Origin of the sequence: Lentzea miocenica, assembly GCF_033949945.1 — a bacterium.
Lineage (GTDB): Bacteria > Actinomycetota > Actinomycetes > Mycobacteriales > Pseudonocardiaceae > Lentzea > Lentzea miocenica.
The window spans coordinates 169,562-226,847 of record NZ_JAXAVW010000011.1; the positions used below are offsets into that span (position 1 = coordinate 169,562).

52 protein-coding genes, 2 pseudogenes and 1 riboswitch (1 of these 55 only partly in view) are annotated in these 57,286 nt (G+C 68.4%); of the genes and pseudogenes, 29 read left to right on the forward strand and 25 right to left on the reverse strand.

The annotated features are described in order from the left end of the window. The 5 genes from SK803_RS15350 to SK803_RS15370 all read left to right on the forward strand — a co-directional run. Positions 1-604: the 3' portion of a DUF4350 domain-containing protein gene (locus SK803_RS15350; protein WP_319966652.1), read on the forward strand. It extends 428 nt beyond the left edge of the window; 604 of the gene's 1,032 nt are visible here — the last part of the coding sequence; its start codon lies off the left edge, out of view; it ends in the stop codon at positions 602-604. After that, positions 601-1,563 (forward strand): AAA family ATPase, encoded by a 963-nt coding sequence (locus SK803_RS15355; protein WP_319966653.1) that lies wholly within the window; start codon positions 601-603, stop codon positions 1,561-1,563. The genes SK803_RS15350 and SK803_RS15355 overlap by 4 nt, the downstream gene beginning before the upstream one ends. Before the next feature lies 1 nt (position 1,564). Next, complete coding sequence (locus SK803_RS15360; RefSeq protein WP_319966654.1) at positions 1,565-2,854, forward strand: DUF58 domain-containing protein; 1,290 nt, start codon at positions 1,565-1,567, stop codon at positions 2,852-2,854. Between the two features lie 89 nt (positions 2,855-2,943). Further along, complete coding sequence (locus SK803_RS15365) at positions 2,944-3,774, forward strand: helix-turn-helix domain-containing protein (RefSeq protein ID WP_319966655.1); 831 nt, start codon at positions 2,944-2,946, stop codon at positions 3,772-3,774. A gap of 14 nt (positions 3,775-3,788) precedes the next feature. Then, positions 3,789-3,941 carry a DUF397 domain-containing protein gene (locus tag SK803_RS15370; RefSeq protein ID WP_319966656.1) on the forward strand — a complete coding sequence of 51 codons (153 nt, stop codon included), beginning with the start codon at positions 3,789-3,791 and terminating at the stop codon, positions 3,939-3,941. Here the strand turns inward: SK803_RS15370 and SK803_RS15375 are convergent. Next, positions 3,938-4,837, reverse strand: coding sequence for a Kelch repeat-containing protein (locus tag SK803_RS15375; RefSeq protein WP_319966657.1), 900 nt, complete (start codon positions 4,835-4,837; stop codon positions 3,938-3,940). The two genes, SK803_RS15370 and SK803_RS15375, sit on opposite strands and share 4 nt — an antisense overlap. A 53-nt stretch (positions 4,838-4,890) precedes the next feature. Next, positions 4,891-5,898: a stage II sporulation protein M gene (locus tag SK803_RS15380; RefSeq protein WP_319966658.1), complete on the reverse strand. Its 1,008-nt coding sequence runs from the start codon at positions 5,896-5,898 to the stop codon at positions 4,891-4,893. 19 nt (positions 5,899-5,917) lie between these two features. On the opposite strand from SK803_RS15380, the gene SK803_RS15385 reads away from it, so the two are divergent. Then, the gene (locus SK803_RS15385; protein WP_319966659.1) at positions 5,918-6,649 is read left to right on the forward strand and encodes an RDD family protein; all 732 of its coding nucleotides are present in this window, start codon (positions 5,918-5,920) and stop codon (positions 6,647-6,649) included. Here the strand turns inward: SK803_RS15385 and SK803_RS15390 are convergent. Genes SK803_RS15390 through SK803_RS15400 form a run of 3 tightly spaced genes read right to left on the reverse strand, consistent with a single transcriptional unit; the run spans position 6,646 to position 8,655 of the window. Beyond that, a complete protein-coding gene (locus SK803_RS15390) occupies positions 6,646-7,299 on the reverse strand; it encodes a GNAT family N-acetyltransferase (protein WP_319966660.1) in 654 nt (217 codons plus the stop codon). The genes SK803_RS15385 and SK803_RS15390 overlap by 4 nt on opposite strands. A gap of 19 nt (positions 7,300-7,318) precedes the next feature. Next, on the reverse strand, positions 7,319-8,221 hold the full coding sequence (locus SK803_RS15395; RefSeq protein ID WP_319966661.1) for an aminoglycoside phosphotransferase/kinase family protein: 903 nt from the start codon (positions 8,219-8,221) through the stop codon (positions 7,319-7,321). Positions 8,222-8,223: 2 nt separating this feature from the next. Beyond that, a complete protein-coding gene (locus tag SK803_RS15400; protein ID WP_319966662.1) occupies positions 8,224-8,655 on the reverse strand; it encodes a nuclear transport factor 2 family protein in 432 nt (143 codons plus the stop codon). Positions 8,656-8,718: 63 nt separating this feature from the next. Between SK803_RS15400 and SK803_RS15405 the strand changes: the two genes are divergently transcribed. Next, complete coding sequence (locus SK803_RS15405; protein WP_319966663.1) at positions 8,719-9,234, forward strand: TetR/AcrR family transcriptional regulator; 516 nt, start codon at positions 8,719-8,721, stop codon at positions 9,232-9,234. On the opposite strand, the gene SK803_RS15410 is transcribed toward SK803_RS15405, so the two are convergent. The 4 genes and pseudogenes from SK803_RS15410 to SK803_RS15425 all read right to left on the reverse strand — a co-directional run bounded on the left by SK803_RS15410 (position 9,213) and on the right by SK803_RS15425 (position 11,622). Further along, positions 9,213-10,001 (reverse strand): energy-coupling factor ABC transporter ATP-binding protein, encoded by a 789-nt coding sequence (locus SK803_RS15410; protein WP_319966726.1) that lies wholly within the window; start codon positions 9,999-10,001, stop codon positions 9,213-9,215. The genes SK803_RS15405 and SK803_RS15410 overlap by 22 nt on opposite strands. A gap of 33 nt (positions 10,002-10,034) precedes the next feature. Next, a pseudogene (locus tag SK803_RS15415) lies at positions 10,035-10,628 on the reverse strand (energy-coupling factor transporter transmembrane component T family protein); the annotation flags it as partial. Continuing rightward, positions 10,625-10,939: a PDGLE domain-containing protein gene (locus SK803_RS15420; RefSeq protein WP_319966664.1), complete on the reverse strand. Its 315-nt coding sequence runs from the start codon at positions 10,937-10,939 to the stop codon at positions 10,625-10,627. The pseudogene SK803_RS15415 and the gene SK803_RS15420, both read right to left, overlap by 4 nt. Further along, positions 10,936-11,622, reverse strand: a complete 687-nt coding sequence (locus SK803_RS15425) for an energy-coupling factor ABC transporter permease (protein WP_319966665.1) — start codon at positions 11,620-11,622, stop codon at positions 10,936-10,938. The genes SK803_RS15420 and SK803_RS15425 overlap by 4 nt, the downstream gene beginning before the upstream one ends. Positions 11,623-11,730: 108 nt before the next feature. On the opposite strand from SK803_RS15425, the gene modA reads away from it, so the two are divergent. From modA to SK803_RS15440, 3 genes are all read left to right on the forward strand, one after another. Beyond that, positions 11,731-12,420, forward strand: a complete 690-nt coding sequence (gene modA, locus SK803_RS15430) for a molybdate ABC transporter substrate-binding protein (protein WP_319966666.1) — start codon at positions 11,731-11,733, stop codon at positions 12,418-12,420. Positions 12,421-12,643: 223 nt separating this feature from the next. After that, positions 12,644-14,740, forward strand: coding sequence for a glycosyl hydrolase family 95 catalytic domain-containing protein (locus SK803_RS15435; RefSeq protein ID WP_319966667.1), 2,097 nt, complete (start codon positions 12,644-12,646; stop codon positions 14,738-14,740). Positions 14,741-14,788: 48 nt separating this feature from the next. Continuing rightward, positions 14,789-16,138 carry a pyridoxal phosphate-dependent decarboxylase family protein gene (locus tag SK803_RS15440; protein ID WP_319966668.1) on the forward strand — a complete coding sequence of 450 codons (1,350 nt, stop codon included), beginning with the start codon at positions 14,789-14,791 and terminating at the stop codon, positions 16,136-16,138. Between the two features lie 237 nt (positions 16,139-16,375). On the opposite strand, the gene SK803_RS15445 is transcribed toward SK803_RS15440, so the two are convergent. After that, a complete protein-coding gene (locus SK803_RS15445) occupies positions 16,376-16,891 on the reverse strand; it encodes a MarR family winged helix-turn-helix transcriptional regulator (RefSeq protein WP_236219911.1) in 516 nt (171 codons plus the stop codon). Between the two features lie 361 nt (positions 16,892-17,252). Between SK803_RS15445 and SK803_RS15450 the strand changes: the two genes are divergently transcribed. Together SK803_RS15450 and SK803_RS15455 are read left to right on the forward strand one after the other, a co-directional pair. Beyond that, positions 17,253-18,602 (forward strand): glutamine synthetase family protein, encoded by a 1,350-nt coding sequence (locus SK803_RS15450; RefSeq protein WP_319966669.1) that lies wholly within the window; start codon positions 17,253-17,255, stop codon positions 18,600-18,602. A 10-nt stretch (positions 18,603-18,612) separates the two neighbouring features. Beyond that, on the forward strand, positions 18,613-21,099 hold the full coding sequence (locus SK803_RS15455) for a DEAD/DEAH box helicase (RefSeq protein WP_319966670.1): 2,487 nt from the start codon (positions 18,613-18,615) through the stop codon (positions 21,097-21,099). A 106-nt stretch (positions 21,100-21,205) separates the two neighbouring features. Here SK803_RS15455 and SK803_RS15460 read toward each other — a convergent pair whose 3' ends face one another. Next, positions 21,206-24,796 (reverse strand): cytochrome P450, encoded by a 3,591-nt coding sequence (locus SK803_RS15460; protein WP_319966671.1) that lies wholly within the window; start codon positions 24,794-24,796, stop codon positions 21,206-21,208. Continuing rightward, positions 24,759-26,462 carry a fatty acyl-AMP ligase gene (locus SK803_RS15465; RefSeq protein WP_319966672.1) on the reverse strand — a complete coding sequence of 568 codons (1,704 nt, stop codon included), beginning with the start codon at positions 26,460-26,462 and terminating at the stop codon, positions 24,759-24,761. Before SK803_RS15465 ends, SK803_RS15460 begins: the two co-directional genes overlap by 38 nt. A gap of 250 nt (positions 26,463-26,712) precedes the next feature. On the opposite strand from SK803_RS15465, the gene SK803_RS15470 reads away from it, so the two are divergent. The 6 genes from SK803_RS15470 (at position 26,713) to SK803_RS15495 (ending at position 32,541) form a co-directional block, all read left to right on the forward strand. Beyond that, a complete protein-coding gene (locus SK803_RS15470) occupies positions 26,713-27,207 on the forward strand; it encodes a hypothetical protein (protein WP_319966673.1) in 495 nt (164 codons plus the stop codon). A 459-nt stretch (positions 27,208-27,666) separates the two neighbouring features. Next, positions 27,667-27,954: a hypothetical protein gene (locus SK803_RS15475; protein WP_319966674.1), complete on the forward strand. Its 288-nt coding sequence runs from the start codon at positions 27,667-27,669 to the stop codon at positions 27,952-27,954. A gap of 348 nt (positions 27,955-28,302) precedes the next feature. Continuing rightward, complete coding sequence (locus tag SK803_RS15480) at positions 28,303-29,214, forward strand: LytR/AlgR family response regulator transcription factor (protein WP_319966675.1); 912 nt, start codon at positions 28,303-28,305, stop codon at positions 29,212-29,214. Further along, positions 29,211-29,612: a hypothetical protein gene (locus SK803_RS15485; protein ID WP_319966676.1), complete on the forward strand. Its 402-nt coding sequence runs from the start codon at positions 29,211-29,213 to the stop codon at positions 29,610-29,612. Before SK803_RS15480 ends, SK803_RS15485 begins: the two co-directional genes overlap by 4 nt. After that, positions 29,609-31,351 (forward strand): sodium/solute symporter, encoded by a 1,743-nt coding sequence (locus tag SK803_RS15490; protein WP_319966677.1) that lies wholly within the window; start codon positions 29,609-29,611, stop codon positions 31,349-31,351. Before SK803_RS15485 ends, SK803_RS15490 begins: the two co-directional genes overlap by 4 nt. Positions 31,352-31,365: 14 nt before the next feature. Next, on the forward strand, positions 31,366-32,541 hold the full coding sequence (locus tag SK803_RS15495; protein WP_093588127.1) for a sensor histidine kinase: 1,176 nt from the start codon (positions 31,366-31,368) through the stop codon (positions 32,539-32,541). Positions 32,542-32,685: 144 nt separating this feature from the next. On the opposite strand, the pseudogene SK803_RS15500 reads toward SK803_RS15495, so the two are convergent. Then, positions 32,686-33,090, reverse strand: a pseudogene (locus tag SK803_RS15500) (transposase); the annotation flags it as partial. Positions 33,091-33,708: 618 nt separating this feature from the next. Between SK803_RS15500 and SK803_RS15505 the strand changes: the two are divergent. From SK803_RS15505 to SK803_RS15515, 3 genes are all read left to right on the forward strand, one after another. Next, on the forward strand, positions 33,709-34,527 hold the full coding sequence (locus SK803_RS15505) for a metallophosphoesterase family protein (protein ID WP_319966678.1): 819 nt from the start codon (positions 33,709-33,711) through the stop codon (positions 34,525-34,527). 1 nt (position 34,528) lies between these two features. Beyond that, positions 34,529-35,173, forward strand: coding sequence for a 4'-phosphopantetheinyl transferase family protein (locus SK803_RS15510; protein ID WP_319966679.1), 645 nt, complete (start codon positions 34,529-34,531; stop codon positions 35,171-35,173). A gap of 109 nt (positions 35,174-35,282) precedes the next feature. Next, positions 35,283-36,755: a glutamate--cysteine ligase gene (locus tag SK803_RS15515; RefSeq protein WP_319966727.1), complete on the forward strand. Its 1,473-nt coding sequence runs from the start codon at positions 35,283-35,285 to the stop codon at positions 36,753-36,755. Between the two features lie 52 nt (positions 36,756-36,807). Here SK803_RS15515 and SK803_RS15520 read toward each other — a convergent pair whose 3' ends face one another. Further along, positions 36,808-38,505, reverse strand: coding sequence for a cellulase family glycosylhydrolase (locus SK803_RS15520; RefSeq protein WP_319966680.1), 1,698 nt, complete (start codon positions 38,503-38,505; stop codon positions 36,808-36,810). 156 nt (positions 38,506-38,661) lie between these two features. On the opposite strand from SK803_RS15520, the gene SK803_RS15525 reads away from it, so the two are divergent. From SK803_RS15525 to SK803_RS15540, 4 genes are read left to right on the forward strand one after another with little or no spacing between them, the layout of a single operon-like run. Beyond that, positions 38,662-39,723, forward strand: a complete 1,062-nt coding sequence (locus SK803_RS15525; protein WP_319966681.1) for an ATP-binding protein — start codon at positions 38,662-38,664, stop codon at positions 39,721-39,723. Further along, the gene (locus SK803_RS15530) at positions 39,720-41,333 is read left to right on the forward strand and encodes a vWA domain-containing protein (RefSeq protein ID WP_319966682.1); all 1,614 of its coding nucleotides are present in this window, start codon (positions 39,720-39,722) and stop codon (positions 41,331-41,333) included. The genes SK803_RS15525 and SK803_RS15530 overlap by 4 nt, the downstream gene beginning before the upstream one ends. Further along, entirely contained in the window at positions 41,333-42,013 is a 681-nt protein-coding gene (locus SK803_RS15535; RefSeq protein ID WP_319966683.1) for a DUF3800 domain-containing protein, read from the forward strand. The genes SK803_RS15530 and SK803_RS15535 overlap by 1 nt, the downstream gene beginning before the upstream one ends. Continuing rightward, entirely contained in the window at positions 42,006-42,698 is a 693-nt protein-coding gene (locus SK803_RS15540) for a class I SAM-dependent methyltransferase (protein ID WP_319966684.1), read from the forward strand. Before SK803_RS15535 ends, SK803_RS15540 begins: the two co-directional genes overlap by 8 nt. Before the next feature lie 218 nt (positions 42,699-42,916). On the opposite strand, the gene SK803_RS15545 is transcribed toward SK803_RS15540, so the two are convergent. From SK803_RS15545 to SK803_RS15575, 7 genes are all read right to left on the reverse strand, one after another. After that, entirely contained in the window at positions 42,917-43,255 is a 339-nt protein-coding gene (locus SK803_RS15545) for a condensation domain-containing protein (RefSeq protein ID WP_319966685.1), read from the reverse strand. Positions 43,256-43,266: 11 nt separating this feature from the next. Next, positions 43,267-43,833 carry a TIGR03086 family metal-binding protein gene (locus SK803_RS15550; RefSeq protein ID WP_319966686.1) on the reverse strand — a complete coding sequence of 189 codons (567 nt, stop codon included), beginning with the start codon at positions 43,831-43,833 and terminating at the stop codon, positions 43,267-43,269. Further along, positions 43,833-44,243 carry a type III secretion system chaperone family protein gene (locus tag SK803_RS15555; protein WP_319966687.1) on the reverse strand — a complete coding sequence of 137 codons (411 nt, stop codon included), beginning with the start codon at positions 44,241-44,243 and terminating at the stop codon, positions 43,833-43,835. Before SK803_RS15555 ends, SK803_RS15550 begins: the two co-directional genes overlap by 1 nt. Beyond that, positions 44,168-44,875 carry a DUF998 domain-containing protein gene (locus SK803_RS15560; RefSeq protein WP_319966688.1) on the reverse strand — a complete coding sequence of 236 codons (708 nt, stop codon included), beginning with the start codon at positions 44,873-44,875 and terminating at the stop codon, positions 44,168-44,170. The genes SK803_RS15555 and SK803_RS15560 overlap by 76 nt, the downstream gene beginning before the upstream one ends. 80 nt (positions 44,876-44,955) lie before the next feature. Then, positions 44,956-45,684, reverse strand: a complete 729-nt coding sequence (locus tag SK803_RS15565; protein WP_319966689.1) for an SDR family NAD(P)-dependent oxidoreductase — start codon at positions 45,682-45,684, stop codon at positions 44,956-44,958. A gap of 26 nt (positions 45,685-45,710) precedes the next feature. Further along, positions 45,711-46,427 carry a glycoside hydrolase family 16 protein gene (locus SK803_RS15570; protein ID WP_319966690.1) on the reverse strand — a complete coding sequence of 239 codons (717 nt, stop codon included), beginning with the start codon at positions 46,425-46,427 and terminating at the stop codon, positions 45,711-45,713. 17 nt (positions 46,428-46,444) lie between these two features. Next, a complete protein-coding gene (locus tag SK803_RS15575; protein WP_319966728.1) occupies positions 46,445-47,302 on the reverse strand; it encodes a LysR family transcriptional regulator ArgP in 858 nt (285 codons plus the stop codon). Between the two features lie 99 nt (positions 47,303-47,401). On the opposite strand from SK803_RS15575, the gene SK803_RS15580 reads away from it, so the two are divergent. From SK803_RS15580 to SK803_RS15590, 3 genes are all read left to right on the forward strand, one after another. Then, positions 47,402-47,950 (forward strand): LysE/ArgO family amino acid transporter, encoded by a 549-nt coding sequence (locus SK803_RS15580; protein WP_319966729.1) that lies wholly within the window; start codon positions 47,402-47,404, stop codon positions 47,948-47,950. A 197-nt stretch (positions 47,951-48,147) separates the two neighbouring features. Next, positions 48,148-48,359, forward strand: a riboswitch (cobalamin riboswitch). Between the two features lie 107 nt (positions 48,360-48,466). After that, entirely contained in the window at positions 48,467-50,824 is a 2,358-nt protein-coding gene (locus SK803_RS15585) for a ribonucleoside-diphosphate reductase subunit alpha (RefSeq protein ID WP_406601537.1), read from the forward strand. Next, positions 50,821-51,864: a ribonucleotide-diphosphate reductase subunit beta gene (locus SK803_RS15590; protein ID WP_319966691.1), complete on the forward strand. Its 1,044-nt coding sequence runs from the start codon at positions 50,821-50,823 to the stop codon at positions 51,862-51,864. Before SK803_RS15585 ends, SK803_RS15590 begins: the two co-directional genes overlap by 4 nt. Positions 51,865-51,877: 13 nt before the next feature. Here the strand turns inward: SK803_RS15590 and idi are convergent, their stop codons facing one another. Continuing rightward, a complete protein-coding gene (idi, locus tag SK803_RS15595) occupies positions 51,878-52,453 on the reverse strand; it encodes an isopentenyl-diphosphate Delta-isomerase (protein ID WP_319966731.1) in 576 nt (191 codons plus the stop codon). 111 nt (positions 52,454-52,564) lie between these two features. Here idi and SK803_RS15600 point away from each other — a divergent pair, with 111 nt between their 5' ends. Then, on the forward strand, positions 52,565-52,753 hold the full coding sequence (locus SK803_RS15600) for an MbtH family protein (protein WP_319966692.1): 189 nt from the start codon (positions 52,565-52,567) through the stop codon (positions 52,751-52,753). Here the strand turns inward: SK803_RS15600 and SK803_RS15605 are convergent. From SK803_RS15605 to SK803_RS15615, 3 genes are all read right to left on the reverse strand, one after another. After that, positions 52,750-55,305 (reverse strand): glycoside hydrolase family 97 catalytic domain-containing protein, encoded by a 2,556-nt coding sequence (locus SK803_RS15605; RefSeq protein ID WP_319966693.1) that lies wholly within the window; start codon positions 55,303-55,305, stop codon positions 52,750-52,752. The genes SK803_RS15600 and SK803_RS15605 overlap by 4 nt on opposite strands. Before the next feature lie 114 nt (positions 55,306-55,419). After that, entirely contained in the window at positions 55,420-56,712 is a 1,293-nt protein-coding gene (locus SK803_RS15610) for a YncE family protein (protein WP_319966694.1), read from the reverse strand. Between the two features lie 36 nt (positions 56,713-56,748). Further along, a complete protein-coding gene (locus SK803_RS15615; protein ID WP_319966695.1) occupies positions 56,749-57,234 on the reverse strand; it encodes a GNAT family N-acetyltransferase in 486 nt (161 codons plus the stop codon). Positions 57,235-57,286 lie beyond the last annotated feature (52 nt).

Genomic DNA, 57,286 nt, shown 5'->3' on the forward strand with positions numbered 1-57,286 from the left:
GGGCGAACAACGTTGCTACGACTCGACGTTGGTGCGCACCGGCACGGTCACGATGATCGGGTACGGCGGCATCTTCACCAACCGCGACATCGACGAGGAAGGCAACGCGGCGCTCGCGCTGTCGTTGCTGGGCCAGCACGAGCGGCTGGTCTGGTACGTGCCGTCCGCGGCGGACAAGTCGCAGCAGAAGTCGCTGACGGACCTGGTCCCGGACGGCTGGAAGTTCGCCGCTCTGCAACTCGGCCTCGCGGCCGTGGTGATCGCGCTGTGGCGGGCCCGCAGGCTCGGCCGGGTCGTGCCCGAACCGCTGCCGGTGGTCGTGCGCGCCGCCGAGACCGTGGAGGGCAGGGCGCGGCTGTACCGCCGGTCGCACGCCGCCGGGCACGCGGCTTCGGTGCTGCGGCAGGCGACCCGCGAACGGCTCGCCCCGTTGCTGGGGCTGCCGGCGGGCGAGGACCCGTCGGTCGAGATCGCTCACCGGACGTCGCGACCCGTCGCGGACGTCCGGACTTTGCTCTATTCCCAGGAGCCGGTGGACGACCGGGGGCTGGTCGCGCTGGCTGACGAGCTGGACGCTCTGGAGAACGAGGTGCGCAAGGCATGACGGCAGTGGTCACCACCGAGGAAGCACGCACGGCGCTGGTGGCGCTGCGCACGGAGATCGGCAAGGCCGTGGTGGGCAACGACGCCGCCGTCACGTCCCTGATCCTCGCGTTGCTGTGCAAGGGACACGTGCTGCTGGAAGGCGTGCCGGGCGTCGCGAAGACGTTGCTGGTGCGCGCGATGGCCCGTGCGCTGGACCTGTCGACGACGCGCGTGCAGTTCACGCCGGACCTGATGCCCGGCGACCTGACCGGGTCGCTGGTCTACGACTCGCACAACGCGGCGTTCTCGTTCCGCGAGGGCCCGGTCTTCACGAACCTGCTGCTCGCCGACGAGATCAACCGCACGCCGCCGAAGACGCAGGCCGCGCTGCTGGAGGCGATGGAGGAACGGCAGGTGTCCGCGGACGGCAAGACGCGGCCGCTGCCCACGCCGTTCATCGTCGTCGCCACGCAGAACCCGGTGGAGTACGAGGGCACCTACCCGTTGCCCGAGGCTCAGCTGGACCGGTTCCTGCTGAAGGTGACCATGCCGATCCCGCCGCGCGAGCAGGAGATCGACGTGCTGGCCCGGCACGCCGCCGGGTTCGATCCGCGCGACCTCTCCTCGCTGTCGCCGGTGGCCGGTGCGGCGCACTTGGAGGCCGGTTCGGCGGCCGTGCGCGCGTTGACCGTGGCGCCTGAAGTGATCGCTTATGTGGTCGACGTGTGCCGTGCGACCCGTCAGTCCCCCGCGGTCCGTCTGGGCGTTTCTCCGCGTGGCGCAACGGCTCTGCTGGCTGTCGCACGGGCGTGGGCGTGGCTGGCCGGACGTGAGTACGTGACGCCGGACGACGTGAAGGCGTTGGCCCGCCCGGCTTTGCGGCACCGCCTGGAGCTGCGCCCGGAGGCCGAGCTGGAGGGCGTGACGGCGGACGGCGTGCTGGACGGCGTGCTCGGCACGGTCCAGGTGCCGCGCTGACGTGGCGCTCACGGGCCGCGCGGGGCTGCTCGCGCTCATCGGGGTTCTCGTCGTCGGACTGCTCTTGCCGTCGTGGCAAGGGATTCTCGTCGTGCTCGGCTTGCTGTTGTTGTGCGTTGCGGTCGACCTGTTGCTGGCGGCCGGTGTACGGCGGTTGACCTTCACACGCGCTGGTTCGACCTCGGTGCGCACAGGTGAGCTGTGTTCCGTGCAGCTGACCGTGCACAACCCCGGACGTCGGTTGCGTGGCGTGCTTCGTGACGCATGGGCGCCTTCTGCCGGTGTGGTCGCCGACCGCGTTGCCATCGACGTGCCCGCTGGTGGCTCGCGTGTGATGTCTTTCGACCTACGGCCGATACGCCGTGGTGATCGCGTTGCCGACCGTGTGACCGTGCGGTCTGTCGGACCGTTGGGGATCGCGGCACGACAGGGTTCGCACGTCGTGCCGTGGACGGTGCGCGCGCTGCCGCCGTTCCACAGCCGCCGCCACCTGCCGCCGTTGCTCGAACGGCTGCGCGAGCTGGACGGCCGCCGCGCCTCGCTGATCCGGGGCGCCGGTACGGAGTTCGACTCGTTGCGCGCCTACGTGATCGGCGACGACGTGCGGTCGATCGACTGGCGCGCTTCGGCCCGTTCGTCGGACGTCGTGGTGCGGACGTGGCGGCCCGAGCGCGACCGGCAGGTGACGATCGTGCTCGACACCGCCCGCACGGCGGCGAGCCGGGTTTCCGGCGCTCTGGGTGGCCTGCCGCGGCTGGACACGTCGATGGACGCCGCGCTGTTGTTGTCCGCCTTGGCCTCGCACGCCCGCGACCAGGTCGACTTCCTGGCGTTCAGCCACAAGGTGCGCGCTTCGGTGCCTCGGGCCACGCTGCCCGTTCTGGTGCAGGCGATGGCGCCGCTGGAGGCCGAGCTGGTGGAGTTCGACGCCCGTGGCGTGGTGGCGGAGGTGCTGCGCCGGGCCGGTCGCCGCTCGTTGGTCGTGCTGCTGACGTCGCTGGAGCCGTCGATCGAGCACGGTTTGCTGCCGCTGTTGCCTGCCCTGGCTTCGCGGCACCGGCTGCTGATCGCCTCGGTGTCCGACCCCGCCGTGCACGAGATGGCGGCCGGGCGCGGAGACCTGGAGTCGGTCTACGCCGCTGCTGCTGCGGAACGCACTCTGGCCGAACGCCGCCGTCTCACCGCTTTGCTTGCACGGCACGGTGTTGACGTTGTGGACGCACTGCCGGATGATCTGCCACGCGCTCTCGCGGACCGCTACCTGTCGTTGAAGGCCGCAGGCAAACTCTGAACTTGTACCGGCTCCAAAAAGTACTTCCTTCGGGGCTATTCGGGCGGAAACGATGGAGCCGAAAGCCTTGCTGCTCCTAGTTTCTTGCCATGCCACGACGAAGCTCCAGCGTGGTGGGCCGGGAGTTCGGCAACGGCGTCCGCGACGCCATCAAGCAGACCCACATGACCCACCGCCAGATCGCCGAGAATCTCGACTGGGACGAGTCCAAGCTGTCCGACATGGTCCGAGGCAAGGGCGGCGTCAGTGAAGCCGAAGTGCTGCAACTGCTCGCCTTCTGCCGCGTTCCACCTGCCGAGACCCGCCACCTGATCACGCTGTACCGCGAGACGCGCGAAAACGGCTACCTCCAGACTCCTGCGGAGGGGTGGCCCGACAAAATGCGCGTTCTGATCGAACAGGAGCGCCTCGCCAACGTCATCACCGTCTGGTCGATGAACCTGATCCCTGGCCGACTCCAGACCTCTGACTACATGAGGGCTGTGGTCGCAGGGGGAGTTCGCGACGATTCAGTCGACTACGAGAAGGTCATCACCACAAGACTCGCGCGCCGGGAGCTCTTTCACTGGAGTCGCGAGTTCGTGTTCTTCGTCCACGAACAGGCTTTGCGACTTCCGGTCGGGAGTCCGGACGTGATGAAAGACCAACTTCTACATCTTCTGGGGATGGAGCAGCGCTCCTACATCACGATCCGCGTCGTACCCACCGCAATGGGCGCGCACGCAGGTCTGTCGGGCTCGTTCATGCAGCTGCGGTACGAGAAGTTCGAGCCGGTCGTCTTCATCGAGAGTCAGACTTCTGGGCTCTTCCTCGAAGACAAGGCGTCACTTGCCATCTACGCCAAGGCGCTGAAGTTGCTCGACCGGCAAGCGATGGATGCGGTTCAATCGAAGGAGCTGATCACCAGCATCCTGAACTGAGGAGTTGTTTCCGCATGTCGGTCTGGCGCAAGAGCAGCCGCAGCCCCATCAACGACTGCGTCGAGGTCCGTCGTCGCATCGGCATCCGGGACAGCAAGGCGCCGACCGCGCATCTGCCGGTGTCCACCGATGCGTGGTCAGCCTTCCTGCGCAGCCTGAAGTCCTAGTGGAGCGACAGGGCCAGCACCTCATCGGTGATCGTGGCGATCCCGTCGTCGTCGAAGGTGACGCCGCCGATCGCCAGCAGTGAGCCGTTGGGTTCGGTAGCCGCGAACAAGGAAACTCTCCGCTGAGGCAGTCGAGTCTCGATGGTCCGCCACCGGTCCTCGCGCACGTCGTAGATCTCGATGGTGTCCAGGAACGTGCTCTTGTCGCCAACTTGGGTGTAGCCGCCGACGACCGCGATGTCATGCCGGACAACGGCAATCCCGAAAAACGCGCGGGTCTCGCGCATCGGGGCGATCCTCGTCCAGGTGTCGGTGTGCGGGTCGTAGCGCTCGGCCGACGACCGGGTGTCGAAGTCGTCGTTCTCTCCACCGATGGCGTACAGGTGGCCGTCCACCGCGATCAACTTGTGCCGTGCCCTGCGGTCCAGCATCGGCGCGACTTCCTTCCACCCCGCCTCAGGTTCCTCGGGGTCGAAGACGACCACGGAATCGGTGTTGTCGTCCTCGCTCACGCTGCCCCCGGCCACGTACAGCAGGCCGTTCAGCCCGGCGCCCGCGGGAGCCGCGCGCAGTTGCGGCAACGAAGAGACGGACGTCCACGTCTCCTCACGCGGATCGAACCGCTCCACCTCGTCCCGGAATCCCTGATTGCCCCCACCGGCGACGTACACCTTGCCGTCGACAGCGGCGACCGCGGGATTGCCTCGCGCCGTGATCATGGGCGGCAGAGACCGCCACTCGCCCCTGCCCGCCCTCCGGCGCGCCTCGACAGCGGGCACTGGCGGTTTCTCGTCGTCGGGAACGCCTGTCACGACGATGATGTGCTCGTTCACGATCGCGCCGTCGTGGGCTTTTCTCCGCTGCACCAACGACGGCCGCTTTCTCCACTCGGCCATCACTTCACGGTTCTCGCCGCGGCCACGTCCGCCAATCGGCCGATGGCGTTGCTCTAGACGGCCGCCGGAACGACGTCCTCGCGTTCACTCGCGTCCACGTCACCCGTCTCGCCCTGTTGCGCGGCACGACGTCCGATCACGAACACGTACAGCAGGAACAGCACCTCAGCGACGATCCCGATGCCGACCCGTGCCCACGTCGGCAGCCCGGACGGCGTCACGAACCCTTCCAGCACACCGGAAACCAGCAACACCACGACGAGCCCGAGCGCCACCGCCACCACCGCCCGCCCCTCGGCGGCAAGCGCGGCGCCGCGGGTGCGTTTGCCGGGGTCGATCACCTGCCAGCCCAGCCGCATGCCGATGCCCGCCGCGACGAACACCGCCGTCAGCTCCAGGAGTCCGTGCGGGGCGAGCAGCCCGAGGAACTCCGCGCCCCGCCCGGCACCGAACATCAGCCCGACGCCGACGGCGAGGTTGAGGGCGTTGGTGAAGAGCAGGTAGATCGGCGGGATCGCGAACAGCACGCCCAGCAACAGGCAGGTGGCGGCGACCCAGGCGTTGTTCGTCCACACCTTCGCCGCGAACGACCCGGCCGGGTCGCTGGAGTAGTAGGCCTCGTACCCGCCGCCGACCTTGGTCATCTCGCGCAGCTCGTCCGGCGCGGCGATGGTCGCCTGCACGTCCGGGTTGGCCGCGATCCACGCCGCCATCACGCCCGTGATCAGGTAGAACACCACTCCGGCCGGCACCCACCAGCGCCAGCCGAGGTAGATCGCGGCGGGCAGCCGGTGCGTGAAGAACCGCGTGAACACCTTGAACGCCGGCGTGTGCGTGCCCGTCAGCGCCGACCGTGCCTGCGCGACCAGCGACGACAACCGTTCCACGGTGGCCGGGTCCGGGGTCTGGCTGCGCACGATCGACAGGTGTGTCGTGACGCGCTGGTACAGCTCGATCAGCTCGTCGGCCTCGGCCCCGCTGAGCCGGCCGGACCGCTTCACGAGCTGCTCGAGCCGCTGCCACGACGCGCGGTGGCGCTCGATGAACACGTCCAGATCCACGATGAGTCACACTATCCGCGTGGGGGACCTCGTCACCGGTGAAGCCGTAGTTCTGGACCTGCGCGTCGCACAACTCGCGAGCAGGGCCGTCGCGTTCGTGTTCGACGTGGCCGTGCAGTTCGGCCTGCTGCTGCTCGCCTTCCTGATCACACCGATCGGCTTCGACGACGCGCTGCAGTCCGCTCTCGCCCTGACGCTGACCGTCCTCGTGCTGATCGGCTACCCGACCGCCGTCGAGTCGCTGTCCCGCGGCCGTTCGCTCGGCAAGCTGATCATGGGCCTGCGCGTGGTGCGCGACGACGGCGGCGCGATCCGCTTCCGGCACGCCCTGGTGCGCGCTCTGGGCGGCTTCTTCATCGACTTCTGGGCCCTCGGCCTAGGCGGCGCGGTGGCGCTGTTCACGTCACTGTTCTCGCCGAAGGGCAAGCGCGTCGGCGACTACCTCGCAGGCACTTTGGTCATCCGCACGCGCGTGCCGGCGCAGACCGTGGAACTCGCCGAGATGCCGCCGCAGCTGGCCGACTGGGCGCGCGGCCTGGACCTGTCGCAGCTGCCGGACGAACTGGTGCTGGCGGCGCGGCAGTACCTGAGCCGATATCACGAGTTGAGCGAGAAGGCCCGGTGGGAACTGGGGGCGCGGCTGGCGGACGACGTCGGTACCGCGATCCGGTCGCCGCGCGTCGAGTACACGCACCCGCATCCGTACCTGGCCGCGGTGCTGGCAGAGCGTCGGCGGCGCGCGGCCGGCTAAGCCGCCAGATGCGCGGCGGTGATCGGTGATTCGACCGTCCACCCGAGCTTCTCGTACAACGCGAGCCCTGCTTCCGTGGCGACCAGCACGGCGCGCACCGCGCCACGGTCCTCGGCGACGCGCGACAGTTCGGACATGACGACTCTGCCGAGACCGCGCCTGCGATGCGCGGGGCCGGTCTCCACCACGTCGATGACGGCAGCGCTCCCCCGCACCGCGACCCGTCCCTTGGCTGCGAACTCGCCGCCATCGGTGCGGACGACGGCATCGTGCACGTCGCCGGTGCTGTGCGTTTCCACGGTGTAGTGATCCGGCGGGGTGATGGTCTGCCGAGTCCCCAGCTCGGTGCTCATCAGATACTCCGGCGCACCGATCGTCCATCTCGAACTCAGCGCGGGCCTCACGTGCTCGGCCGAGCCGCAGACCTTCAGCCAGGAGCCGGGTTCGGTGAGTCCCGCGGCACGTGGGCCGGCCGAGCCCGGTTCCAGCAGGACGTGGCGCACCCGGTGTTCGGGCAGGCCGACGTCGATGCGGTAGCCGTCGGGTTCCTGCACGGGATCCGGGGTGCCGCGGGACAACGCCCAGCCCCACACCCAGTCGGTGACGACCTGGATGGTCCGCGGCGATGCCGGAGTCCTGAAATCGATCACACCGCGATCCTGTCACGCCCTATGCGGCCGCACGGCGCAATCGTTCAGCCGCTTGCTCACGAACGGCGTTGAGAGACACCGGAGCGTCCCCGTGCAGCACTTCCCACCGTGCGTTGTGCAGCGCGGTCCACAGGCTCGCCGCCCACGCGATCTCCTGCTCCTCCGCGGTGAACGCGCGCCCCCGAAACTCCTGATACGCCACGAGGAACGCCGCGGAACTCTCCACCGGGACCAGCGACGGCGGCGGATCGTTGGCGAACGCACCGGACGCCGCACCCACCAACGCCGCCTCGGGTTGCCAGGCCAGGCTGTCCCAGTCGTGCACGGCCCACACCTCGCCGTCCCGCCACCGCAGGTTCTGCGCCTCGAAGTCGGCGTGGCCCAGCACGCACGGCAGATCGGTGGCCAGCAACCGTTTGCGCACGCGCTCGGCCGAGTCGGTGACGTGTTCGGGCACCACGCTCTGGTCGCGCGCGTCGAGGAAGTCGATCACCGGCCAGAGCCCGGTGTCGGTGTGGTCCCAGCGCGACCAGCGCGGGTTCGGCAGCGGTGGCGGGACGGTGACGACGGACAGTTCTGCCATCAGCCGGGCGAAGACGGCGGCGTAGCGTTCGGCGATGTCCGGAGTGTCGCCGCGCAGCACTTCGCCGCCGGGCAGGAAGTCTTCGGCGTGCACGGCCAACGCGCCGACGGCGACCAACGGCGTGATCGGCCGGGGACACGGAAAACCCCGTTCAGCCAGCACGGTCTGTGCTTCCAGGCACGACGCTGCCCGACCGTCATCGATCCGTGCCTTCACCACTACGTCTCGCCCGTCGGCCAGTCGCAGGCCGACGACCTCCGAGATCGACCGTCGCTCGAACAGCACGCCGACCGGCGCGCTCCCCAGGTGTGCAGCGCACCAGGCCGGCAGCCAGTCCACGGTCAGACTCCGAGAAGTTCCGTGAGCAGCAGCGGGTTCATGTAGTCGTCGTAACGCACGATCTCGCCGTCGCGCAAGTGGATGATCGCGACGGCCGTGAACGTGTAGTAGTCCTGCTTCACCTTCGACCAGCCGCGGTGCGTGATCTCGGCGACGGCCACGTCGGGGTCGTTGGTGCGCCAGCACTGCGCCTCGACACTGCGCACCTCGATCTTGTCTCGCACGGCCGCGCCGCGGACCTTGCCGAAGTACGCGCGGATCTCCTCGCGTCCCTTGATCTCCTCCGGCTGGAACGCGGTCGCGAAGCGGTACGCCATCACTCCGTCCTCGGCGAAGAGGTCGGCGAACTGCCCGTGCGTCTCCTCCCCCGCCACCATGCCGCGAACGTGCTCGACGATCTCCTCGGGTGTGCGCGTCATCTGTCGTGCCCCCATCTCTAGAATCGGAACGGTGACCCCGGTTAGGACGATACGGAACGCACGCCCCGGTTGGCAACGATGAGGGCCGACGCGGCGCGGAACCGCGAGAAGGTGCTGGAGGCGGCGCGGGAGTTGTTCGCGGAACACGGTTACGAGGTGCCGCTGGACGAGATCGCGACGAGGGCCGGCGTCGGGCCCGGCACGGTCTACCGCCACTTCCCCACGAAACAGGCGCTGTTCCAGGCCGTCACGGAGACGAGGGTGGCGGCCATGATCGCGTCGGCCGCGGAACCCGCGGAAGACCCCGAGCAGGCGCTGTTCGCGTTTCTCCGCAGGATGGCGGACGAGGCGGCGGTGAAGCGGGACCTGTCCGACGCGATCACCATCTCACCCGACCTGCGCAAGGGTCTGCACGCGGCGTTGGGCGGACTGCTCCAGCGCGCGCAGGAGGCGGGCGCGGTCAGAACCGACGTCACGGCCACCGACCTGGTGGTGTTGATGAAGGGGATGTTGCAGAGCATGCACGAGGGTGCGAATCCCGCGGTGCTGCTGGAGATCGTGCTGAGCGGGCTTCAGTCGAGCCGGAAGCCGTAGGGCAGTTCCAGGCGGTGCCGGGCGAGCAGGTCGGCGTCGGCGAGGATCTCGCGGGTCGGGCCGTCCGCCACGACCACGCCGTCGTCGATCAGCACGCTGCGGGGGCAGATCTGCAGCGCGAACGGCAGGTCGTGCGTGACCATCAGCATCGTGCGGCCCAGGCTCAGCAGCAGTTCGGCCAACTCCCTGCGCGCCACGGGTTCGAGGTTCGCGGAAGGTTCGTCGAGCACCAGGATCTCCGGGTCGCACGCCAGCACGGACGCGAGCGCGACACGTCGGCGCTGGCCGCCGGAGAGGTGCAGGGGCGAGCGGTCGGCCACGGACTCCATGCCGACGGCGCCCAGCGCCCTCGCGACTCGTGCGTCCACATCGGACAGACCGAAGTTCTGCGGGCCGAACGCCACGTCCTCGCGCACGGTCGGGCAGAACAGCTGGTCGTCGGGATCCTGGAAGACCAGGCCGACGCGGCGGCGGATCTCGCGCAGGTTCCGCTTCGAGACCTCCAGGCCGGCGATCGAGACGGTGCCGGAGCCGCCGGAGTGCACTCCGTTGAGGTGCAGGGCGAACGTGGTCTTGCCGGCGCCGTTCGGGCCGAGGACCGCGACCCGTTCACCGTGTTCGACGCGCAGGTCGACGCCGAACAGCGCCTGGTGCCCGTCCGGGTAGGCGAAGGCCAGCTTGGAGACCTCCAGGGCCGGTGCGGCCGGGGTTTCCGCGACGATCGTCGCCGAGCCCGAGGGCCTGCCCGTCCAGCCGCGCGACACCATCGCGAGGTGCACCCTCTCTCCGCGTTCGTAGGACCGGATGAACAGTGTGCCGACCGCGCGTGCGGTGGCGCCCGCCTGCCAGAGGAAACGGGGGTCGTCGCCGCGGGAGATGCGGGCCACCCGCATGCGTTTCGCTTCCCCCACGACGACTTCGCCGTAGCGGAGCATCAGGGTGGCGATCATGATCAGCGGGGCCGGGACCTTCAGGGTCTGCAGGCCGCGCAGCAGGTCGCCCGGCGCCGTCGTGGCGGCCAGGGTGAGGCTGACCAGGACACCCAGCGTGCCCTTGGCGAGGATGTTCCAGCCCGCCAAGGAGCCTTCGACGGACACCGAGAAGCCCAGAACGTCGGTGCGCGGGTCCGTGCCGAAGATCGGCAGCAGGAACGCCAGCACCACGAACGGCACCTCGATCACCGCGCGCTTCACGAACCACAGCGCGGGAACGCGCGCGACGGCCCACACCGCGACGATCACCAGCAGGTACAGGCCGAACAGCGGGAACAGCGTGCGCGGGGTCGCCACGACGCCCAGCACCGCACCGAACGCCACGAGGATCTTCACGTGGGGCGCGAGGCGGTGCACCGGCGAGTCGCCGGCGTGGTGCAGGACGTCGTGGCCGCCGCTCACCGCGCGTCGGACTTCTGGGCGTCGGACTTCTGGGCGTCGGACTTCTTGCGCAGCAACCAGAACAGGCCGAACGACACCGCCAGCACCACAACGACACCCAGCACACCCGCGAGGCCGGTGAACCTGTCGTCACCGCCGAACGCGTAGTCGGCGAACGTGCTGCCCGCGAACGGGTGTTCCCGCGCGTGCTCGGCGATGCCGGTGTCCTCGACCGTCTTGTCCAGACCGTCGGGCGAGCCGGACGCGAAGTACGACAGGACGCCCGCGATCAGCAGCGACACCACCGCGAACCCGATGAAGAACTTCTTCACGACCGCACCTCCAGCGGCTTCTTGGTGCCGCGCAGCAAATAGACGAGATCGGGCCGGATCGCGGCGACCGACGTGACGGTGACAGCGGTGATCAGGCCCTCACCGATGCCGATCAACGCGTGCAGGCCCCACATCAGCAGCGCGACCTTGCCGATCTCGACGCCACCGGCACCACCGATCGCGTACTCGACGACGAAGCCGGTCGCGGCGACCACGGTGTTGATGAACGCCGAGACGAACGCGACAGCCGCGAGACCGCCCTTGCCCCGTTCGGCGACCTTGCGCAGCGCGACGGCGACGAGGAACCCGGTCGCGGTGCCGATCAGCGCCATGTTGGTGACGTTGGCGCCGAGCGCGGTCAGGCCCCCGTCCGCGAACAGCAGCGCCTGCACCACCAGCACGATCGTCACGCACAGCGCGCCGACGTACGGGCCGACCAGGATCGCCGCGAGCGCGCCGCCGAGCAGGTGACCGGAGGCGCCGGGCAGGATCGGGAAGTTGATCATCTGGACCGCGAAGATGAACGTGGCCACCAGGCCCGCCATCGGCGCCGTGCGGTCGTCGAGGTCCGCGCGGGACTTGATCAGCGCGAAACCGACGCCCACCGCCGCGACGACGAGGAAGGCGACCGAGACCGGCGCGTTCAGCAGACCGTCGCTCATGTGCATGGCAACAGGTGACATACCCGGCACGCTAATTGCCACCACCCCGTTACGGCCAGACGTATGCAACAACGATTTCAATCACACCTGGTGCTAACTTTTGTTCGACGACCTGGGGGGGTTCGGTTCATGAAGCGCGGGGTTTTACTTCTCGTGGCCGCACTGGCGGCCTGTTCACCTGCACCGGAGGCCGACCGGCCGCGTCCTGAGGACAGGCCGCTCACGGTGTACGCGGACACGGCGCTCACCGAGGCGTTCACGAAGATCGGCAAGGACTTCGAGGCCTCGCAGGGCATCGAGGTCGAGTTCCTCTTCGGCGCCGGCTCGGCGCTGGAGAAGCAGCTGGGAGCGGACGTCGACGTCTTCGCGTCCGCGAGCCCCGACACCATGAAGACCGAGTCGAAGGTCTTCGCGGTGAACCGGCTGGTGCTCGCGGCGGCGCAGGGCAACCCGAAAAACGTCACGCTCTCGCCTCGGTGGAATCCGCAGACGTCGTTCGCGATGTGCGCCGAGGAGGCGCCCTGTGGTGCCGCGGCGAAGCTCGCGCTGAAGGACGCCGGCCTGCCCGCGCCGAAAGCGGTCGGACAGGACTCCAAGGAGACGCTCGCCAAGCTGACGACGGGCGAGGTCGACTCGGCGTTCGCGTACGCCACCGACGCGAAGCCCTCCCTCGGACTCTTCGCCGTGCCGGTGCTCCCTGACCTCAAGTTCCCGATCACGATCGTGTCCGGTTCGCCAGAAGCCAAGAAGTTCTACGACTTCGTTTTCAGCGGGCAGGCACGCGCCGCGCTGACCGACGCAGGCTTCGAGCTGCCCTAGTCATCCGATGACTTCTGCGGTTAGATCCTTCCGCCGCCGCCACGGCACGGAGGGACGAACAGTGACAGAGCTGTCGCGTAGAACGTTTCTGTACGGTACGGGCGCGGCCGTGGGAGCCTCCGCACTCAGCGGAGGAGTCGCGGCCGCAGCCCCGGATCAGCCCCAGACATCGGGTCACCACGGAAGCTCGTCCGTGCATCGGGACGTGGTCCGCGATGCCCGCATGGAGTGGAGGCAACTGCCGAAGAACTGGGGCGACAGCCCGTTCCTCGCCAACGGCTTCCTCGGCGTCCAGGTCTACGCGGGCCGCACCCCGAACGAGCTGAAGCTCATGCTCAGCCACTCCGAGGTGCAGGACCAGCGCGAGCATTGGGAGGCCGCGGTCGGGCTCTCCCGGCTGCCGATCGGGTACCTGACCCTGGCTTTCGCCGGCGCGATCACCGCCGTCGACTGGACGCTCGACCTGTGGAACGCCGAGCTCACGGGCTCGGTGACGACCACCCAGGGCAGCGCGACGTTCACGATGCTCGTGCACAACAGCCGCAGCACGTTCCTCGCGAACGTCAAAGGCGACGTCACCTGGGGCTTCCAGCCGCTCCAGTCGGCGACGACCCGCACGATCCGCAAGCCACCGGAGTACACGGCCAACCCCGACGCGACCCTGGGCGCGGCCAACGGCGTCTCCTATGCCGCACAACCGCTGCACGCCGGCGGTGGCTACACAACGGCCTGGCAGACCCGCAACGGCCGTTTCGCGGCCCACGTGGCATACACACACCCCGCGGACACGCACACGTCCGACGCGATCCGTGAGGTGCGTCAGGCGTTGTCGATCCCGTTCGAGGTGCTGACCCTGCAGCATCGCCGCTGGTGGAACGCCTACTTCAGCAAGTCGCTGGTGTCCGTGCCGGACAAGCTCGTGCAGCGCTTCTACTGGGCGCAGCTCTACAAGATGGCCGCCGCCACCCGCAACGACGCGCCCGTCATCTCCGAGTGGGGCCCGTGGTTCCCCGAGCAGGGCAACAGCTGGACGGCCGTGTGGTGGAACCTCAACGTCCAGATCTCGTATCCGCTGATCAACGGCTCGAACCACCACGAGCTCGACGCGGTGACCACGACGTTGAAGCGGTTCGAGCACCACCTCGAACTGAACGTGAACCCGGCTTACCGCGACGGCAACTCGTACGCGATCTGCCACCCCGGCGACCGCACGTTGCGCTCGGGGCCGCGCTACTGCGGTGTGCCAGGTGTGGCGCCGAACGACCATACGGGCAATCTTCTGTGGGCCTGCCACAACGTGTGGCTGGGCTACCGGCACACGATGGACAAGAAGATCCTCTCCGACGTGCTGTTCCCGATCCTGACCAAGGCGGTGAACTACTACGCGCGGTTCCTCGTCGAGGGCGCCGACGGCAAGCTGCACCTGCCGGAGACGCGTTCGCCGGAGTACGCGAACGCGACAGACACGACGTACGACCTGTCGCTGATCCGCTGGGGCGTGCGGACGTTGCTGTCCATTGAGGAAAACGCGCGTTGGCGCGATGTGTTGAACAGGCTCGTGCCCTACAGCCAGGGTCCGAACGGCGTGCTGATCGGCAAGGACGTGTCGTTGAACGACTCGCACCGCCACTTCTCGCACATGCTGTGGTTCTACCCGTTGCGCGAACTGACGTGGGACATGCCGGAGCACCGCGAGCTGATCGCGAAGACGTTCGACCACTGGGTGTCGCGGCAGGGGGCGTGGGCGGGCTACAGCTACGGCGCCGCGTCCGCGATGGCGTCGGCGATGGGCAGGCCGGAGGAGGCGCTGTCGTTCCTGCGCTACTTCCTGGACCGCAAGCAGGTCGGCACGAACGCCGTGCTGACCGAGAACACCTTCTACCGCGAGGGCGGCAATCTCGCGATCGAGTCGCCGTTGATGTCCGGTCAGGCCGTGCTGGAGATGATGGTCCAGTCGCACAACGACGTCGTGCGCGTCTTTCCGTCCGTTTCGTCCACTTGGGCGGACGCGTCGATCAGCTCACTTAGGACGCAAGGCGCGTTCCTTGTGGACGCTTCACGGTCTTCCGGCCGCACCGACTGGGTCCAGGTCCACTCGGAGGCCGGTTCGCCGCTGGTCCTCGACCACGGGATCACCGGTGAGATCGACGTGCGGGACTCGTGGGGCCGCCGACTGGACTACAAGACCCGCGGTTCCGCCATCGAAATCCCGCTTCGCCGAGGTCAGAGCGCCGTCGTTTCGCGCCGCGGCACTCGGCCCAACGTCTCAGCACGCGATGTGACGGCGAACGGCTCGTCGGCGCGCTGGGGACTGCCGTAACGTCCAAATTCGAACATTCGGATTGTGTGGACGAGTGGGGTGTGCACGGTGGATCTTCAGCACTGGCTCAACGAGGCGCTGGCCAACCACGAGAAGTGGACAGCCGACTACGGCTCCTACGCACCCCACTCGTCCCTGCAGGTCGACCCGGCGCTCTTCGGCTCGGCGCTGGCCGAACTGCAGGACCGGCTGCGCGACAACTACCCGTTCTTCCACCCGCGCTACGCGGGCCAGATGCTCAAGCCGCCGCACCCGGCGGCCGTCGTGGGCTACCTGTCCGCGATGCTGATCAACCCGAACAACCACGCCCTGGACGGCGGCCCCGCGACGGCCGCGATGGAGCGCGAGGTCGTCTCCGGGCTGGCGCACATGTTCGGTTACGGCGACGAGCACCTCGGCCACCTGACCTCCAGCGGCACGATCGCCAACCTGGAGGCGCTGTTCGTCGCGCGTTCGTTGCACCCCTCGCGCGGTGTCGCCTACTCCTCCGAGGCGCACTACACGCACTCACGGATGTGCGGCGTGCTCGGCATCGAGGGCCACCCGGTGCCCGTGGACGGCCTCGGCCGCATGGATCTGGACGCCCTCGAAGAGCTCCTGCGTTCCGGCAAGGTCGGCACGGTCGTCGTCACCCCGGGAACCACCGCTTTGGGCGCCATCGAACCGGTGCATCTCGTGCTGGACGTCGCACGGCGCTACGACGCACGGGTGCACGTAGACGCCGCGTACGGCGGCTTCTTCACGTTGCTCGCGGGCACCGATCTCGCGCCCGAGCCGTGGGAGGCCATCGGCTCGTGCGACTCCGTGGTGGTGGACCCCCACAAGCACGGCCTACAGCCCTACGGCTGCGGCGCCGTGCTGTTCCGCGACCCTTCCGTGGGCCGCTTCTACCTGCACGACTCCCCCTACACCTACTTCACGTCCGACGAGATGCACCTGGGCGAGATCAGCCTGGAGTGCTCCCGCGCCGGCGCGGCGGCCGCCGGCCTCTGGCTGACGCTGCGGCTGCTCCCGCTGACCCGCGACGGCCTGGGCGAGGTGCTGGCGGCCGGACGGCGGGCGGCCGTCCGGTGGGCGTCGATCATCCGCGAGTCGGACGAGCTCGAGCTCTACCAGGAGCCCGAGCTCGACATCGTCACGTACTTCCCGCGGACCAGCCCTCTGACGCTGTCGGCGGTGGACGCCGCCTCGCACAGGGTCATGGAGGCGGGCATGAACGCGCCGGTCGACCCGGTGTTCCTGAGCGTGGCACGGGCGTCGAAGTCTGCGTTCGCGGCGCGGCACCCCGAGGTGGTGGCCGACGTGGACGGTGCGCGGGTGCTGCGCAGCGTGCTGATGAAGCCGGAGTCCGAGGACTACCTGGACACGCTGCACGCGCGGGTGCTGAGCCTGCTCTGACCCCCGGCGTCTGCAAGTACCACCAACTCTTGATCAAACCGCCGCCAACCACACCCAACCTGTGCGGCAAGCGACCGGATGGCGGGTTGGTAGCGGAAAAGTGCCTGTTGACCTTGAGTTGGCGGTACTTGCAGACGCCATCAGGGCCGCGGGCTGAGAACCAACGCCGAAATGGGCGACTCACCAAGTCGGGGCGGTGATTCCCCGGCCAGGTGAGTCGCCCCTCAGGCGACCATGTCAGCCGTGCTTGGCGCGCCGGCCGGATCGGCGCGGCGGCAACGGCGTGTCTCCGCGCAGATCGAGCCGCCGCTGCTCGCCGTTGGCCTCGAGGTGCGTCACCATGCGGCGCAGCATCTCGGCCAGCGACTGGGCCTCGGACGACTCCAGCGGGTCGGAGACGAAGACCTCTTCCTCGTTGAACTTGGGGAAGAGGTCGGCCATCAGTTCCTCACCCTCGGGGGTGAGACGCAGGACCGCGAGGCGCCCGTCGGTCGGGTGGCCGAGACGTTCCAGCAGGCCCCGTGACTGCAGCGTCTTGGCGACGCCGGTCAGGGTGCCCTTGGAGATCCCGGCCTCCTCGGCCACGTAGCGCGTCTCCATCTCGCCCCAGATCCACACGACCCAGAGCACGACGAAGCCGGTCCAGGTCAGATCGCTGGTGCGCAGCACCGAGTTCTCGAGGTGCTGGCGAATCGCGGTAGCGGCGCGGTGGATGTTCGACACCGCCGCCATCTGCTCGCGATGCAGCGGCACCGCACCGAGTTTGGCCTGGACGGCTTTCTCGGTCTCGGCAATCGTGTGGTGACCAGACAACTCAAAGTCTCCCGTGCTCGAGCTCAGGTGTTCCCGGCACAATACTTGCGGTTCCGAACTATGTCTGTGATGTGGTGCGAGTCGGTCCGCAACCACTTTGATCACGATCCCACATCGTGCATGATCTCGTGACGGTCGTCACCCGTCCAGTTACGGACTGTTGCCTCGTGGTGGACGATGAGTGCGGAGCACCCCACTGGGATCGATCGTGGTCTTTGCTCCACGGACGGTCGATAGCGTTTGCCCCTCAACGTTATCCCCTCCGCGCCAGCGACACACTGTGCCGGAAAGGTAGTTCGACGTGGTCGGTGAACAGGTGACACGGGAACTCGCGGCGAGGCTAGGCGAGGACGGCATCGACGTCGTGCGCGTCGTCTTTCCCGACCTGCTGGGCACGGACCGGGGCCGTGACATCCTCGTAGAGCATCTACCAGCGGTTACGCAGCGCGGGCTGTCGTTCTGCCGGGCCGTTTACAGCACCACCCCCGGCGGCAAGACCACCGAGAACGGGGGTGTGCTCGACGCCGGGCTGCCCGACGTCATCGTGGTCCCCGACCTGGACACGCTGCTCCCGATCCCGTGGGAGCCGGGCGTGGCGTGGTGCATCGGCGACGCGGTCAGCCCCGCTGACGAAAGACCCGTCGACGAATCGCCCCGGCAGGTGCTGCGCAGAGCCCTGGAAATATTCGAGACCACGGGGCTGACGCCGGTGATCGGTCCCGAGTTGGAATATTTTCTCTGCGAACCGGACGAAGATCGCCCGAACGGGTGGCGGCCCTACTGCGACGAGCCGGGCAACGTGTACGCCACGGGCCGCCGGGGCGATTCAGACGGTCATCTGTTGAGAACTCTTCGCACGCTCAGTTCGGCGGGGCTCCAGACGACCGGCGGCAACCACGAGTACGCGGGCGGGCAGTTCGAAATCAACCTCGTCCATTCGCCGGCCATGGACGCGGCCGATCGCGCGTTCCGGTTCAAAACGAGCGTGAAGGAGCTCGCCCGCCGCGAGGGCAGGCTGGCAACGTTCATGGCCAAACCGTTCAACGACGGCGGCGGATCGGGCTTCCACCTGCACCTCTCGTGCCACGAGAAGGACGGCCGCAACGCGTTCCAGGCGACGGGCACCTCGCACGGCCTGAGCGACGAGGCGCGCTGGGCCATCGGCGGCATCCTCAAACACGCCCCCGCGCTGGCCGCGCTGCTCAACCCGACGGTCAACTCCTACAAGCGGTTCGGTCCGGACTCGCTCGCGCCCTGGTTGATCGACTGGGGCCTGGACAACCGCAGCGCGATGCTGCGGGTGCCGGCCGAACGCGGCGAGACGACCCGGCTCGAACTGCGGCTCGGCGACGCGAGCGCGAACCCCTACCTCGGCATCGCCGGCCTCATCGCGGCCACCTACCTGGGCATTCGCGACCGGATCGAGCCGCCGCGGCCGTCCGCCGGGTACGGGTACGACCCGTCGAAGGCGCCGACGCTGCCCGCCACGCTGCCGGACGCACTCGCCTATCTGGAGGAGGACACCTCCATGGTCGAGGTGCTGGGCAAGGACTTCGTGCGGTCCTATGTGGACTTCAAGTGGGAGGAGGTGGCCCGCTTCCAGCGGTTCGTGACCGACTGGGAGTTCACCGAGTACGCGTACCACCTATAGTTCACCCGCGATGACTGCACTTACGGACCGGCTCACCTCGATCGCCGACGAAGACGAACTGTTCGACACCTTCTCCCACTGGGCCGCCGAGCGCGGCCTGGCGCTGTACCCGGCGCAGGAGGAGGCGGTCATCGAACTCGTTTCCGGGGCCAACGTCATCCTCAGCACGCCCACCGGGTCCGGCAAGAGCCTGGTGGCCATCGGTGCCCACCTCGTCGCCATGGCGGCCAACCAGCGCAGCTTCTACACCGCGCCGATCAAGGCGCTGGTCTCGGAGAAGTTCTTCGCGCTGTGCGAGGTGTTCGGCCCGGAGAACGTCGGCATGATGACCGGCGACGCCAGCGTCAACGACCAGGCGCCCATCATCTGCTGCACCGCGGAGATCCTCGCGAACATCGCCCTGCGCGACGGCCACACGGCCGACGTCGGCCAGGTCGTGATGGACGAGTTCCACTTCTACAGCGAGCCGGACCGCGGCTGGGCCTGGCAGGTGCCGATCGTCGAGCTGCCGCAGGCCCAGTTCCTGCTGATGTCGGCGACGCTGGGCGACGTCGCGTTCTTCGAGAAGGACCTGACCCGGCGCACCAGCCGCCCGACCGCGGTGGTCCGCTCGGCGCAGCGCCCGGTGCCGTTGAACTTCCAGTACGTCTCCACGCCGTTGCACGAGACGATCGAAGACCTGCTGCACGGCCGTGAGGCGCCGATCTACGTCGTGCACTTCACCCAGGCCGCCGCGCTGGAGCGCGCGCAGTCGCTGATGAGCGTGAACGTCTGCTCGAAGCAGGAGAAGGAAGCGATCGCCGAGACGATCGGCAACTTCCGCTTCTCGTCCGGGTTCGGCAAGACGCTGTCGCGGCTCGTGCGGCACGGCATCGGCGTGCACCACGCCGGCATGCTGCCCAAGTACCGGCGCCTGGTCGAGCAGCTCGCGCAGGCGGGCCTGATGAAGGTCATCTGCGGCACGGACACGCTCGGCGTCGGCATCAACGTCCCGATCCGCACGGTCGTCTTCACCGCGCTGTCGAAGTACGACGGCACCCGCACGCGGATCCTGAAGGCGCGCGAGTTCCACCAGATCGCCGGCCGGGCGGGCCGCGCGGGCTACGACACGGTGGGCACGGTCGTCGTGCAGGCGCCCGAGCACGAGGTCGAGAACATCAAGGCGCTCGCCAAGGCGGGCGACGACCCGAAGAAGCGCCGCAAGGTCGTGCGCAAGAAGGCCCCGGACGGGTTCGTCTCGTGGAGCGAGTCGACGTTCGAACGGCTCGTCGGCGCCGAACCGGAGCCGTTGACCTCGTCGTTCCAGGTCTCGCACGCGATGCTGCTGAACGTCATCGGCCGCTCCGGCGGTGGCGCGTTCGCAGCCATGCGGCACCTGCTCGAGGACAACCACGAGGACCGCCCGAAGCAGCTCCGGCACATCCGGCGCGCGCTGGCGATGTACCGGGCGCTGGTCGCGGCGGGCGTGGTCGAACGCGACGGCGACGACTTCCGCCTGACCGTCGACCTGCAGTTCAACTTCGCGCTGAACCAGCCGCTGTCACCGTTCGCGCTGGCCGCGATCGAGCTGCTGGACCGCGAGGCGCCGGGCTACGAGCTGGACGTGCTGTCGGTGATCGAGTCCATTCTGGACGACCCGAGGCAGATCCTGGGCGCGCAGGAGCACAAGGCGCGCGGCGAGGCGATCGGCGCGATGAAGGCCGACGGCATCGAGTACGACCAGCGCATGGAGCTGCTGGACGAGGTCACGTACCCGAAGCCGCTCGTCGAGCTGCTCGACGCGGCGATGTTCACCTACCGCCGCGGCCACCCGTGGGTCGATGACTACAAACTGTCCCCCAAGGCCGTCGTGCGCGACATGTACGAGCGCGCGATGACGTTCACGGAGTACGTGTCGTTCTACGGCCTGGCGCGCTCCGAGGGCCTGGTGCTGCGGTACCTGGCCGACGCCTACAAGGCGCTGTCGCAGACGGTGCCGGAGGAGGCGAAGACCGAGGAGCTCAACGACCTGATCTCGTGGCTGGGCGAGCTCGTCCGCCAGGTCGACTCGTCGCTGATCGACGAGTGGGAGAAGCTCACCAACCCCGACGCGCCCAACGAAGAAGTGCGCGTCGACCTGCCGCCCGCGGTCACCCGCAACGTCCGCGCGTTCCGCGTGCTGGTCCGCAACGCGCTGTTCCGCCGCGTCGAACTGGCCGCGAAACGCGACTGGTACTCGCTGGGCGAGCTCGACCACGAGTCGGGCTGGACGGCCAAGGAGTGGATGGACGCCCTCGAGCCGTACTTCGAGGAGCACTCGGACATCGGCGCGGGCCCGAACGCGCGCGGCCCGGCGTTCCTGATCATCAACGTCGAACGCGAGCGCTGGGTGTGCCGGCAGATCTTCGAGGACCCGGCGGGTGACAAGGACTGGGGCTTCAACGCCGAGGTCGACCTCGCGGCGTCGGACGAGCTGGGCGAGGCGGCCGTGACCATCACGGACGTCGGCCGGCTCTGAGCAGCTCCTTCAGTCGCTCGGCCTCGTCCGGGCTGATCGGCAGGGGCAGGTAGAACGCGAACTCATCCCGTTCGATGTCACGGCCCCCAGATCGGCCGGGCTCAAGTCATATCGCGAGGTGCAGTGACTTGAGGCCTCGCAATGCCGGGTCGGGGCGGAACTCCGGTTCCCCAGCAGCAGGATCGAGGCGCAGGTCCGGGAACTTGGCCGCCAGCATCGGGAACAGCACCTGGCCTTCCAACCGGCCGAGGAACGCGCCGACGCAGTAGTGGATGCCTGCGCCGAACGTCAGGTGCGTGACCGCCGACTCGCGCTTCAGGTCGAGCCTGTCCGGGTCGGTGTAGCGGGCGGGGTCGCGGTTGGCCGCGCCGAGCACCGGGAACAGCAGCTCGCCCGCCCTGATGCGGTGGCCGCCGATCTCCAGGTCCTCGCTCGCGAGCTGCGGGGTGATGATCGGGGCGGGCGAGTCGTAGCGGAGGAGTTCCTCGGCCGCGGTCGCCGCGATGGGTTCGGTGCGCAGCAGGTCGAGCTGCGCTGGGTTGCGCAGCAGGGCGAGGACGCCGTTGCCGAGGTGGTTGGCGGTGGTTTCGAGGCCCGCGTTGATCAGCGAGATGATGTTGACGATCAGCTCGTCGTCGCTCTGCCACTCGCCGCGCTCGCCGAACAGGTCGGCGTCGGAGGCTCGCAGTTGTTCGGAGATCAGGTCGTTTGCCGGGCGGTGGCGGCGTTCGGTGAGCAGGTCGCGCAGGTAGGCCATCAGGTCGTCCATCGCGGCGGACGAGGTGCGTGCGACGGCGATGGGGTCGGCGCCGAACTGGCCCTCCCCCAGGGTTTTCATGACGTCGGTGCCCCAGCGGGTGAGCTGGCGCTGGTCTTCACGTGGCACGCCGACGAGATCCATCACGACGCGGGCCGGGAACGGGTAGGCGACCTCGGCCAGGAAGTCGCCGCCGGTGAAGTTGTCGAGCAGTTCGGAGCAGGTCTGTTCGACGATCGTGCGGCGGTGTTCCATCGCTCGTGGGGTGAAGCTGCGGTTCATCAGCTTGCGCAGGCGGGTGTGGTTCGGGCGGTTGCTGAACGGCAGCGAGGAGTCCATGCGGCTGATGAACGGGTTCATCTGGGCGAGGACGTCGTGGGGGAGGCGGGCCATCAGCGTCGCGGTGGAGGGACGGACGACTGTGGTGCGGCGCAGCACGTCGGTCACGTCCGCGTGCCTGGTGAGCACCCAGCCGTCGAGGGCGTCGTCGTGGTGGACGGGCGCGAGGTCCCGCAGCAGCGCGTAGAACGGGTAGGGGTCGGCGAGGAAGTCCGGGTGCATCGGGTTGATGTGGAGGGACGACTCGACGTGCGCGGCCGGTGGCGGTGGGGGCGGCGGCACCTGGGCGATGGCGGTGCGGACGGCGTCGGCGAGGCCGGTCAGGGCGGGCGGGACCAGCACCGTGAAGTGGTCGCCCGGCACGGTGCGGACTTCCAGGGAGCCCATCGGGACGCGTTCCCAGCCGTTCGCGGGCGCGTCGAGGAACAGCTCGACGTGCCGGTCGTCCTTGAGCACGTGGGGGAAGCCGCCGGTGGCCTTGATCAGCGTGACGTCGAGGTCGCTGGCCTGCGGTTCGTACCGGACGAGCGCCTCGACCTGGGCCTGGTAGACGCCCATGATCGTGGCGATGTGCTCCTCGACGGGCCGCGTGCCGGACGCGCCGAGGAACCGGCCGAGCTGCTCGCGTTGTTCCCGCGGGGTCAGCGACTGGTCGACGCGGCGGCGTGGCGCCCCGTCGTCCCGGAACGCGTGCTGCCGGATCGTCCACAGCTCCTCGATCACCGCGCGTTCGTCCCACGGCGGCTCCAACTGCCCCGGCACGGCGGGGTACGCGTCGATCATGATGACCTTGGCGACCTCGTCCCCGCCTCGTCGCAGCTGCCTGCCGACCTCGTAGGCCACGACGCCGCCGAACGAGTGGCCGCCGACGACGTACGGCCCGTACGGCTGGACCTGTTTGATCTCCCGCACGTACCGGGCGGCGAGCCTCTCGACGTCGTCGATCGGCTCCTCGGTGCCGTCGAAACCCGGCCCCTGCAACCCGTAGAACGGCTGGCCCTGCCCGACCGCGCGGGCCAGCGGCAGCAGGTAGTACGCCGCCCCGACCGCGCCACCGATGCAGAAGAACGGCCTGGGCGTGGTCAGCGCGAGGGTGAGTGTGCTGGCGGTCCGCGGAACATCTTGGCGCGCAAGGTGTTCCGCCACCGCGTCCACTGTGGGCAGTTCGAGGAACAACGTGTGCGGGACCCGGAAGCCGAGCCAGTCCGAGAGCGCGCTTTGCAGCGACGCCACCGACAGCGACTCCAGGCCGAGCGAACTGAGCGGCGCTCGGGGTGAGACCGCGTCCTCCGGTACGTGCAGTTCGGCCGCGATGTGCTTGACCAGCCACTCGCGGATCGTCCGCACCGTCGTGACCGCGCGGCTCGGCCCGTGCCCGAAATGCTTCGCCACCAACTCTTCCGCGTACGTGATCGCGCACTCGACGAGTTCGAACGCGGGCAGGCTGCCGACGTGGAACGTGTTCAGCTCGCCCTGCATCGCCTCGACGCGGTCGAGGACGCCCGACGCCAGGTCGTCTTCCCCGAAGTGCGGCAGGAATCTCCAGTCCTTGCGCAGGTACGGCCTCTGGATGGTGCCGCCCAATTTGGCGACGTCGTCTTGGAACGCCTGGTCGTCTGCGCCGTAGGCGTAGCAGGCGTAGACCTCGCTGTCCGAGTACCGGTGGTGGAACGACACGACTTTCTTCGGCTGCGTGACGAGCGAGAAAGCCTCGCGCGGCAACCCTTGGGCCGCGCACACCATCGTCGAGTAGTCGAGGTACCGCACCCGTGCCGCGATGTCGCGTTCGTCCGCCGTCGCGTCGAGCTGAGGGACCTGATCGATCGGCACGGTCAGCACGAGCGCGTCGGCCTCGATCCACTCCCCCGCCCTGACCCGGATGTGGCCGGCACGCCGGATGATCTGCTCGATCGCGGCGTTCAGCCGGACGTCGAGGCCTTCCGCGACGCGCTGCCAGAGCGTGCCGAAACCGCCCTTGATCGTGAAGCCGCCGGCGTGCCCGAGCAGGTCGCGGGTGCTCGACAGCAGGCCCGTCATCTCCGCGTACTTGAGGAAGTACAGCGCGGGCACCTCGTCGAGCGTCCCGTAGCCGGCGGCCGTGTACCCGGTGCCGAACGACTCGGCCATCGCCTCCAGCCCGTGCTCTTCGAGCCACTGCTTCGCCGGCGTGGCAAGCGCTTTCGCCGAGTGCGCGAGCCCGGGTTCGCCGAGGCGCGGGAACTCGGCGTCGCGGATCCTGGTGTACCGCTGGAAGTTCTCGTAGGTGAAGAACGCCGAACTCTGCGGCCGCGACTCCCCCGTGGCCACGTCGAACACCCGGTGCGGCGTGGTGGGCTCGGTGTCGAGGCCGAGTTCGGTGACCATCTCGGCCAGCCGCCGGTACTCGGTCGTGCAGACGTGGCCGCCCAGGTCGAACGCGTGGCCGCCGATGTCGACCGACGCGCACTTGCCGCCGATCTCGCCGCTCTGTTCGAGGACGATGGCGCGGTGGCCGGCCCGGTGGAGGGCGCGGGCCGTGGTGAGGCCGCTGACGCCCGCGCCGATGATGACGACCGTCTTCATGTCAGACCCGGCCTTCGAGGAACGCCTGACGGCACGCACGCCGCCGAACCTTCCCACTGGTCGTCTTCAGCACCAGCCCCCGCGGCCGCACCACCACCTCGTCCACCGCGAGCCCGCAAGCCTCGAACACCCGCCGCCGCACCGCCTCCGCGATCTCCGCGCGCTCCGCCTCGGACGACCGGCCGGTGGTCTCGACGAACAGCACCAGGCGTTCGCCGTCCTCGCGTGGCACGCCGAACGCCACCACGCCGCCCGGCCGCACCGCCGCATGGCAGTCGCGCACGGCGTCCTCGACGTCCTGCGGGTAGTGGTTGCGGCCGTTGATGATGATCACGTCCTTGAGCCGGCCGGTGACGAACAGCTCGCCGTCCGCGAAGAAGCCGAGGTCGCCGGTGCGCAGGTAGTGCCGCTCGTCGCCAGGCACCTGCGCGTGGAACGTCTGCCGGGTCTCGTCGTCGAGGCCGAGGTAGCCGAGGGCGGTCGTGCTCGAGCTCACCCAGATCTCGCCCACGCGGTCGGCGGGGCAGACCAGCGAGGTCGACGGGTCGACGATCAGCACGCTGGTGCCGGGTTTGGTGACGCGGCCGCAGCCCGTCACGGGCCGGCCGTCCGGGGCGGGCAGGACCTCGCCGCGGTGGAGGGCGGCGCGGTCCAGGCGCAGTACGGACTTGCCGCCCATCGTGACGCTGACGGTGTTCTCGGCCAGGCCGTACGCCGGGTAGAAGGACGCGCGGTTCAGGCCGGCCGGGGCGAAGGCGGCGCAGAACGTGTCCACCGTGGACGGGCGGACGGGTTCGGCCGCGGACATCACCACGCGCAGGGGGCTCAGGTCCCAGGAGGCGCGCTGGTCCGGCGTGGTCTTGCGGACGGCCAGGTCGAAGGCGAAGTTCGGGGCGGCGGTGTGGGTCGCGCGGACCCTGGACATCACGTCGAACCACAGCGCCGGGCGGTGCAGGAAGGTCAGCGGCGACATCAGGTACGTGTGCGAGTTGCCGATCAGGGTGCTGAGGATGACGCTGATCAGGCCAAGATCGTGGTACTGCGGGACCCAGAACACGCTGATCGTGTCGTCGCCGAGGCCCAGGTCGGAGGCGTTCGCGGCGAGTTCGCAGGCCAGGTTGGCGTGGCTGATCACGACGCCCTTGGGGGACGCGGTCGAGCCGGAGGTGTACTGCAGCAGCGCCGGTTCGCCGGCCGAGGCGGGCTCGTGCCAGTCGAGGCCACCAGTGCGCACGCGGTCTGTCCGGTGCCAGCGCAGGCGGGGCCACTCCGGTTTGGCTCGGTCGAAGAAGCCGGTGACCGCGCCGACCGTGCGGGCGCGTTCGTAGGCGCCGTTGGTCAGGGCGCCGACCGGCTTGCAACTGTCCACGACGGACCGGAAGCCGGCCAGCTCGTGACCCAGCCGCACCGGATTCGGCGGGTAGACGGGCACCGGGACGACGCCGGCGGCCAGGCAGCCGGCCAGGGCGCGCACGAAGTCCGGGCCGGGCGGGTAGACCAGCAGCGCGCGGTCGCCCGGCCGGAAGCCCCAGCCGTGCAACGCGCTCCCGACGGCCTCCGCGGCGGTGGCGAGAGCGCCGGCGGTGATCGTCTCCTCGTCGCGTCCGCGTTCGTCCACGAATGTGAACAACAACCGTTCGGGAGAACGTTTCCACAATGCCTGAAATGCGGAGACCACGGTGTCGGGCGCAGCGCTGGTTTTCATCGCGAGGACCGTAGCAACGTCCACCAACGCTGCGGAACCCTTCGTTACCCGAATGGCCGATCAGTGTGTCACGGCGAGACAACCTGCTTGACAAGATGTGTGGTAATGGATTCCCTGTTGTCGTGAGCCGTTTCTTCAGACCCATCTTCACCTGCAGAGACGCCACACAGCGGGCATGCCAGTTGAGACATGCATTTCCCGCGAATGAGGTGCGAGGATGTTCTCGTTTTCCTCATTGACATGTGTCGAGGTGACACGAACAGATCGGCCGGGCAGCCCGCTGGCGTGGCTGATCGAACAGTTCCTCACCGCGTCGGGCGCGAGGACGTTGCGCGAAGTCTCCCTTCTGCGCGACCCCGGCATCGCGACCGGCCCGATCACGATGCGCGGTCACGGAAAGCGGCTCGCACTCGTCTCGGATGTCACGCACGGCACCGCCAGGCTCGCCGGCACCGGACCGCATCCCATCACCGTCCGTGACACTCAAGGGCTCGACGAGTGCCTCCAGCGAGCCACGAGATGGGCCGCCGACGAGTTCCAGGGCACGGCACGAATGACGAGCGTGCGCGAGGTCCATGTGCGCCCTGCCGGACTTCTTGCCACCCCCGGACAGGTTTCACTGACCGCCGGACGAGTGCGGGACGGACGAGCCGAATGCGACGTCCTCCTGTTCGACGCGAAGGACGCGGACGGGGCCGCACAGATCGAGCTGCGCGGTGTGCGACTGATCCGCCATCCGCGCTGACGACGGCGCGGAGAACCGTTCGATAATCCTGTATGAACCCGAACGACTGAACTGCGGACACGCTCACCCACATCAGCGCCACCGCACTGTGGCAAAAGAGTTAATACATGTGTCGAGAAGTCCCCCGACAGGGAACTCAATGTGACGTTTGACGCGATCCAGGACACACCGGTTCGGCCCAACACCACCGGCGCCACCTGGCCTACCAGGCACGTAGAACCGACACTGTGTCGATTAACCTCGACTAAACGCCGAAACCGCTTCATTTCAGCCTGCCGCCATAAGAACGCACCAATTGAGACGAGCGCCTGTTGAGACGGAAAGGGAGCATGATTGACCGGGCAGTCTCGGTGGGGCAACATCATTGCGCTGGACCACAGCGGTCGAGATATGGTGTTGCTCAGTGGGGGAATTTCCGCAGTCGTCCTCCCTCTGATGCGGCCCGACGGGAGGATTGAAGTGGACCCGGCACTGGACGCGTTGCGCGACCGGCTGGCGGAGATCATCGCCTCACCGCCGGAGAACACCGAAGACCTCGTCGACACCCTGAGCGGCCTCGCCAAGCTGTCGAACCAGTGGTCCGAGGCGATCCAGGCGCTGCGCGCGCCCACCCGCAGGCTCATCGGCCCCGCCGCGGCCGCGTCGGTGAGCGTCGCCGCCCGGCGTGCGGAGGAGTCGTTCATCGAGCTGGAGATCACGCTCGGTGACGCGTTGGCGGCCCAGCCGAGGGCCGTCCGCCAACCGTGAGCGGCCGTGAGCAGACCGGTCGCTCCTGACGAAACCGCGGGGTATGCCTGACCAGGCATCTGCACGCTGCGTGATAGCGGTTTCCGTCTCCCATCCGAGACACACCCGATCGGAGGGTTTCCGCACGTCCTCCCCCTGGCGGATGATGCGCCGACCGGGCATCTCGGGGTGGGAGGGGGAACCGTCCGTGCACACGCTGGGCAACCGGACCCCCGCGACGGGTCACCCTCCGTGAGGGGGCATGATCGCCTATCCGACGCCCTCGGCCCACCATGCGCGCGACGACCGAGCGTGGTCTAATCGCCGCCACGTGAGGATCGGCCGTACACAGTTTGGACTCGATCTCGAATGACCTCAGGTCTGCCCTGCCCCATCTGCGAGGGGCCGGATCGACGTGGCAGCCTCGAGCGCTCCCTGCGGGTGCTCGCCGTCGACGACGAGGCGCCCGCGCTGGAAGACCTCACGTACCTGTTGCGCTCCGATCCGCGCATCGCCCACGTGGAAGCGGTCACCGACGCGACGAAGGCGCTCCGGGTGCTGCACCGCGCGATGGACGCCGGGCAGCCGTTGGACGCGGTGTTCCTCGACATCCGCATGCCGGGGCTGGACGGTCTCGACCTCGCCCGCGTGCTGTCGCGGTTCGCGCAGCCGCCGCCCGTGGTGTTCGTGACGGCGCATCAGCAGCCCGCGGTGGAGGCGTTCGAGCTCAAGGCACTCGACTACCTGCTCAAGCCGGTGCGCCAGGAACGGCTCGCGGAGTCCGTGCACCGCATCGTGCACGAGGTCTGGGACTCCAAGACCGCGCAGGAACCCACCACTCCCACGCCCGCGCAACCCGCGAACGCCACGCCTCCGGAGATGGGTGACGAGGTCATCCCCGTCGAGCTCGGCGGCGTCACGCGGTTCATCAGGCTCGCCGACATCCGGTACGTGGAGGCGCACGGCGACTACGCCCGCCTGCACACGGCGACCGGCAGCGGCCTGGTGCGCGCGGCGTTGAACGGACTCGAAGAACGCTGGCGCAGCGCGGGATTCGTCCGCATCCACCGCAGCCACCTGGTGTCGCTGGGCCACATCGACGAGCTGCGGCTGGAGGACGGGCACCTCAGCGTCACGATCGGCGGCGCGGTGCTGCCGGTCAGCCGCCGGCACGCGAGGCACCTGCGGCAGCTGCTGGTCCGGCGCGCCCGGCCCGCTCCCGTGGCGGGTCAGTCGACTCCCGCCGGTGTCGTGCAACCGAGAAACGGGCTCGGGTCGTGACCACGCCACCACCCCAACGGCCGGTGCCGAAGCCGACCCAGCGTGTGGTGGTGACGAGCCCGCGCACCAGGGCGCCCCGTGCGCGCCGCCCGTACTCGGGCACGCGCGAGATCAACGAGCAGAGCGAGCTAGGCGCCGTCTACATGCGCACGCTCATCCGGGCGCAACGGCGGTTGGGTCTGTCGGTGTGCCTCGTGGCGTGCGGGGCCCTCGGGCTGTTGCCGTTGCTGTTCTCGATCGAGCCGGAGCTCGGGAAGTTCCGGATCCTCGGGCTCGGGCTGCCGTGGTTCCTGCTGTGCGTGGCGACGTTCCCGATGCTGCTGCTGGCGGGCTGGTTCTACGTGCGGCAGGCCGAGCGCAGTGAACGGGAGTTCGCGGAGCTGGTCGAACGTCCATGACGAGTGGTTACGCCATCGTGGCGGTGCTGGTCGTCGCACTGGGCACGATCCTGGTCGGCACCTACGGACTGCGCGTTTCCCGCACCACGTCCGACTTCTACGTCGCCTCGCGCACGGTGTCCCCGTGGTGGAACGCCTCCGCGATCGGCGGCGAGTACCTCTCGGCGGCCTCGTTCGTCGGCATCGCCGGACTGATCTTCGCCTACGGGCCGGACATGCTGTGGTTCCCGGTCGGCTACACGGCCGGATATCTGGTGCTGCTCACCATGGTCGCCGCTCCCCTGCGGCGATCCGGCGCCTACACGCTGCCGGACTTCGCCGAGGCCCGCTTCCGCTCCCGCGGCGTGCGCGCGGTCGCGTCGATCCTGGCGCTGGCGATCGGCTGGCTGTACCTGTTGCCGCAACTGGAAGGCGCCGGCCTGACGCTGAACACGGTGACGGGCGCGCCGGACTGGCTGGGCGCGCTGGTCGTCACGGTGGTGGTGACGGTGAACGTGATGTCCGGCGGCATGCGGTCGATCACGTTCGTGCAGGCGTTCCAGTACTGGCTCAAGCTCACCGCGATCACCGTGCCGATCGTGTTCCTCATCATCGCGTGGCAGGTGCACGGCTCGGAGTCGCTGACCAAGCCCGAGTTCCCGACGTTCCGGCAGGACACCGAGGTCTCGTTCCACAACCAGACGATGATCCACGCCGAGCAGTCCATCTTCATCAAGGGCACCGGCGAGATCGACGGCACGCACATCGAGAACACCGGCCTCGTGCTGACCGACGGCAACCACCGCATCGGGCAGGGCTCGGAGTTCACGTTTCCCCAAGGCGCTCCGGTGCCGCACGTGTCCACAATGGCGCACAACACCAACGCGATGTGGGCGCTGCCGGAGTCCAGCGGGCAGCAGTTCCCGTTGTACGGGGCCTATTCGCTCATCATCGCGACGTTCCTGGGCACCATGGGCCTGCCGCACGTGATCGTGCGCTTCTACACCAACCCGAACGGCACCGCCGCGCGCCGCACGACGTTGATCGTGCTCGGCCTGCTGTCGGTCTTCTACCTGATGCCACCGATGTACGGCGCTCTCGGGCGGATCTACACGCCTGAGTTGTTGATGACCGGCCAGACCGACGCCGTGGTGCTCGTGTTGCCGACACGAATGATCGAGGGCATCGGCGGCCAGCTGCTCGGCGCGCTCGTGGCGGGTGGCGCATTCGCGGCGTTCCTGTCGACGTCCTCGGGCCTGGTCGTGTCGCTGGCGGGCGTGCTGTCGCAAGACGTGCTGCGCCTCGGTGGCGTGCGCGGGTTCCGGATCTCCACGGTGCTCGCGGGCATCGTGCCGCTCGCGATGACGTTCGTGTCGACGGGCATGCCGGTCGCGGACATGGTCGGCCTGGCCTTCGCGGTCGCGGCGTCGTCGCTGTGCCCGTTGCTGATGCTGGGAATCTGGTCGACCCGGATAACGAAGGTCGGCGCCATCGCGGGCATGCTCGCGGGCGGCGTGCCGGCACTGACCGCCGGCCTCGTCACGATGTTCACCGACACCGGCGACGCCTGGTACGAGGTGCTCCTCTCGCGCCCCGCCGCGTGGACGGTGCCGCTCGGCTTCACGGTCATGTACGTCGTCTCCCTGCTCACCCAACGGCACGTGCCGCCGGGAGTGCAGCGGACGATGGTCAAGCTCCACGCGCCCGAGAACCTCGGGTTGGACGGCTCCGGCCCTTCGTCGTCCGACGAGCGAAGCTAGATAGGTGATGTGAAATGCAGGACTTCCTCACCGCCGCCGCGATCCTGATCGTGGGCGGAGCGGCCGTGCTCGTCCTGTGGCGGGGCACGCGCAACAAGCAGTCGCTCTCGACCGAGGCCCAGCGCGTCACCTACGAAACACTGCACACGGCCTGGTCCGCCGCCCCGCCTCTGCGCGCCGGCCTGGTTCCCGACGCCGCCAAGAAGTCCGCGCGTCACCTGCGCACCCTGCTGGACACACCTGCCCTCGCGCTGACCGACGAGACGGAAGTCGTTGCGTGGGAAGGGGTTTCCGACCACCACGCGGCCGAGGCGATGGCCCAGGCCGAGGACGTGTTCCTGACCGGGCGCACCCAGGCGTTCGACATCGGCTGCACCGAGCCGAACTGCCCGATCAACTGTGCCGTGGTCGCGCCGCTGACCGTTGAGGGGCGTGTCGTCGGGACTTTGGCCGCGTACTCGCGTGAGGCGTCGGCGGGGTTGGTGCGCGCGACCAACCAGGTGGCGCGGTGGGCCGCCGGTCAGCTGGAGCTGGCCGAGCTGGACCGGTCGCGGACGCGGTTGGTGGAGGCCGAGGTGCGTGCGTTGCGTGCGCAGATCTCGCCGCACTTCATCTACAACTCGTTGTCCGCCATCGCTTCGTACGTCCGCACGAACCCCGAGCGCGCACGGACGTTGCTGCTCGACTTCGCGGACTTCACCCGGTACTCGTTCCGCCGCCACGGCGACTTCACGACGCTGGCCGAGGAGCTGCGGTCGATCGACCAGTACCTCGCGCTGGAACGGGCGCGGTTCGGCGAACGGCTGAAGGTGACCTTGCAGGTGGCGCCCGAGGTGTTGCCGGTGACCGTGCCGTTCCTGTGCTTGCAGCCGTTGGTGGAGAACGCGGTGCGGCACGGGATGGAGGGCAAGGTCGAGCCGGGGCACATCCAGATCTACGCCAACGACGGCGGGGCCGAGGCTCACATCACCATCGAGGACGACGGCATCGGGATGGATCCGGAGAAGCTGCGCCGGACGCTGGCCGGGCAGGTCGACGAGTCGGCGGGGATCGGGCTCGGGAACATCGACGAGCGGCTGCGGCGGGTTTACGGGGACGAGTACGGGCTCGTCGTCGAAACGGCTTGCGGGCTGGGCACGAAGATCACCGTGCGGGTGCCGAAGTACCAGGCGGGCATCAACGGCATGTGAGACCACTCGCGGCGCGATGAGCGGTCCCGGACGCGATGAGCGGTCAGTCGTCAGCGGCGCGTAAGACCCATCCGTGAGACGTGTGAAAAACGCCGGGACCGCCCTTCCTCAGGGCGACCCCGGCGCAAGTCCCAGAACTGATCAGCTGGCGGCCTTCGCGGCCCGGCGGTCGGCCGCGTCCAGCACCGCGCGGATCCAGTCGATCTCGTCGGTCCCACAGGCGCCCTCGGCCGCCGCACGGCGCAGACGGACCCAAAGCCCCAGGTCGGTCCACTCCTGGAAGCGCCGGTGCACGGTGGGCACGGTCACGCCGAACGAGGCCGGCAGGTGCCGCCAGGCGCAGCCGGACGACAGCACGAACACGATGGCGGTGAAGACCGCGCGGTTGCAGACGCGGCCGCGGCCGCCGCCCTGGCGGCGGACCTTGGCCGGCGGGATGATCGGCTCGACGACGGCCCAGAGGTTGGCCGACACCAGGCGGGCGGAGAGCTGTTCGATGACGTCACCACGGCCGGTCTCGCCGTGCTCCGGCCACGCGGCCGTGCGCATCCAGGAGTCCTGGCGCGGCGCGGTGTCGGCGGGCCGGGGGTCCTGGCGGGCGGACTCGGCGCGCTGACGGGAGCGGAGCAGCGTGGCCAGTGCGGTGTCCTCGGCCGTGGTGCGGCGCTGGGGGACGGCGTAGGCCTGGTGCTGCTGGGCGTGCCGGGCGATCTCGGCGCCGACGGTGCGGCGGAACGAGGGGTTGGCCGCCAGGCGTGGGTCCACCGGCTGGCCGTAGCGCACCGGGACCTGGCCCTGACGTGGGGGAACTGGCCGTTGCGGCACTTGACGGGGCGGGACCTGCCTCGCGAGTCGCGGGTCCGGGGTTCGAGCGAACTGTGAGTCGGTCATGGTGTGGTCCTCCGCCAGGACTTTTCCGTCAGGTGACAGCGCTCACAGTAAGAACGCGACAAGAAAACAGGTAAGTAGGTAGGCCATAAAAGGCGACGAGCGGGCGTGCGACGGCGACGCACGGCCTGTCCTGTTGAGACGAGTGGCGCACTGTCTGCGACGAACGGATAACCGGTCGTGGCACTTGTCCCACTACCGGGTGGGGCCGGCGCGCACGGAGCGCACCCACTGGTGGGTAATGATCCGGTCGTTGACGCCTTAAGTACCGTTCGAACTGTGAAGCTTTTGGCCACCAGCGACCTGCACGTCTCCTACCAGGACAACCGCGAGGTTGTGGAGGCGATCGCGTCACCGGACCCGAGCGACTGGTTGATCATCGCCGGGGACATCGGCGAGAAGTTCGCCGCCATCGAGTGGACCCTCGAGACGCTGCGGCCCAAGTTCGGCGGGCTTATCTGGTCGCCGGGCAACCACGAGCTCTGGACCACCAAGGACGACGACAACCAGGCCCGCGGCGAGGTGCGCTACAAGCAGCTCGTGGAGCTCTGCCGCAGCCTCGACGTGATCACGCCGGAGGACCCGTACGTCACGTTCCCGAGCGACAAGGGACAGGTCACCGTCTGTCCACTGTTCCTCGGGTACGACTACTCCTTTCGGCCGCACGGCGCCACGGACGTGAAGTCGGCCCTCGCCATCGCGCACGAGGCGGGCGTGGTGTGCACGGACGAGTACTTCCTGCACCCCGACCCGTACCCGTCCCGCGAGGCCTGGTGCCAGGCACGGGTCCGGGAGACCGAGGAGCGCCTGGCCCAGATCGACGGCCCGACGGTGCTGATCAACCACTACCCGCTCGTCCGCGATCCCACGTTCGTGCTGCGCTACCCGGAGTTCGCGCTCTGGTGCGGTACGACGCTGACCGCCGACTGGCACAAGAGGTTCAACGCGGTCGAGATGGTCTACGGCCACCTGCACATCCCTCGCACGACGCACTACGACGGTGTGCGCTTCGACGAGGTCTCGCTCGGCTACCCGCGCGAGTGGAAGCCACGCGGCACCACCCAGGTGAAGCTGCACGACGTGCTGCGGGAGTCATAACGTGCTGGAGCAGCTTCTTCCCCCGCCCATCGTGGCGGTGGAGCGGTACGACGACGAACAGCCCGCCGACCTCTTCCCCGAGGAGGAGGCGCTGCTGGGCAACGCCGTGCCCAAGCGCCGGTTCGAGTTCGGCACCGTCCGGGCCTGCGCCCGCGAGGCCATGAAGAGCCTCGGCGTCGAACCGGCCGCGATCCTGCCGGGCCCGAAACGCGAGCCGCTGTGGCCGGAGAACATCGTCGGCAGCCTCACGCACTGCTCGGGCTACCGGGCAGCCGCACTCGCCCGCACGTCCGACTTCCAGACCATCGGCATCGACGCCGAACCGCACGCCGCCGCACCGAAGGGCGTGCTGGAGGCCATCGCGATCCCGGCAGAGCTGCGCAGGATGCCCGGCCTGAAGGTCGACGACCCGAAGATCTGCTGGGACCGGCTGCTGTTCAGCGCCAAGGAGTCGACCTACAAGGCCTGGTACCCGATCACCCAGCGGTGGCTGGGCTTCGAGGACGCCGACATCACGCTCGACGCCGACGGGACGTTCCACTCGCGCATCCTGCTGCCGGACACCCCGATCGCCGGGTTCCACGGCCGCTGGCTGGTGCAGGGCGACATCCTGGTGACCGCCATCGCCGTGCCCGCCGTCAGGTAGGGACAAGGGACGGGCTCGTCTTTCGTCCCGGAACAAGACACACGGGTGTCGGATTGATCAACCATGCTGCACAGTGGTGGGGTTAGCCCTCGACCGCCGGGAGGCCACCATGGGCGAGGACGTCGCGAAGCACGAGTTCACGCGTGAGGACCGCACGCGGTACCGCACCAAGGTGCGGCGTTGCCTCGACGTGTTCGCGAGGATGCTGCGGGAGGCGAGGTTCGACTTCGAGAGGCCGATGACCGGCCTGGAGATCGAGATCAACCTCATCGACGAGAACGCCGACCCGGCGATGAAGAACCACGAGGCGCTCGAGGTCATCGACGACCCGGACTTCGTGACCGAGCTGGGCCAGTGGAACATCGAGATCAACGTGGCCCCGCGCCGCCTGGCAGGCGGCGGCATCACGGCGTTCGAGGAGACCGTGCGCCGCAGCCTGAACAAGGCCGAGGAGAAAGCGCGCGAGGTCGGCGCGCACATGGTCATCAACGGCATCCTGCCCACGCTGCGCACCAAGCACGTCACCCCGGACCAGCTGTCCGGCAACCCGCGCTACGCCCTGCTCAACGAACAGGTGCTGGCCGCGCGGGGCGAGGACCTGCAGATCGCCATCGACGGCGTCGAGCGCCTGCACCTCACGGCCAGCTCGATCGTTCCCGAGGCGGCGTGCACGAGCACGCAGCTGCACCTGCAGGTCAGCCCGGAGCAGTTCCCCGCCTACTGGAACGCCGCCCAGGCCATCGCGGGCGTGCAGGTCGCGGTGGGCGCCAACTCCCCCTTCTTCCTCGGCAAGGAACTCTGGCGCGAGACCCGCATCGCGCTGTTCCAGCAGGCCACCGACACCCGCGGGGACGAGCTCAAGGCCCAGGGCGTGCGCCCGCGGGTGTGGTTCGGCGAACGGTGGATCAACTCGATCTTCGACCTGTTCGAGGAGAACGTCCGCTACTTCCCCGCGTTGCTGCCCATCTGCGACGACGAGGACCCGCTGGCCGTGCTCGACCAGGGCGACACGCCGACGTTGAGCGAGCTGAAGCTGCACAACGGCACCATCTACCGCTGGAACCGGCCGGTGTACGACGTGGTGCGCGATCGCCCGCACCTGCGCGTCGAGAACCGCGTGCTGCCCGCGGGGCCGACGATCGTGGACACCTTGGCCAACGCGGCGCTGTACTTCGGTCTGGTGCGGGCGATGGCAGAGGACGAGCGTCCACTGTGGTCGCAGATGAGCTTCCAGGCGGCCGAGGAGAACTTCAACGCCGCCTCGCGCAACGGGATGGACGCCCAGATGTACTGGCCGGGCGTCGGCACGGTGCCCGTGGTCGAACTGGTGCTTCGCCGCTTGTTGCCGCTGGCACACGAAGGCCTGATCCGCTGGGGCGTCGAGTCTTCGGAACGGGACCGGCTGCTGGGCGTGATCGAGCAGCGCTGCCTGGCCGGGGTCAACGGGGCGACGTGGCAGGCGCGGGAGTTCCACCGCCACTACGACCACACGCACATGGACCGGGCCGACGCTCTGCGCACGATGCTCCGGTCCTATGTGGACCTCATGCACGCCAACGAACCCGTGCACACCTGGCCGTGACGCCGTGAAGGGGGTGTGACCGCTCAGGCGGTCACACCCCCTTCACCAGCTGTCAATCAGTCGGGAAGTTGTCCGGGGTACGGACGCGCTCACGCACCCACACTCCGGCTTCCTTCAGCACACCGGTTCCGGAGAAGTTCGTGCCGGAACAGGTACCCGTCTTGAACACCGCCCCCGACAGACCGTCGTCGGAGTAGTTCCAGTTGGCCCACGAGATCTTCTTCTGGGCCATCAGGTCGATGTACTTCTGCGACGTCGTGAAGTCGTTCGAACCGCCGCCGGACGCGGTCTGCGTGCCGAACTCGGTCACGAACACCGGAACAGCGCTGGAGACGCGGTTCAGGACGTCGATGTACGCCTGCTTGTGCGAGTTGGCGTAGAAGTGGAACGAGTACATGAAGTTGGTCGCGTTGACCCTGTTGTTCAGCACCACCGACGGGTCCTCGCCGTCGGAGTGGCCGAACGTCGACCAGCCGTTCGTGCCCGAGACGATGAGGCTGTCCGGGTCGATGTTGCGGATGACCGGGATCATCTGCTCGGCGTAGGACTTCACCCTCGCCCACGACGTGCCGTTCGGCTCGTTCGCGATGTCGTAGATGATGTTGGTCTTGTCCTTGTGCCGGTTGGCGATCTCGGTGAAGAACGTCTTGGCGCGGGACAGGTTGTAGTTCGGGTCACCGGGCGAGAGCTGGTGCCAGTCCACGAGGACGTAGATGCCGCGACGCGTGGCTTCCTCGATGTAGCCGTGCATCATGTCGGTGAACTTGCGGGGGTCGGTCTCGTAACCGCCCTCCTGGATGTACATGGCGACGCGGATGAAGTCCGCGTTCCAGTCGTTCACCAGCGCGTCCCACCACTGGGACTTGGCGCACTGGTGGTACCACTGGATGCCGTGCGTGCTCATGCCGCGCAACTGGATCGGGTTGCCGTACTGGTTGCACAGCTGCACACCACACACGCGCAGCAGGCCGTTGATGTCGTGCGGCCTGGTACCGCCGGGCGTGCCCGGCTGGGTGCGCACCGTGATGGAGTTCGAGGCGCCGGACTCGTTGCCCGCCGCGTCACGCGCCTTCACGGTGAAGGTGTACGAGGTGTCCGGCGTCAGGCCGCTCACGGTGTGCGTGGTGCCGGCCGCGGTCTGCCCGTTGGACAGCACGTACCCGCTTACGCCCACGTTGTCGGTGGACGCGTCCCACGCCAGCGACACCGAGGACGACGTGGTGCCCGTCGAGCGCAGGTTGCCCGGCACCGAGGGAGCCACGGTGTCCGGCGTGCCCGACTGGGCGTCGACGTCGACGCGGTCCAGGTTCGGACCACCGTTGGACGTCGTCGCGACCGCCTTGATCTTGTTGGTGCCCGCGTTCAGGGTGACCGTGGTCGACTTGGTCGTCCACGACGTCCACACGCCGGTGCTCGGGAACGAGAACTCGTCCGCCGCCAGCGAGCCGTTCACCGAGATGTCCATCGGGCGGTTGGTCGTGGTGCCGTTGGCGAACCTGAAGGTGAGCGTCGCCGGACCCGCGCTGGCCGCGGTCACGGTGAACTCGACGGAGCTGCCGACCTCGTTGTCGTAGTTGACGAAGCCACTGCCGGTGAAACCGGCGTGGTTCGACTCGACGAGGCCGTTCGAGATGGTCGCGCTCTCCGCCTGGTACTGGACCGGGGCGGCGACCGCGACGGCCGGAACAGCGAGCGCTAGCGCTGCCGGGACGAGAACCGCTGATCTGGCAAAAAGCAGGGATCTGGCCACAGGGTGCCTCCTGTGTAAGGGGGACAGCAGGGTGCGGCGCGATTTAGTTAAGAAGGTTTCCTATCAGTGGTGGTCTGAATCACAGCACTAGACCACTGCTCCTGTCAACAAATTCGGGCGACCGGAACAAGCCGGTTGGGGCATCCTCAGCTCCTGATGCGATCCACAGTCACCGTGACACCAGCACAGCTTCCGGAGGTGCTGCTGCACGTCGCCGTCGTCCGACCGGTCTTCCTCTGGGGAGCACCGGGTATCGGCAAGTCCTCACTCGTCCGCAAGTTCGCCGCCGAGCTGGGTCTGGAGTGCGTGACGCTGCTGGGCACGCAGCTCGCGCCGGAGGACCTGATCGGAGTTCCGGAACTGGTCGGTGGCCGATCCCGGTTCGCGCCGCCAGAGTCCATCGCCCGCCACGACCCGTACTGCCTGTTCCTCGACGAGCTCAACGCCAGCAGTCCCGAGGTGCAGAAGGCGTTCTACTCGCTGATCCTCGACCGCCGCATCGGCTCCTACGAGCTGCCGAAGGGCTCGATCGTGATCGGCGCCGGCAACCGGGCCGTCGACAACGCCCTGGCGCGCCCGATGGCGTCCGCACTCGTGAACCGCATGATCCACGTGCACCTCACGGCGTCCGCCCGCGATTGGCTGTCGTGGGCGCGCGAGAGCGACATCCACCCGTGGGTGCTGGAGTACCTGACGCAGCGCCCGGACCACCTGTGGAGCGCGGCGCCGAAGGTCGAGGAGTCGTTCTCCACGCCACGTGGCTGGCACATGCTCTCCGACGCGCTGCACTCGTTCGGCGACGACATCTCCGAGGACCTGCTCGGCGTGCTGGCGTTCGGCACGGTCACCGCGAACCACGCGTCGATGTTCAAGGCGTACGTGAAGACCGTCCGGCACGCGTACGGGCTGGAGGCCGTGCTGCGCGGTGACGCCCGGTGGCCTTCCGCGCCGGGCGACCGCGACCTGCTGTACTTCCTGGCCGAGGCGTTCCGCGCCCGGCTGGTGAAGGAACTGCCGCACGACAAGGCGCACGCGCCGGCGGCGGGCAAGCAGCTCGCGCACCGCGGCAAGGCGCTGCTGCTGGAGCTCGCCGAGCTGTCGCTGGAGATCGCGCAGATGGTGATCGCGGCGGACGACGACGGCAACCCCGTGCTGCCCGCGTGGTTCCTCGTCGAGGTCACCCGTGACCTGCCGCGACTGGTGGCCGCACGCGCATGACTCGGCGGCCCAGGGCACGTGTGGATCCAGCCGCGCTGGCGTTCGAGGCAGCACGCGCCCAGATCCGCCTGCACCCGTTGTTCGCTCCACTCAGCAGCTACGGGGGCAGGGACTCCCAGCACCCGTGGGCGGACATCTCGCTGGACGGGTCGATGCTCGCCCATCCGACGCGGAAGGCGAGCGAGGCCGAGTGGGTGTGGGTGTTCGCGCATTGCTTGCTGCATCTGGGTTTCGGCACGATGTCATGCGACGACGTGCTCGACTTCCAGCCCGCGATCCGGCTCGGTTCCCGCCCGCTGTCCTGGGAGCCGGGGCGGTGTGTGCGCGGCGGGCCCGCCAAAGACCCGGAGAAGTGGGCCACCCGGTTCGCCGCAGGACTCTCCAACGCCGCCGTGGCCGCGATCGACGTGGCGGGTGGCGCGCGGTCGTCGTTGTCCGACGCACGGCCGTTGAAAACGGAGTGGGATCTCGCGCTGGGCTGGTTCGTGTCGAACTATCCGCTGCTGGGCGCGCTGGCGTCGACGATGAAGGTGGTGGCGGACGCGGAACTGGCGCGGGGCTGGGACATCTCGATCGCCGCGGTGTCCACGGCTGCGGCCGAGATCTACGTGAACCCGCTGGCCGGGCTGTCCCGGCAGGAGTGGCGGTTCGTGCTCGCGCACGAGATGTTGCACGCCGCGCTGCGCCACTGCGACCGGGTCGGCGGACGGGATGCGTACCTGTGGAACATCGCCGCGGACTTCGTGGTCAACGGCTGGCTCGTCGAGATGGGCGTGGGCTCGGCTCCCGAGGGCGTGCTGCACGATCCGTCGTTGCGCGGGTTGTCGGCGGAGTCCGTGTACGACCGGATCACGACGGATCTGCGGCGATACCGGAAGCTTTTGACGTTGCGGGGCCACCATCAGGGCGACCTGCTCGGCGAACCGTTGCGCGGCCCCGCCGACCTGGCTGATCTGGACGAGTTCTACCGGCGTGCGTTGCTGACCGGGTTGAGCTACCACACCTCTGCGCGCGGATTGTTGCCTGCCGGACTGGTCGAGGAGATCCGCGCGCTGGAGCACCCGCCGCTGTCGTGGGACGCCCAGCTGGCGCAGTGGTTCGAGGAGTTCGTTCCGTCCGTGGAGAAGCGCCGCACCTATGCCCGTGCGTCGCGGCGGCAAGCGTCCACTCCGGACATTCCGCGGCCGGGCTGGGTGCGGCCGGAGTCGCTGGAGTCGCGGCCGACGTTCGGCGTCGTGCTGGACACGTCCGGTTCGATGGACGTCCGGTTGCTGGGAAAGGCGCTCGGCGCGATCGCTTCGTACGCCGCGGCGCGTGACGTGCCCGCCGCGCGCGTGGTTTTCTGTGACGCGATGGCATATGACGCTGGATACGTGCCCGTCGAGGACATCGCGGGCAGGGTGACGGTGCGCGGGCGCGGCGGCACCGTGCTGCAACCCGGCATCGACCTGCTCGACCGGGCCGACGACTTCCCCGCCGCCGGCCCGGTCCTGGTCATCACCGACGGCGGATGCGACGTGCTGCGAATCCGCCGGGAGCACGCGTTCCTCATCCCGGCGGGCGCGCATCTGCCGTTCCGCGCCCGTGGCCCCGTGTTCCGGATGTCCTGATGGAGATCGCCTGCGACGAGTCGGGTTCGGAGGGCGAGAAGCTCGTCGGTGGAGTCACCTCGGTCTTCGCGCACGCCGGTGTGCAGCTCTCGCACGAAGAAGCTCTGGGTTGCGTCGACTCGTTGCGGTCGATGATCAAGTCGCCGGCCCTGGAGTACAAGGCGAACCACCTGCTGCGGCAGAAGAACCGGTGGGTGCTGCTGTGGTTCCTCGGCCCGTCCGGACCGCTGATGGGCCGCGCCCGCGTGCAACTCGTCGACAAGCGGCGGTACCTGGCCTCACGAGTGCGCGAGGAGTTCGGCCGCGTCACCGGCCCGCTGGAGCTGTACAACGACCTGCTGCGCGCCCGCGGACCACGCGGCACGCTCGACCCGTTGTTCCCGGCGATCCTGCGGGCCGTGGCGCAGTGGCAGATCTCCGGCGACGGACCGGTGTCGATCGTGCACGACCAACAGCTGTCGCTGACCGACGGGCGGATCCGGCAGCTCAAGAAGCTGGCGCCACGGCTGGAAAGTCTCACCCTGACCGACTCGCGGCACGACGCGCGTGTGCAGGTGGCCGACTTCCTGGCCGGGATCGCCCGCCGGGTCGCGGAGGAAGAACTGAACGGACGGCCCGATCTCGAGGTGATCGGGCTGTTGAGGCCGTTTGTCGTCGGACCGAGGATGTGGCATGCCTGACGCGTTGTTCGCCGACCCGCGACTGGCGGGGATCTACGACCTGTTCGACGGCGCTCGTGACGATCTGACGCTCTACCTGGAGATCGCCGACGAGCTCGGGGCGTCCTCAGTGCTCGACGTCGGGTGCGGCACCGGGTGTTTCGCGACGTCGCTGGCCGACTCCGGGCGAACTGTCGTCGGGGTGGATCCGGCGTTGGCGTCGCTGGAGATCGCGCGGGCCAAGGATTCCAGGGTCACCTGGATCCACGGTGACGCCACGGGCCTGCCCGAGCTCCAGGTGGACCTCGCGACCATGACGGCGAACGTGGCCCAGGTGTTCCTCGGCGAGGACTGGGAACTGACGTTGCGCGGCATCCACGCGGCGCTGCGCCCCGGCGGCCACCTGGTGTTCGAGACGCGGCGGCCGGAACGACGGGTGTGGGAGGGCTGGCGGGTGACCACCCAGCGCACGCGCGACGGCGTGACCGAGCGACGGGAACTGCTCGGCGTGGACCTGCCGTTCGTGTCGTTCCGCCACACCTACCGCTTCCCGGACGGCGCCGAGATCGCCTCGGACTCGACGCTGCGGTTCCGGTCGCGCGAGGAGGTCGAGGAGAGCCTGGCCGGCTGTGGGTTCGAGGTCGTGGACGTGCGTGACGCGCCGGACCGGCAGGGGTTCGAGTACGTGTTCATCGCCCGGAAATAGCAGCAGGTCAGGCCCTCGCAGGGATACCCGGCCCAGGAACCCCTCGCTCAGCTTCACCGCCGTGCGGCCAAGGCGTCTGCAAGTACCACCAACCCGATGTCGACAGGCCTCCAACCACACCCAACTCGCCGACGCACTGCCGGGCATCAGTCAGTCGGGTGTGGTTACAAGCGATTTGATCAAGAGTTGGTGGTACTTGCAGACGCCGCAACAAGGCGTCAGCTGACCAGCGCGGGTTGCATCCAGGCCTTGACCAGCCACGGCAGGATGCGCGGCATCCGGTCGGCCACGATGTCGTGCAGCACCAGCACCATCCGGCCGGAACGATCCGGGCCCGCGTCGAGCCACACGGCCTGCATGAGGATGCCGGCCTGCAGGTCGAGCCCCGCCTCCGCGTCCGCCAGTGCGGCGTCCGTGGCGGCGGCGGGGTCCGTCACCTCGTGGTGCGCGAAGCCGCCGCGACACAGTTCGGGGTGCAGTTCCACCAGGGAATCCACGGCGGCGGCCAGGCGTCCCACGCCCAGGCCGGCCCGAACCTGCACCGTAATCGCTCTCACGTTAGGAGAGCCTAACCTAGGTGCCACCCCGGATTGCGCCCACTGAGTCCCAGGACACGGTCGAGCAGCGGCGCGTTCGAGTCGACCTCCACCGCGGCTCCGAAAAGCGAGCCGTCGCGGTCGTCCGGGCCGATCGACGACACGAAGCCGTGGACGACCTCCAGCAGCTCCGGTTCGACCGAGAAGTCCTGGCCCGTCGCGCGGGCGAGGTCCCAGCCGTGCAGCACGATCTCGTCGAGCGCCACGGCGGCCGCCACCTCGCCGGGCAGGTCGACGCCGCCGGCCGCGGTCATGCCCTCCCAGGACGACGGCGAGCGCCACGCCTCGGCCAGCTCGCCCAGCCGGACCGGGATCGACTCGCGGAAGTCCAGCGGCAGCCGCGCCGCGTCACCGGAACCGGTGCCTTCCAACGGGGTTTTCAGCGCCGCCATCGTGAACGCGACCGACAGGCCGTTCACGTGGTCGAGCAGGTCACCGACCGTGTACTCGGGACACGGAGTCGGTGCCTTGAGATCGCCGTCCGACACGTTGCGCACCAGAACCGCGAGCTGGTCCGCTGCCGGTGTCAAGTCGAACATCAGTAGCCGTCGCCTCCCCAGAACTGTTCCTCGAGCGTGTCCGCGGTGCCGGCGAGCAGCTGCAACGGGTCGGTGAACTCGTGGATGTCGAGGTGCGACAGCGGCAGCGAGTGCCGCACCACCACGTGCTCGCCCATGATCGCGAGACCGCACGCCACGGTGGACTTGCCGACCTCCTCCAGCACTTCGCGGAGGTTCACGTCCTTCGCCAGCCCGCACGGGGAGGCGATCTGCACCCACTCGTGCATCTTGTCGAGCACTTCCCGGACGATGATCACGACCTGCGTGCGCTCATCGTCGTCCTCGTCCTCGTCCCCGAAGGTGAAGAGGATCCTCAGCTCCTCGTCCTCGTCGTGGATGACGTCGTACTCGGCGCGGACGTAATCCGCGAGGTCTCCCCAACTCGCCATGGCGCAACCCTACTTGCCGCGATGGCCCACAGCCCTACGACGAGCACGGCGGCCACCTCGGCGGCGAGCAAGATCCTCTCGATGTAGCCCAACGGGAAGACCCGCCACCACCGAACGTCGGAGACCACACCCATCGCAATGGCGTACAGGAGTGGCATGAACGCGACAACGCTCAACAGGCCGGACGCCATCGTGAACTTCGCGTGCTTGCCCCACACGTGGTCCTTCAGCCACGGCCGGGCCAGCAGGATCACCGCGATCGGCAGGCTGACGAACGCGATCATGCTGCCGAACCGGTGGATGCTGCCGCTGAGCTCGTTGGTGCCCATCGCCCAGTTCGTCTTCGGGAACACCACCACCAGCAGCAGGCCCACCGACCACAGGGTCAGCGCGATCGAGCCCGCCGACCGCCACCGCGTCAGTCCTTTGTGGACGAGCGCGGCCAGGATGGCCAGCGAGCCGAGGGCCAGCAGCAGCACGGCGGTGTCGAAGACCGGACGGTAGTCGCCCAGCGCGTACTCGCTGATCGTGCGGCGCAGCGGGCCGACGGTCAGGTCGAGCAGACCCACCATGGCCACCGTCGCGACGACGGCGAGTGAACCGCCGGTGGCGGCAAGTCGAGGAATCAGCACATACCGGTCAACGCGGCGGCGAACCCGACCGGTTCCTGAGTTCAGGAAGCCGACAGCATCCCCCCAGCAATTCGACAGGTTCAGTCCAGGACGCTTCCGCATGTGATGTTGACCTGCGATCCCGTGATCGTGCGGCCCCAGTCCGAGGCCACGAACGTCGCTGTTCGGCCCACGTCCTCCAACGTGGCGGCGCGGCCGAGCAGGGTCTCGCCGACGATGTCGGTCTCGATCGGTTCGCGGTGCTCGGCGGGCACCGACTCGGGGATGCCACCGGTCTGCAGCGTCACCACCCGGATGCCGTGCTGCCCGAGTTCGGCGGCGAGCTGACGGCGCATGGACTCCACCGCGTCGAACGCCGCGAGCAGGCCGCCGAGCTGCCACCGGCGGTGCGCCGACGCGTCACCGGTGCCGCCGAAGAACAGGATGACCCCGCTCTTCTGCCTGATCATGTGCCGTGCGGCCGCACGCGACGTGAGGAAACGTGCGCGCACGCTCGTGACGACCGGGCTGAGGTAGTCCTCGACGCTCATCTCGACCATCGGCGTGCCCTGGACGTCGTTGTCGGTGATGGCGTTGACCGAGATGTCGATGCGTTCGAACGTGGCCGCGTGCTCGTCCACCGCCTGCTCGTCCGTCGCGTCGACCACGGCGTACCGCGCGCCCAGCTGCCCGGCCTTCGCCCTGAGCGTCGCCTCGGTGCGGCCGGCGAGATGCACCTCGGCCCCCGCCGCGACGAACGCCTCCGCGATCGCACCACCGATGCTGCCCGCGCCGCCGTAAATGACGGCGACCTTCCCAAAAAGATTCATCCCAGCAAGATTCATCCCAGCGAGATTCATCGGTACGCCCTGAACCACTCGACCTCGAACTCCTTCGGACAGGTCCCGGCGCGCTCCGGCCCGAACTCGAAGATCGCGAGCTGGAACTGCATCGGGTAGTCCGGTGCCTGGTGGACCGTGTTGACCAGCTCGTCGTCCACGAAGAAGTCGACCCGATCCGGCTGCCAGTCCGCACCGTAGACGTGGAACTCGCGACCGTCGATCGGCACGTCCACCACCTCGAACTCGTCGGTGATCCGCGGGTCGCCGAACGGGTGCACGCCCATGCCGACACCGGTGTTCGCCGGGTAGACGTGCTTGCCGAAGATCTCCGCGACGCAGATCTCGGCGGACCGCTCCGGCACGTCCTCCAGCCCGATCATCCACAACGCGACCATGCAGTTGGGATCGTCGACGGCCTTGCACCTGATCTCGAACCGGCCGTACGTCGGGGTGTAGAGCCGCAGGTCCTGCTGCGGTTCGCGGACCCGCAGATCAGGACGGAAGCGGGACTGGCCGGTGGTGAGCGCGGTCTGCAGGCCCGAGACCCTGGTGTCGCCGTCGAACTCCGGGCACCACGGCGCCTGGTCGGCGTCGATCCGCAGGGTCAGGCCGGCGTCGTTGCGGTAACGGGCCTCCGTGGCCGCGCGCGAACTCCAGTGCGGCAGGTAGTGCGGATGCCACCGGTCCAGCGTGGTGAACCGGTCTTCGAACTCGAGGTCTCGTCCGGTCATGTCACCGAGGGTAACTCCTACTCCAGCGCCACACCGGCTTCCGCCTCGACCGCGTCGGCGACCGCGGTGAGGGCCGGTGAGTCGAGCTTCCACTGCTGCCAGTACAGCGGCACGGAGATGGTGCGGCCGGGCGCGAGATCGACCAGACCGTCCTGGACCTGCTGCGGTGGCACCATTCCCCAGCCGAGACCGGCCACGATCGTCCGCACGTACACCTCGGACGACGGCACGTGATGACGGTGGTCCGAGGCACCGCGGCCACGGGTCAGCGTGCGCACGAACCGGTCCTGCAAGTCGTCGTTGCGGTCGAACACCACCACCGGCGCGTCCGGCAACCACGACTTGAGCGGGCCGTCCTGGTACCGATCCACAAAGGACTGCGATGCCATTGCGGCGTAACGGATGTCACCCAGTCTGCGCACCGAACAGCCCGCGACCGGCTCACGTGACGACGTGACGGCGGCCATCACCAGACCTTGCCGCAGCAACGCCGTCGTGTGGTCCTGGTCCTCGCGGTGGAGGTCGAACGAGATCTTCAACGACGGCGAGACCCGTTGCAGCGCGGGCAGGAACCAGGTGGCGAGCGAGTCGGCGTTCACCGCGATCGGCACCCGGACGACGGCGTCCTCCCCCAGCGCCGCCTCCAGGTCCTGATCCAGAGCGAGCAGTTGCCGACCGTAACGGACCAGCACCTCCCCCGACGGCGTCAGCCGCACCGGCCGGGCCCGCACCAGCAGCACCCGGCCCGTCCGCTGTTCCAGCGCCTTGATCCGTTGGGACACAGCGGATGGCGTGACGTGCAACGCGTCCGCGGCGGCGTCGAACGTGCCCGCGTCGACGACCGCGAGCAGGGTGCGCACCAGGTCGAGATCCATCACGGCCGCTAATGCTACGTAAGAATCTTTAGCTGGTCTCATCAAGACCGCGTCAATACCGTCGAACGTGTGACTGACCTGCTGCTCGGCTTCGGCACCATGATGACCCTGATCGTCGCGATCGGCGCGCAGAACGCTTTCGTGCTGCGCCAAGGACTTCGACGCCAGGCCGTGGCCAAGGTCGTCGCCGTGTGCGCGATCTCGGACGCGATCCTCGTGGCGGTGGGCGTCGCGGGGTTCGGCGCGATCGTCCGCAGGTGGCCGCAGGCGATCACCGTCGCCGCGATCGTCGGCGGTCTTTTCCTGCTGGCGTACGGGTTCCTGGCGGCGCGCCGGGCGTTCAAACCGGGCTCCATGAGCGTCGCCGAAAGCGGTTCGAACCGCCCTGTGCTCACCGCGCTCGCGCTCACGTGGCTCAACCCGCACGTCTACCTGGACACGCTGCTGCTGCTCGGCTCGATCGCGGCCGGCCGGTGGCTGTTCGGGGTCGGCGCGGTCACCGCGAGCATCGCCTGGTTCGTCGCACTCGGGTTCGGCGCCCGGCTGCTCAGCCCGCTGTTCGCGAAGCCCCGCGCGTGGCGGGTCCTGGACGGCCTGATCGCCGCCGTGATGATCAGTCTCGGGGTCGTCCTGATCGCCGGGTGGTGATCATCACGAGCACCGCCGACACGGCCAGCACACCACTCGTCACCGGCGCCGCGGCACCGACGAAAAGGGACGTCGAAGCGAGCCCCGCACAGACCAGTGCACCGAAGACGACCCGAGGCCGAAGATCACCCACGTTGATGACCATAACCCACGACACGCGCATGTTGGGTGGTGATCCAGACCCCACCCCTACATGTAGTATCTGCCGCGCTGGTGGTTCACCGACTTGGCGCAACGGGGTCGGTGAGGCAACAGGGAACCTGGTGCGAATCCAGGACTGCCCCGCAGCGGTGAGTGGGAACGAAAGCCGTCAACCAAGCACTGGGTCTCCGGACCTGGGAAGCGACGGCCGGTAGGCGCCAGAGGTACGCCCACGAGTCCGAAGACCTGCCATTGGTGTGCGCGCAAGCCTGCGCGCACGACACGGTGCCCCGAGGGAGGGCTGCTGTGTGCACCAGTGGTGTGCCCACTGGCGTGCGCATGCGTTTCCTCGGGCTGATCTCGCGAGGAGAGAGCGTGCCCGACCGCCTTTCAGTGGTCATCAACGAAGCGTGTGCTGACCTGCCGAACGCATCCGCCGAGGCGGTTCTGGCCGAGACCAAGCGGAACCTCTACAACGGCATCACCGACGCCGAGCTGGCGCTGGCGCCGATCATGGCCGCCCGCACGATGGTCGAGCACGACCCGGACTACTCCTACGTCAGCGCCCGGTTGTTGCTGGACAAGCTGCGTGCCGAGGCCTGCGGCATCCCGCTGTCCCACGCCGAGATGACCGAGCGCTACCCGGCGTACTTCGCCGAGTTCGTCCGCTACGGCATCGAGTTCGGCCAGCTCGACCCGCGCCTCGCCGGCTACGACCTCGCCCGCCTGGGTGCGGCGCTCGACGCGTCACGCGACCTGAACTTCCAGTTCCTGGGCATGCAGACGCTGTACGACCGCTACTTCCTGCACCACGACGACCGCCGCTACGAGCTGCCGCAGGCGTTCTTCATGCGCGTCGCCATGGGTCTCGCCCTCGAAGAGGACGACAAGAACGCCCGCGCGATCGAGTTCTACGAGCTGCTCTCGTCGTTCGACTTCATGTGTTCGACGCCGACCCTGTTCAACTCGGGCACCACACGCCCGCAGCTGTCGTCGTGCTTCCTGACCACCGTGGACGATGATCTCGCCGCGATCTTCCACGGCATCAGCAACAACGCGCTGCTCAGCAAGTTCGCCGGGGGCCTGGGCAACGACTGGACCCCGGTCCGCGGCATCGGCGCGCACATCAAGGGCACCAACGGCAAGTCACAGGGTGTTGTGCCGTTCCTCAAGGTTGCCAACGACACCGCAGTGGCCGTCAACCAGGGCGGCCGTCGCAAGGGCGCGGTCTGCGCGTACCTGGAGACGTGGCACATCGACGTCGAGGAGTTCCTCGACCTGCGCAAGAACACCGGTGACGAGCGCCGCCGCACGCACGACATGAACACCGCGAACTGGGTGCCGGACGAGTTCCTGCGCCGGGTGCGCGCGAACGGCCAGTGGACGCTGTTCTCGCCCGACGAGGTGCCGGACCTGCACGACGCGTTCGGCGACGAGTTCGCCGAGAAGTACCGCGCGTACGAGGAGAAGGCGGACAACGGCGAGATCAAGGTCTTCCGCCGGCTGCCCGCCGTCGACCTGTGGCGGCGGATGCTGACCATGGTGTTCGAGACCGGGCATCCGTGGATCACGTTCAAGGACCCGTGCAACCTGCGGTCGCCGCAGCAGCACAGCGGTGTCGTGCACTCGTCGAACCTGTGTACCGAGATCACGTTGAACACCACGATCGACGAGGTCGCGGTCTGCAACCTGGGCAGTGTCAACCTCGCGCAGCACGTCACGGCCGAGGGCATCGACCACGCGCGGCTGGAGAAGACCGTGCGCACGGCCGTGCGGATGCTCGACAACGTGATCGACGTGAACTACTACACGATCCCCGAGGCGCGGAACTCCAACCTCAAGCACCGCCCGGTGGGCATGGGCCTGATGGGCTTCCAGGACGCGCTGTTCACCCTCGGCACGCCGATGGCCAGCAAGGAGGCCGTCGAGTTCGCGGACCGCAGCATGGAGGAGATCAGCTACTACGCCATCGACGCGTCCGCCGAGCTGGCGCGGGAACGCGGCGCCTACCGGTCGTTCGAGGGATCGCTGTGGAGCCGCGGGATCCTGCCGATCGACTCGGTCGAGATCCTGGCGCAGAACCGTGGCGCCGGCGAGCTGGAGCAGAACCGAGAGTCCACCTTGGACTGGGATGTGGTCCGCGAGAAGGTCAAGCGCGGCATGCGGAACTCGAACGTCATGGCCATCGCGCCGACCGCGACCATCGCGAACATCACCGGCGTGAACCAGTCGATCGAGCCGCTGTACCGCAACCTGTACGTGAAGTCGAACATGTCCGGCGACTTCACCGTGATCAACCCGGACCTGGTGCGGGCGCTCAAGCAGCGCAGGCTGTGGGATGAGCAGATGATCTCGGATCTGAAGCTGCACGACGGCAGTCTCGGCGCGATCGACCGGGTGCCGCCGTACCTGAAGGCGTTGTACGCCACGGCGTTCGAGGTCGACAGCTCCTGGCTGATCGAGGCGGGCAGCAGGAGGCAGAAGTGGATCGACCAGGCGCAGTCGCTGAACCTGTACCTGGCCGCGCCCAGTGGCCGCAAGCTCGACGAGATGTACCAGCTGGCGTGGGTGCGCGGCCTGAAGACCACGTACTACCTGCGCACCCAGAGCGCGACGCACGTGGAGAAGTCCACGTTGCAGGGCACCGACGGCAAGCTCAACGCCGTCTCCCCCGTCGCCGTCACCGACCCGAACTGCTCCATCACCGATCCCGAGTGCGAGGCCTGCCAGTGACCGAGAACATCATCGAAGCCGGCGCGGCGCGGGTGAGCGTCGACGACAAGGCGATGATCAACTGCCGTGCCGACGTCAACCAGCTGCTGCCGCTCAAGTACCACTGGGCGTGGGACAAGTACCTGGCCGGCTGCAACAACCACTGGATGCCCACCGAGGTGTCCATGCAGGCCGACATCTCCCTGTGGAAGTCGAAGGACGGGCTGACGGACGAGGAGCGCCGCATGATCAAGCGGAACCTCGGCTTCTTCGCCACGAGCGAGTCGTTGGTGGCCAACAACATCGTGCTCGCGGTGTACCGGCACCTGACCAACCCCGAGTGCCGCCAGTACCTGCTGCGCCAGGCCTTCGAGGAGGCCGTGCACACCCACACGTTCCAGTACATCTGCGAGTCGCTCGGCCTGGACGAGGGCGAGCTGTTCAACATGTACCGGGAGATCCCGTCCATCACGGACAAGGCCGCGTGGGCGCTGCAGTTCACGCAGCACCTGGAGGACCCGGAGTTCAGGACCGGTACGCCGGAGACGGACCAGGCGTTCCTCAAGGACCTGGTCGCGTTCTACGTGGTCTTCGAGGGCATGTGGTTCTACACCGGGTTCGCGCAGATCCTGTCGATGGGCCGGCGCAACAAGATGGTCGGCATCGCCGAGCAGTACCAGTACATCCTGCGCGACGAGTCGATCCACCTGAACTTCGGCATCGACGCGATCAACCAGATCAAGATCGAGAACCCGCACCTGTGGAACGACGTGTTCCAGAAGGAGGTGCGGACCATGCTCGCGGAGGGGTGCGAGCTGGAGATCGCGTACGGCCGCGACACCATGCCGAGCGGGATCCTGGGCCTCAACTCGGAGTCGTGCGAGCAGTACATGCGGTTCATCACGAACCGCCGGTGCGCGCAGCTCGGACTCGAGCCCGTGTGGGAGAAGACCGAGAACCCGTTCCCGTGGATGTCGGAGATGATGGATCTCAAGAAGGAGAAGAACTTCTTCGAGACCCGCGTCATCGAGTACCAGAACGGTGGCTCACTGGAGTGGTGAACCCCGCCGTCCGCTAAGCGAGCTTGACGGCTTTGGGGAGCCCGGCCCGGTCCGCGACCGGCCATGCCAGCGGATCGGGCCCCAGCTTCACCAGTTCGGCGACCTGCAGCTTCGACCACGGTGAGATCTCGCGCGTGCCGTCCAGCACTGATGCGGCGAACTCGGTCCACGCCACCCGTTCGGTGGAATCGACCTCGTCCGGGTTCAGGTCGGGCTCGTCGTCGGAGAACACCCGGAACACCGGGCACATCTCGTTCTCGACGACGCCGTCCATCACCGCGCGGTACCGGAAGCCCGGCAGCAGCAGCTCCGGGTCGGAGCACTTCATGCCGAGCTCGTCCCGCAGACGGCGCAGCACGGCCTGTGCCATGTCCTCGCCAGGAAGCGGGTGACCGCAGCAGGTGTTCGTCCAGAGCCCGGGGAACGTCTTCTTGTGCAACGCCCGCCGGGTGAGCACGGTGTTGCCCGCCGAGTCGAAGACGTAGCTGGAGAACGCCAGGTGCAGCGGGGTGTCCGCGTGGTGCACCACTGCCTTGTCCTCGACGCCGATGGGCGAACCGTCCTCGGCCAGGAGGACCACCTGTTCCACAGTCACGGACACCACGTAATCACACGTGGACCAAGATCGGGAACCACGCGTCCGAGTGAGCTTGAGCGTAGAGATAGCCGCGCCCTAGGTGTCCCACGTCACCCTGAGGTCATGACTTCCCCGTTCGCTCAGGCTCACACCATGTTCCTGGTGCTGGTCAGCCCGACGGGCCAGTACTCGATCTGGCCCGCGGTGCTGCAGGTGCCCGCCGGTTGGCAGGTCGTCCACGGCGTCGCGTCCCGGCAGTCCTGCCTGGACTACGTGCACGTCGCCCGCGCCGACCTGCCGTTGGCCGCCTAACACGTGATCCGCGCGTCACCCCACACCGCGTGGTCGAGGCTGGTGCCGTCACCGCCGTCGGTCACGCGCAACGTCAACGACTTCACTCCGCCGACGTCGACGCTGACCGGCAGCGCCGGGTCGACGGACCTGCGCAGCGGGCTCTCGTAGAGCACGCGGCCGTCACCGACGACGGCGAACACCACCGAGCCGCCGGCACCCGCCGCGCGATCCACCCGGCCGTCGACCTCGTCGTCCACGCCCACGGTCGCGTCGAACCTCGTGCACGTCCCGAGTTCGAAAATCCTCTCCGCGGGCGTCGTGCCGATGCCCTTGCCGAACCGGACACCGCCGGTCGTCAAAGTCCGGTTCTCGACGGAACGGTCGTTGCCCGCGACGTAGGACTGCCCGGCGGGCAACGGCTTCCAGACGTGCGCGCGGGTCGCCTTCTCCGCGGAGACCCCGGAGCCGAACCGCGCCTCCACGGGCACGTCCGTCACCCCCACAACAGGATTCGCACCGACCGTCACGGTCCACTTACCGCCCAACGACTCCCCCGGCGCGACCCGGAACGCCCGCACCGCGCCGGAAGCCGTCCAGCCAGAAGGCACGCGTGGCGCGAACGTCACGCCGTACAGCGGCCGGTCCGAGGTGTTGGTGAAGGTGCCGCTCATCTCGAACGTCTGGCCCGGCCGCACCGAAACCTGTGCAGGCGCGACGGCAACGGTCGTGGGCGGGATGCCGTGCGTGGGCCTCGCGCAGGTGGAGCGTTCCGGGCGGCAGACCAGCGCGACGAACCCGCCGTCCTTCGCCACCGGAATCGTCAGCTTCGCCGAGGTGACATGGGTTTCCTCGACCAGACCACCAGCACCGTCTCGCACGACCTCGACCAGCCACCGTCCCCGGCCCAGGGCAGGCAGGTCCAGTGTGCGGGCCTCCCCCGCGATCGCCCCGCCGACGAACCACCGGTCGCCGTCACGCCGCGCCATCACGACGCTCTCGGTGGGACGGCCGGACAACAGGCGCGTCTCGTCCCACGCGGTCGGCGTCTGCTCCAGGTACCACCTGGCGAGCGGGCGGGCGTCGTACGAATCCGGGCGCCCGGCGAGGTTCTGGACGCCCGACTCGTACAGCACGGACAGCGCGAGCTCGCCGGCGTCGGTGTTGGCGCGGGTGCGGTGGAAGCCGCCCGGCGTGTAGTCCATGCCTCCCACCACGTTGCGGGTGAACGGCAACGCGGTGATGTGACCGGTGGTGAGGCCGCTGGACTTCTCGGCGCCGTGCACGGCCTCGGTGGTCATGACGTGCGGCCAGGTGCGGTGCAGGCCGTGAGGCAGCGTGGCGCCGTGGAAGTTGATCAGGAAGTGCATGCGGGCGGTCTCGGGCAGGATCTCGTCGTACCAGCGGTACCGCTCCTGGCCGTCGGAGTCCATGAAGTCGATCTTCAGCCCTTGTACGCCCCACTTCCGCAGCCACGGCAGGTAGTCCGCGCGTTTCGCCGGGGTGTCGACGCTGCTGAACCGCACCCACGTGTGGATGCCGACACCCCGCGCCTTCGCGTACCGGACGAGTTCGGGGATGAAGCTGGTCTGCCGCCAGTTCGGGTCGTCGTACCATCCGGCGTCGACCACGACGTACGGCCAGGCACGCGCGGCCGCGTAGTCGACGAACTCCTTCTGCCTGGCCAGGTCCTGCTGCACCGAGCGACCGCCGGCGAGCCACGTCCAGATGGCCGGGCCGGGCTTGATCCACGACGTGTCGCGCAGCCTGGACGGCGGCGCGAGGTCGTCCACCAGCGTCGACTCGGTGACGGTGGCCAGCGAGCCGACGATCACGGTGCGCCACGGCGTCTTCAGCGCACCGGACACCGCGACCTTCTCGTCCCACAGCTTGACCTGGTACCTGCCGCCACCGGCGTGCACGAGGCGGCCGCCGGAGTAGCGTCCGTCCACATCGGACTCGGTGATCAGCGCGTAGGTGCCGCCGACCTCGAACAGCGCCGGGTGCATGTACTCGGCCTGCTCCGCGGTCCCGGCCTTCATCTGCAGGAACGGGTTCTCGTAGTCACGCCGGAACTTCGCGAGCCACGCCGTCGCGTCAGGAGGAAGGGTGAACGCCGAGGCCTCGCCGGTGACCGCACCGGTGTCCTGCGGCAGTTCGTAGCGGTAGGCGACGCCGTCCGCGGACTCGCGCACGACCAGATTCAGCTTGTTGGCAAGATTCAGCTTGTTGGCAAGATTCAGCTTGTCGGCCCCGGACGTGAACCGGTAGGTCGTCTCGGTGGCCCGCACGTACCGGTCCCGCTTCTTGCCGGACGTCGTGCGGTAGTGCTCGAAGATCGCCCGCTTCGACTTCCCGGCGGGAGTGAGACCTTGGGACAGGTCGGCGCGCTCGGTCGTGATCCCGACCGGCGACGGCTGCACGACCGTCTTTCCGTTGTGCGTCACCGCCAGGGTGACCGCTCCACCAGACGTGCTGACGACCGCCTGCGGGCCCCTCGAACCGGCCTGCGCAGGTGGCACCACGACCAGCCCCGCAGCCACCAAGGCCACAGCGAGCGTTCTGACCGCCACGGACACTCCCCTCGTGATCCGGGGCGGCGGTCACCGGAGGACATCCCTCGACCCGGACGCTATGCCGGGCATTTCGTCCGAGTCAAGGGATGTAACAACCGTGACAGATATTGCCTAAAGCAGCGCGATGTGGCCGTGCGAAGAAGCTCCACCGTGCTCGTTGTTGCCTGCGTACGAGGCCGTGAAGCCCTGCAGCAGTGTTGACAACCCGACCAGCAGCGACACGTTCGCGTCACAGGTGGCCTTGCCCGCCGAGTTGGTCGTGGCGGTGCACAGCGGGTTGCCCTTGACCGTGCGGAACACGATCTTCTCCCCGGCGATCGGCGCGCCGGTGTGCTTGTCGGTCAGCGTCGCGTCGAGCGAGCGGACCGTGAAGCCGAGCAGGCGCAGCTGCAGCTGGGCGGACCCGGCCACGAGCTTCGACGTGGCGGGCGGCACGAAGTTGATCGCGATGCCCACCGGGCGCTGGCCGACCGCGATGGAGCCGGTGACCGTGTTGGACGCCGTGTCGATGACCGACACCGTGTTGCTGTTGAAGTTCGTGACGTAGGCACTGGCACCGTCCGGCGTGAGAGCCACGCTGATCGGGCGGTCGCCGACGACGATCTTCTGCAGTTCCACCATCGCCGTCAGGTCCACGACGGACACCGAGTCGAACTCGCTGTTCGTCACGTACGCACGGGTTCCGTTGGGCGACAACGCGATGCCGTGCGGGACGAAGCCGACGGCCGCGGTGCCGACGACGGTGCGCGAGGCGACGTCGATGGCGGAGATGTTGTCAGAACCCTTGTTGACCACGTAGATCCGCGTGCCGTCGGCCGAGGCCGCGACCGCGGTGGGCGTGCTGCCCACGTTGATCGTGGTGACGACGGTGTTGGACGTGGTGTCGATGACCGAGACCTTGCTCGGGCCGACGACGTCGTGCGTGACGTAGACGGACGTGCCGTCCTTCGTGACGACCACGCCGTCCGGGTTCTGGCCGACGGTGACGGTCGCGGTGACCGTCAGCGTGGCCGTGTCGACCACGGACACCGTGCCGGCGTCGTAGTTGGTGACGTAGACGAAGCCGCCGCCCGGGGCGACCGCGACGCCCGCCGGGTGGGTCCCGACGGGAATGGACTTGTCGACCGTGTTGGTCGGCGTGTCGATGACGGTGAGCGTGTTCTGCACGGAGTTCGTCACGTAGCCGCGAGTTCCGTCGAAGGCGACCGCCGCCATGTACGGCGAGCTGCCGCCGCTGTCGACGATCGTCTGGGACACCGCGTTCGTGGCCGTGTCGATCACCGACACCCCGCCGCCGAGATTGGCGACGTAACCGAGCACCCGGCCGGGGGATGCTGCTTCGGCCGGGGTCACCACCAGTGCCGCGGTGACGGCGACAGCCATCACCAGTGGACGCAACCGCATGTTCAATGCCTCCAGGGCGCGAGTCATCCCGACCAATCAGGACATCGCGACCGGATGAGCGGACGTTAGCCGTTTCTCGAACCAGTGCCCCGCGTATTTCGCGTCGTTGTACCTGTCGATCTCCACGAAACCGTGCTTTGTGTACAGGTTTCGCGCCTCGACGAGATCGTTGCGCGTGTCGAGCCGCAGCACCTCGACGCCACGTTCGCGCGCCTCGATCTCCATCGCCGAGAGCAACGCCGAGGCGGCGCCCTGGCCGCGGAACTGCACCCGCACGAACATCCGCGTCAGCTCGCCGGCACCGTCACCGAGGAACCGCATGCCGAGACATCCAGCGTCCTCGCCGTCGCGCGAGACCACGAGGAACACCGGCACGTCGTGGTCCTGCTCGTCGCGTTCGTAGGCGTCGACCTCGGCGTCGTCGGTGGGCCGGCCCCAGTAACGGCTGATCATCTCGGCGTTGTACTCGCGGTTGAGCGGCGAACGCGCGGCGTCGGCGACCGTCACGGTCCAGTTCGTCATGCGACCATCATCGGAACGCCGTCCACTCCAATACGAACCAGGAGTGTGACCC

Bases quoted from the DNA above. Each gene is read 5' to 3' on its own strand.
- SK803_RS15355 (WP_319966653.1), top strand. From the start codon at position 601: ATGACGGCAGTGGTCACCACCGAGGAAGCACGCACGGCGCTGGTGGCG.
- SK803_RS15365 (WP_319966655.1), top strand. From the start codon at position 2,944: ATGCCACGACGAAGCTCCAGCGTGGTGGGCCGGGAGTTCGGCAACGGC.
- SK803_RS15370 (WP_319966656.1), top strand. From the start codon at position 3,789: ATGTCGGTCTGGCGCAAGAGCAGCCGCAGCCCCATCAACGACTGCGTC.
- SK803_RS15375 (WP_319966657.1), bottom strand. From the start codon at position 4,837: ATGGCCGAGTGGAGAAAGCGGCCGTCGTTGGTGCAGCGGAGAAAAGCC.
- SK803_RS15400 (WP_319966662.1), bottom strand. From the start codon at position 8,655: ATGGGGGCACGACAGATGACGCGCACACCCGAGGAGATCGTCGAGCAC.
- SK803_RS15405 (WP_319966663.1), top strand. From the start codon at position 8,719: ATGAGGGCCGACGCGGCGCGGAACCGCGAGAAGGTGCTGGAGGCGGCG.
- SK803_RS15410 (WP_319966726.1), bottom strand. From the start codon at position 10,001: ATGGTGTCGCGCGGCTGGACGGGCAGGCCCTCGGGCTCGGCGACGATC.
- SK803_RS15425 (WP_319966665.1), bottom strand. From the start codon at position 11,622: ATGTCACCTGTTGCCATGCACATGAGCGACGGTCTGCTGAACGCGCCG.
- modA (WP_319966666.1), top strand. From the start codon at position 11,731: ATGAAGCGCGGGGTTTTACTTCTCGTGGCCGCACTGGCGGCCTGTTCA.
- SK803_RS15435 (WP_319966667.1), top strand. From the start codon at position 12,644: ATGGAGTGGAGGCAACTGCCGAAGAACTGGGGCGACAGCCCGTTCCTC.
- SK803_RS15455 (WP_319966670.1), top strand. From the start codon at position 18,613: ATGACTGCACTTACGGACCGGCTCACCTCGATCGCCGACGAAGACGAA.
- SK803_RS15465 (WP_319966672.1), bottom strand. From the start codon at position 26,462: ATGAAAACCAGCGCTGCGCCCGACACCGTGGTCTCCGCATTTCAGGCA.
- SK803_RS15480 (WP_319966675.1), top strand. From the start codon at position 28,303: ATGACCTCAGGTCTGCCCTGCCCCATCTGCGAGGGGCCGGATCGACGT.
- SK803_RS15490 (WP_319966677.1), top strand. From the start codon at position 29,609: ATGACGAGTGGTTACGCCATCGTGGCGGTGCTGGTCGTCGCACTGGGC.
- SK803_RS15495 (WP_093588127.1), top strand. From the start codon at position 31,366: ATGCAGGACTTCCTCACCGCCGCCGCGATCCTGATCGTGGGCGGAGCG.
- SK803_RS15515 (WP_319966727.1), top strand. From the start codon at position 35,283: ATGGGCGAGGACGTCGCGAAGCACGAGTTCACGCGTGAGGACCGCACG.
- SK803_RS15525 (WP_319966681.1), top strand. From the start codon at position 38,662: ATGCGATCCACAGTCACCGTGACACCAGCACAGCTTCCGGAGGTGCTG.
- SK803_RS15530 (WP_319966682.1), top strand. From the start codon at position 39,720: ATGACTCGGCGGCCCAGGGCACGTGTGGATCCAGCCGCGCTGGCGTTC.
- SK803_RS15535 (WP_319966683.1), top strand. From the start codon at position 41,333: ATGGAGATCGCCTGCGACGAGTCGGGTTCGGAGGGCGAGAAGCTCGTC.
- SK803_RS15540 (WP_319966684.1), top strand. From the start codon at position 42,006: ATGCCTGACGCGTTGTTCGCCGACCCGCGACTGGCGGGGATCTACGAC.
- SK803_RS15550 (WP_319966686.1), bottom strand. From the start codon at position 43,833: ATGTTCGACTTGACACCGGCAGCGGACCAGCTCGCGGTTCTGGTGCGC.
- SK803_RS15555 (WP_319966687.1), bottom strand. From the start codon at position 44,243: ATGGCGAGTTGGGGAGACCTCGCGGATTACGTCCGCGCCGAGTACGAC.
- SK803_RS15565 (WP_319966689.1), bottom strand. From the start codon at position 45,684: ATGAATCTTTTTGGGAAGGTCGCCGTCATTTACGGCGGCGCGGGCAGC.
- SK803_RS15570 (WP_319966690.1), bottom strand. From the start codon at position 46,427: ATGACCGGACGAGACCTCGAGTTCGAAGACCGGTTCACCACGCTGGAC.
- SK803_RS15575 (WP_319966728.1), bottom strand. From the start codon at position 47,302: ATGGATCTCGACCTGGTGCGCACCCTGCTCGCGGTCGTCGACGCGGGC.
- SK803_RS15580 (WP_319966729.1), top strand. From the start codon at position 47,402: ATGATGACCCTGATCGTCGCGATCGGCGCGCAGAACGCTTTCGTGCTG.
- SK803_RS15600 (WP_319966692.1), top strand. From the start codon at position 52,565: ATGACTTCCCCGTTCGCTCAGGCTCACACCATGTTCCTGGTGCTGGTC.
- SK803_RS15610 (WP_319966694.1), bottom strand. From the start codon at position 56,712: ATGCGGTTGCGTCCACTGGTGATGGCTGTCGCCGTCACCGCGGCACTG.
- SK803_RS15615 (WP_319966695.1), bottom strand. From the start codon at position 57,234: ATGACGAACTGGACCGTGACGGTCGCCGACGCCGCGCGTTCGCCGCTC.